Annotated in this window: 50 protein-coding genes (1 of these 50 cut by a window edge); 21 read left to right on the top strand and 29 right to left on the bottom strand. The window is 67.6% G+C overall.

Annotation, left to right across the window (positions count from 1 at the left end; all coding sequences use genetic code 11):
* From PMI02_RS07435 to PMI02_RS07405, 7 genes are all read right to left on the bottom strand, one after another.
* Window positions 1-1,308, bottom strand: the 5' portion of a protein-coding gene (locus tag PMI02_RS07435; protein WP_007680988.1) for an acetyl/propionyl/methylcrotonyl-CoA carboxylase subunit alpha. It extends 714 nt beyond the left edge of the window; 1,308 of the gene's 2,022 nt are visible here — the first part of the coding sequence; the start codon lies at window positions 1,306-1,308; its stop codon lies beyond the left edge, outside the window.
* Window positions 1,290-2,093 (bottom strand): alpha/beta hydrolase, encoded by an 804-nt coding sequence (locus PMI02_RS07430; protein WP_238539018.1) that lies wholly within the window; start codon window positions 2,091-2,093, stop codon window positions 1,290-1,292. Before PMI02_RS07430 ends, PMI02_RS07435 begins: the two co-directional genes overlap by 19 nt.
* Before the next feature lie 62 nt (window positions 2,094-2,155).
* Entirely contained in the window at window positions 2,156-3,199 is a 1,044-nt protein-coding gene (gene bioB, locus PMI02_RS07425) for a biotin synthase BioB (protein ID WP_007680986.1), read from the bottom strand.
* A gap of 101 nt (window positions 3,200-3,300) precedes the next feature.
* Window positions 3,301-5,451: a methylmalonyl-CoA mutase gene (gene scpA / locus PMI02_RS07420; protein ID WP_007680985.1), complete on the bottom strand. Its 2,151-nt coding sequence runs from the start codon at window positions 5,449-5,451 to the stop codon at window positions 3,301-3,303.
* Between the two features lie 62 nt (window positions 5,452-5,513).
* Window positions 5,514-5,954, bottom strand: a complete 441-nt coding sequence (mce, locus tag PMI02_RS07415) for a methylmalonyl-CoA epimerase (protein ID WP_007680984.1) — start codon at window positions 5,952-5,954, stop codon at window positions 5,514-5,516.
* 6 nt (window positions 5,955-5,960) lie between these two features.
* Window positions 5,961-7,142: a beta-ketothiolase BktB gene (gene bktB / locus PMI02_RS07410; protein WP_007680982.1), complete on the bottom strand. Its 1,182-nt coding sequence runs from the start codon at window positions 7,140-7,142 to the stop codon at window positions 5,961-5,963.
* A 101-nt stretch (window positions 7,143-7,243) separates the two neighbouring features.
* Window positions 7,244-8,770: an acyl-CoA carboxylase subunit beta gene (locus PMI02_RS07405; protein ID WP_007680981.1), complete on the bottom strand. Its 1,527-nt coding sequence runs from the start codon at window positions 8,768-8,770 to the stop codon at window positions 7,244-7,246.
* Window positions 8,771-9,102: 332 nt separating this feature from the next.
* Between PMI02_RS07405 and PMI02_RS07400 the strand changes: the two genes are divergently transcribed.
* Window positions 9,103-10,200 carry an acyltransferase gene (locus PMI02_RS07400; RefSeq protein ID WP_007680979.1) on the top strand — a complete coding sequence of 366 codons (1,098 nt, stop codon included), beginning with the start codon at window positions 9,103-9,105 and terminating at the stop codon, window positions 10,198-10,200.
* 26 nt (window positions 10,201-10,226) lie between these two features.
* Here the strand turns inward: PMI02_RS07400 and gor are convergent, their stop codons facing one another.
* The gene (gene gor, locus PMI02_RS07395) at window positions 10,227-11,573 is read right to left on the bottom strand and encodes a glutathione-disulfide reductase (RefSeq protein ID WP_007680976.1); all 1,347 of its coding nucleotides are present in this window, start codon (window positions 11,571-11,573) and stop codon (window positions 10,227-10,229) included.
* A gap of 240 nt (window positions 11,574-11,813) precedes the next feature.
* Between gor and PMI02_RS07390 the strand changes: the two genes are divergently transcribed.
* Entirely contained in the window at window positions 11,814-12,470 is a 657-nt protein-coding gene (locus PMI02_RS07390) for an alpha/beta hydrolase (RefSeq protein WP_007680974.1), read from the top strand.
* A gap of 64 nt (window positions 12,471-12,534) precedes the next feature.
* Here PMI02_RS07390 and PMI02_RS07385 read toward each other — a convergent pair whose 3' ends face one another.
* Window positions 12,535-14,790, bottom strand: coding sequence for a S8 family peptidase (locus PMI02_RS07385; RefSeq protein ID WP_238539017.1), 2,256 nt, complete (start codon window positions 14,788-14,790; stop codon window positions 12,535-12,537).
* Window positions 14,791-14,963: 173 nt separating this feature from the next.
* Window positions 14,964-16,484 (bottom strand): glucose-6-phosphate isomerase, encoded by a 1,521-nt coding sequence (gene pgi, locus PMI02_RS07380; RefSeq protein ID WP_007680970.1) that lies wholly within the window; start codon window positions 16,482-16,484, stop codon window positions 14,964-14,966.
* Between the two features lie 150 nt (window positions 16,485-16,634).
* On the opposite strand from pgi, the gene lepB reads away from it, so the two are divergent.
* From lepB to PMI02_RS07355, 5 genes are all read left to right on the top strand, one after another.
* A complete protein-coding gene (gene lepB / locus PMI02_RS07375) occupies window positions 16,635-17,501 on the top strand; it encodes a signal peptidase I (protein ID WP_007680968.1) in 867 nt (288 codons plus the stop codon).
* The gene (rnc, locus tag PMI02_RS07370) at window positions 17,502-18,170 is read left to right on the top strand and encodes a ribonuclease III (protein WP_007680965.1); all 669 of its coding nucleotides are present in this window, start codon (window positions 17,502-17,504) and stop codon (window positions 18,168-18,170) included. It abuts the gene before it with no gap.
* The gene (gene era / locus PMI02_RS07365; protein WP_007680963.1) at window positions 18,167-19,063 is read left to right on the top strand and encodes a GTPase Era; all 897 of its coding nucleotides are present in this window, start codon (window positions 18,167-18,169) and stop codon (window positions 19,061-19,063) included. The genes rnc and era overlap by 4 nt, the downstream gene beginning before the upstream one ends.
* Window positions 19,063-20,139, top strand: coding sequence for an SGNH/GDSL hydrolase family protein (locus tag PMI02_RS07360; RefSeq protein WP_007680962.1), 1,077 nt, complete (start codon window positions 19,063-19,065; stop codon window positions 20,137-20,139). The genes era and PMI02_RS07360 overlap by 1 nt, the downstream gene beginning before the upstream one ends.
* A 173-nt stretch (window positions 20,140-20,312) precedes the next feature.
* Window positions 20,313-21,782, top strand: coding sequence for a glycosyltransferase family 39 protein (locus PMI02_RS07355; protein ID WP_238539016.1), 1,470 nt, complete (start codon window positions 20,313-20,315; stop codon window positions 21,780-21,782).
* Window positions 21,783-21,785: 3 nt separating this feature from the next.
* Here PMI02_RS07355 and PMI02_RS07350 read toward each other — a convergent pair whose 3' ends face one another.
* The 4 genes from PMI02_RS07350 to plsY all read right to left on the bottom strand — a co-directional run bounded on the left by PMI02_RS07350 (window position 21,786) and on the right by plsY (window position 26,476).
* Window positions 21,786-21,965, bottom strand: a complete 180-nt coding sequence (locus PMI02_RS07350) for a hypothetical protein (protein WP_007680958.1) — start codon at window positions 21,963-21,965, stop codon at window positions 21,786-21,788.
* Window positions 21,962-24,550 (bottom strand): type I DNA topoisomerase, encoded by a 2,589-nt coding sequence (gene topA / locus PMI02_RS07345; RefSeq protein WP_007680956.1) that lies wholly within the window; start codon window positions 24,548-24,550, stop codon window positions 21,962-21,964. The genes PMI02_RS07350 and topA overlap by 4 nt, the downstream gene beginning before the upstream one ends.
* A 220-nt stretch (window positions 24,551-24,770) precedes the next feature.
* Window positions 24,771-25,892, bottom strand: a complete 1,122-nt coding sequence (gene dprA / locus PMI02_RS07340; protein ID WP_007680953.1) for a DNA-processing protein DprA — start codon at window positions 25,890-25,892, stop codon at window positions 24,771-24,773.
* Entirely contained in the window at window positions 25,889-26,476 is a 588-nt protein-coding gene (gene plsY / locus PMI02_RS07335) for a glycerol-3-phosphate 1-O-acyltransferase PlsY (RefSeq protein WP_007680951.1), read from the bottom strand. The genes dprA and plsY overlap by 4 nt, the downstream gene beginning before the upstream one ends.
* A gap of 110 nt (window positions 26,477-26,586) precedes the next feature.
* Between plsY and murI the strand changes: the two genes are divergently transcribed.
* The 5 genes from murI to PMI02_RS07310 all read left to right on the top strand — a co-directional run bounded on the left by murI (window position 26,587) and on the right by PMI02_RS07310 (window position 32,160).
* A complete protein-coding gene (gene murI / locus PMI02_RS07330) occupies window positions 26,587-27,435 on the top strand; it encodes a glutamate racemase (protein WP_007680948.1) in 849 nt (282 codons plus the stop codon).
* Window positions 27,432-28,268 (top strand): hypothetical protein, encoded by an 837-nt coding sequence (locus PMI02_RS07325; protein ID WP_007680947.1) that lies wholly within the window; start codon window positions 27,432-27,434, stop codon window positions 28,266-28,268. The genes murI and PMI02_RS07325 overlap by 4 nt, the downstream gene beginning before the upstream one ends.
* A gap of 116 nt (window positions 28,269-28,384) precedes the next feature.
* Window positions 28,385-29,599 (top strand): 5-aminolevulinate synthase, encoded by a 1,215-nt coding sequence (gene hemA / locus PMI02_RS07320; protein ID WP_036502780.1) that lies wholly within the window; start codon window positions 28,385-28,387, stop codon window positions 29,597-29,599.
* Between the two features lie 103 nt (window positions 29,600-29,702).
* On the top strand, window positions 29,703-30,869 hold the full coding sequence (locus PMI02_RS07315; RefSeq protein WP_007680942.1) for an endonuclease/exonuclease/phosphatase family protein: 1,167 nt from the start codon (window positions 29,703-29,705) through the stop codon (window positions 30,867-30,869).
* A gap of 190 nt (window positions 30,870-31,059) precedes the next feature.
* Window positions 31,060-32,160 (top strand): NADH:flavin oxidoreductase/NADH oxidase, encoded by a 1,101-nt coding sequence (locus tag PMI02_RS07310; RefSeq protein ID WP_007680939.1) that lies wholly within the window; start codon window positions 31,060-31,062, stop codon window positions 32,158-32,160.
* Here PMI02_RS07310 and PMI02_RS07305 read toward each other — a convergent pair.
* From PMI02_RS07305 to PMI02_RS07280, 6 genes are all read right to left on the bottom strand, one after another.
* Window positions 32,093-33,646, bottom strand: a complete 1,554-nt coding sequence (locus PMI02_RS07305) for a hypothetical protein (protein ID WP_007680936.1) — start codon at window positions 33,644-33,646, stop codon at window positions 32,093-32,095. The genes PMI02_RS07310 and PMI02_RS07305 overlap by 68 nt on opposite strands.
* A gap of 136 nt (window positions 33,647-33,782) precedes the next feature.
* Window positions 33,783-34,991, bottom strand: a complete 1,209-nt coding sequence (locus PMI02_RS07300) for a type III PLP-dependent enzyme (protein WP_036502777.1) — start codon at window positions 34,989-34,991, stop codon at window positions 33,783-33,785.
* Window positions 34,992-35,373: 382 nt separating this feature from the next.
* Window positions 35,374-36,576 carry a carboxynorspermidine decarboxylase gene (locus PMI02_RS07295; RefSeq protein WP_007680931.1) on the bottom strand — a complete coding sequence of 401 codons (1,203 nt, stop codon included), beginning with the start codon at window positions 36,574-36,576 and terminating at the stop codon, window positions 35,374-35,376.
* Between the two features lie 14 nt (window positions 36,577-36,590).
* The gene (locus PMI02_RS07290; protein ID WP_007680929.1) at window positions 36,591-36,941 is read right to left on the bottom strand and encodes a DMT family protein; all 351 of its coding nucleotides are present in this window, start codon (window positions 36,939-36,941) and stop codon (window positions 36,591-36,593) included.
* A gap of 7 nt (window positions 36,942-36,948) precedes the next feature.
* Window positions 36,949-37,347 carry a hypothetical protein gene (locus PMI02_RS07285; protein WP_007680927.1) on the bottom strand — a complete coding sequence of 133 codons (399 nt, stop codon included), beginning with the start codon at window positions 37,345-37,347 and terminating at the stop codon, window positions 36,949-36,951.
* Window positions 37,347-38,558 carry a saccharopine dehydrogenase family protein gene (locus PMI02_RS07280; RefSeq protein WP_007680925.1) on the bottom strand — a complete coding sequence of 404 codons (1,212 nt, stop codon included), beginning with the start codon at window positions 38,556-38,558 and terminating at the stop codon, window positions 37,347-37,349. Before PMI02_RS07280 ends, PMI02_RS07285 begins: the two co-directional genes overlap by 1 nt.
* Window positions 38,559-38,786: 228 nt before the next feature.
* On the opposite strand from PMI02_RS07280, the gene PMI02_RS07275 reads away from it, so the two are divergent.
* The 5 genes from PMI02_RS07275 to PMI02_RS07255 all read left to right on the top strand — a co-directional run bounded on the left by PMI02_RS07275 (window position 38,787) and on the right by PMI02_RS07255 (window position 42,287).
* Window positions 38,787-40,001, top strand: coding sequence for a DUF3419 family protein (locus PMI02_RS07275; RefSeq protein WP_007680921.1), 1,215 nt, complete (start codon window positions 38,787-38,789; stop codon window positions 39,999-40,001).
* A gap of 5 nt (window positions 40,002-40,006) precedes the next feature.
* Window positions 40,007-40,645 carry a class I SAM-dependent methyltransferase gene (locus PMI02_RS07270; protein WP_007680919.1) on the top strand — a complete coding sequence of 213 codons (639 nt, stop codon included), beginning with the start codon at window positions 40,007-40,009 and terminating at the stop codon, window positions 40,643-40,645.
* 54 nt (window positions 40,646-40,699) lie between these two features.
* Window positions 40,700-41,671, top strand: coding sequence for a threonine/serine dehydratase (locus PMI02_RS07265; protein WP_007680916.1), 972 nt, complete (start codon window positions 40,700-40,702; stop codon window positions 41,669-41,671).
* An 81-nt stretch (window positions 41,672-41,752) separates the two neighbouring features.
* Complete coding sequence (locus PMI02_RS07260; RefSeq protein ID WP_007680898.1) at window positions 41,753-41,983, top strand: hypothetical protein; 231 nt, start codon at window positions 41,753-41,755, stop codon at window positions 41,981-41,983.
* 43 nt (window positions 41,984-42,026) lie between these two features.
* Window positions 42,027-42,287 (top strand): hypothetical protein, encoded by a 261-nt coding sequence (locus tag PMI02_RS07255; protein WP_007680895.1) that lies wholly within the window; start codon window positions 42,027-42,029, stop codon window positions 42,285-42,287.
* Here PMI02_RS07255 and PMI02_RS07250 read toward each other — a convergent pair.
* Window positions 42,284-42,757, bottom strand: coding sequence for a MarR family winged helix-turn-helix transcriptional regulator (locus tag PMI02_RS07250; RefSeq protein WP_007680893.1), 474 nt, complete (start codon window positions 42,755-42,757; stop codon window positions 42,284-42,286). The two genes, PMI02_RS07255 and PMI02_RS07250, sit on opposite strands and share 4 nt — an antisense overlap.
* 78 nt (window positions 42,758-42,835) lie before the next feature.
* Here PMI02_RS07250 and hmgA point away from each other — a divergent pair, with 78 nt between their 5' ends.
* From hmgA to maiA, 3 genes are read left to right on the top strand one after another with little or no spacing between them, the layout of a single operon-like run.
* A complete protein-coding gene (gene hmgA / locus PMI02_RS07245) occupies window positions 42,836-44,137 on the top strand; it encodes a homogentisate 1,2-dioxygenase (protein ID WP_036502787.1) in 1,302 nt (433 codons plus the stop codon).
* Complete coding sequence (fahA, locus tag PMI02_RS07240; protein WP_007680882.1) at window positions 44,134-45,429, top strand: fumarylacetoacetase; 1,296 nt, start codon at window positions 44,134-44,136, stop codon at window positions 45,427-45,429. Before hmgA ends, fahA begins: the two co-directional genes overlap by 4 nt.
* Window positions 45,426-46,067: a maleylacetoacetate isomerase gene (gene maiA, locus PMI02_RS07235; RefSeq protein ID WP_007680880.1), complete on the top strand. Its 642-nt coding sequence runs from the start codon at window positions 45,426-45,428 to the stop codon at window positions 46,065-46,067. The genes fahA and maiA overlap by 4 nt, the downstream gene beginning before the upstream one ends.
* 6 nt (window positions 46,068-46,073) lie before the next feature.
* On the opposite strand, the gene PMI02_RS07230 is transcribed toward maiA, so the two are convergent.
* Entirely contained in the window at window positions 46,074-46,535 is a 462-nt protein-coding gene (locus PMI02_RS07230; RefSeq protein WP_007680877.1) for an Lrp/AsnC family transcriptional regulator, read from the bottom strand.
* Between the two features lie 133 nt (window positions 46,536-46,668).
* Here PMI02_RS07230 and PMI02_RS07225 point away from each other — a divergent pair, with 133 nt between their 5' ends.
* Window positions 46,669-47,724 carry a Glu/Leu/Phe/Val dehydrogenase dimerization domain-containing protein gene (locus PMI02_RS07225; protein WP_007680875.1) on the top strand — a complete coding sequence of 352 codons (1,056 nt, stop codon included), beginning with the start codon at window positions 46,669-46,671 and terminating at the stop codon, window positions 47,722-47,724.
* 29 nt (window positions 47,725-47,753) lie between these two features.
* On the opposite strand, the gene PMI02_RS07220 is transcribed toward PMI02_RS07225, so the two are convergent.
* From PMI02_RS07220 to PMI02_RS07190, 7 genes are all read right to left on the bottom strand, one after another.
* Window positions 47,754-49,013 (bottom strand): class I SAM-dependent RNA methyltransferase, encoded by a 1,260-nt coding sequence (locus tag PMI02_RS07220; RefSeq protein ID WP_007680872.1) that lies wholly within the window; start codon window positions 49,011-49,013, stop codon window positions 47,754-47,756.
* A 44-nt stretch (window positions 49,014-49,057) separates the two neighbouring features.
* A complete protein-coding gene (locus tag PMI02_RS07215; RefSeq protein WP_007680869.1) occupies window positions 49,058-50,464 on the bottom strand; it encodes an NAD(P)H-hydrate epimerase in 1,407 nt (468 codons plus the stop codon).
* Window positions 50,451-50,816, bottom strand: coding sequence for a hypothetical protein (locus PMI02_RS07210; RefSeq protein ID WP_007680866.1), 366 nt, complete (start codon window positions 50,814-50,816; stop codon window positions 50,451-50,453). Before PMI02_RS07210 ends, PMI02_RS07215 begins: the two co-directional genes overlap by 14 nt.
* Window positions 50,817-50,944: 128 nt before the next feature.
* A complete protein-coding gene (gene ilvD / locus PMI02_RS07205) occupies window positions 50,945-52,801 on the bottom strand; it encodes a dihydroxy-acid dehydratase (protein WP_007680863.1) in 1,857 nt (618 codons plus the stop codon).
* A 317-nt stretch (window positions 52,802-53,118) separates the two neighbouring features.
* Window positions 53,119-53,838, bottom strand: a complete 720-nt coding sequence (locus PMI02_RS07200) for an N-formylglutamate amidohydrolase (protein ID WP_007680861.1) — start codon at window positions 53,836-53,838, stop codon at window positions 53,119-53,121.
* Between the two features lie 28 nt (window positions 53,839-53,866).
* Window positions 53,867-54,679 carry a 4-(cytidine 5'-diphospho)-2-C-methyl-D-erythritol kinase gene (locus PMI02_RS07195; RefSeq protein WP_007680858.1) on the bottom strand — a complete coding sequence of 271 codons (813 nt, stop codon included), beginning with the start codon at window positions 54,677-54,679 and terminating at the stop codon, window positions 53,867-53,869.
* Between the two features lie 76 nt (window positions 54,680-54,755).
* Window positions 54,756-56,402, bottom strand: coding sequence for an electron transfer flavoprotein-ubiquinone oxidoreductase (locus PMI02_RS07190; protein ID WP_007680856.1), 1,647 nt, complete (start codon window positions 56,400-56,402; stop codon window positions 54,756-54,758).
* Between the last annotated feature and the right edge of the window lie 212 nt (window positions 56,403-56,614).

The following is a 56,614-nucleotide window of genomic DNA, read 5'->3' as shown; positions in this document are numbered from 1 at the left end:
GTTGTGGCCCAAGCCCTCGATCTCGAAGGCGTCGAGCGCGGCGACCTGCTTGTCGGCGGCCTCGTCGCGCGTCTCGCCCCAGGTGATGAGCTTGGCGATCATCGGATCGTAGAACATCGAGACTTCGCCGCCTTCGTAGACGCCGTCATCCACGCGCACGCCGTCGATACCGCGGCGGCCATTGCCTTCCTCGTCCTCGGTCCAGCCTTCTACCGGCGGGTTGTAGCGCGACAGGCGCCCGGTGGAGGGCAGGAAGCCGCGATAGGGATCTTCGGCGTAGACGCGGTTCTCGATGGCCCAGCCCTCGATCTTGACGTCGTCCTGGGTAATTTCGAGCTTCTCGCCGGCGGCGACGCGGATCATCTGCTCGACGAGATCGATCCCGGTGATCGCCTCGGTGACGGGATGCTCCACCTGAAGACGGGTGTTCATCTCGAGGAAGTAGAAGCTCTCGCCCGTCGGGTCGGCGCCCGAGACGATCAGTTCCACGGTGCCGGCCGAATAGTAGCCGACCGCGCGCGACAGGGCGACGCACTGCTCGCCCATGGCCTTGCGCATCTTTTCCGTGACGAAGGGCGACGGCGCTTCCTCGACCACCTTCTGGTGGCGGCGCTGGATCGAGCATTCGCGCTCGTTCAGGTAAAGAATGTTGCCGTGCTTGTCGCCGAGGATCTGGATCTCGATGTGGCGCGGGTTGAGGATGAACTTCTCGATGAAGACGCGGTCGTCGCCGAAGGAGTTAAGACCCTCGCGCTTGGTGGCCTCGAAGCCCTCGCGCACGTCCTTCTCGTCGTAGGCGAGGCGCATGCCCTTGCCGCCACCGCCGGCAGACGCCTTCATCATCACCGGGTAGCCGATCTCGGCCGAGATGCGCACGGCATGCTCGGTATCCTCGATCTCGCCGACGAAGCCGGGGACGACGTTGACGCCGGCCGCCTTGGCGAGCTTCTTGGACTCGATCTTGTCACCCATCGCCGCGATCGCATTGACGGGAGGGCCGATGAATTCGATGCCCTCGGCGGCGAGCGCCTCTGCGAAGGAGGTGCGCTCCGACAGGAAGCCGTAGCCCGGGTGGACCGCTTCGGCGCCGGTCTGCTTGCAGGCGGCGATGATCTTGTCGGCGATCAGGTACGACTGCGCGGCCGGCGCCGGGCCGATGTGGACCGCCTCATCGGCCATCTGCACGAAGGGCGCGCGGGCGTCGGCGTCCGAATAGACGGCCACCGTCTGGATGCCCATGCGGCGCGCGGTCTTGATGACACGGCAGGCGATCTCGCCCCGGTTTGCGATCAGGATTTTTTTGAACATGGCACCTCGAAGCCCCATTCGGGGTCATGCTTGTTGTCGGTCGGGAACAGGAACTGCAGCGCCTGCGGCGAAAGGACGTGATAGGCCGTCGCGTGCGTCAGGTCCTCGCGCGGGACGAGGCAGACGAGCGGACCGCCGGCGTCAGCGACGCGCTGCGCGGCCTCGGCGGTTTCGGGGCCTTCGTTGGAGTACGTCAGGTACAGGGGGACGCTCGGCCGATTGGCGGAGACAAGCCCTGCAGCGGCCTTGGACAGCGCCCCGTCGTCCCACCACACGCTCGCGTCGACGGCGGCGTAGCGATGAAACAGGTCGGGCTCACGCAGCCACGTTTCGGTGATGAACAGGCCGGCCAGCGACTCGCCGATCACGCCGTCATCGCCGTTGGTGCGGTAGTTGGCCTCGACGAGCGGCTTGACCTTGTCGCGCAGGAAAGAGCGGAAAGCGGCCGACTGCCCGGCGGTGGGATACTGCTTGTGCTGCGCGGCGGTGCCCGGGCTGCCGATCAGTTCGGCCCGCCGGTCCTTGCTCTCGATCCCGACGACGATGACCGGCAGCGAGCGACCCCAGATGGCATTGAGAGCGCTGGTTCCGGCGACGTGGAGGAAGTCCTGCGAAAGCCCCCCGTCGATGAGATAGAGGACGGGATAGCGCGGGCTACCCTCGGAGTAGCCGTCGGGAAGATAGACGTTGACCTGCCGCACGTCGCCATCGGCGAAAGGTACGAGGCGGGTTTCGCCGATCGTGATCGGGGAAACGGCGGACGATGCGGCGGAAGGTGCAGCCACCGCAGCGCCCGGCGCGAAAAGCGGGCAGGACAACGCCAACAGCATTAATCCCACCCGGTTGATCACTCGGCAGCCTCCAGCTTCGCGCAGCCACGGGGCATCCGCTGGGCTTCCACCTGCCCCGGCGTGAGCTCGATGGCCATGGGCTTGAGGCCCAGGCGCGCGAACATCGCCAGGTCGTTGTCGTCGCCCGCGTTCGGCGCGGTAAGCAGCTTGTCGCCGGTGAAGATCGAGTTCGCGCCGGCCATGAAGCACATGGCCTGCGTCATCTCGGACATCGATTCGCGCCCCGCCGAGAGGCGCACCATCGAGCCCGGCATGGTGATCCGCGCGACCGCCACGGTGCGCACGAACTCCACGTCGTCGATCTTGGCGAGCGGGGTGTCGGCCAGCATGTCGCCCAGCACGGTGCCCTTGACCGGGACCAGCGCGTTGACCGGCACCGACTGCGGATGCTCCGGCAGCGTGGCGAGGGTGTGGACGAAGCCGACGCGGTCGGCGCGCGTCTCGCCCATGCCGACGATGCCGCCCGAGCAGACGTTGATCCCCGCCATGCGCACGTTCGACAGCGTGTCGAGGCGGTCGTCCATGGTGCGCGTGGTGATGACCTGGTCGTAGCGTTCGGGCGAAGTGTCGATGTTGTGGTTGTAGTAGTCGAGCCCGGCATCGGAAAGCATGTCCGCCTGCGCAGGGGTGAGCATGCCGAGCGTCATGCAGGTTTCCATGCCCATCGCGCGCACGCCCTTCACCATCTCGATGATGGCGGGCATGTCGCGGTCCTTGGGGTTGCGCCAGGCGGCGCCCATGCAGAAGCGGGTCGAGCCCTGGTCGGCGGCCTGCGCGGCGCGCTGGAGGACGGCCTGCACTTCCATCAGCTTGGTCGCCTTGACGCCGCTGTTGGCCGAAACCGACTGCGAGCAGTAGCCGCAGTCCTCCACGCAGCCGCCGGTCTTGATCGAGAGCAGCGTGGAAAGCTGGACCTCGTCGGCCTTGTGGCTGGCGCGGTGCACCTCGGCCGCGCGGAACACCAGTTCGGTGAACGGCAGGTCGAACAGTTCCGCGATCTCTTCACGGGTCCAGTCGGTACGGGGGGTGGTATCGATCATCGTCATTCCTCAGGCAACGCCGTCGGCACGTGGCGCCAAAGCCTCGCCATAGGGGCAAGCGCCGTCCCTTTCCAGTTCCGGAATGCCCCCTGCACCACGACTTACTCGGCAGCCTGAAGTTCGGAACCCAGCGGCGGCATGTTGTGGCCGAGCAGGCGCAGCACGTCGGCGGCGCATTCGACCACGTTCGAACCGGGGCCGTAGATGCCCTGGACGCCCGCGTTGCGCAGGTAATCGTAATCCTTCGCAGGAATGACGCCGCCGGCAATGACCTTGATGTCGCTACGGCCAGCATCGCGCAACTGCTGGATCAGTTCGGGGATCAACGTCTTGTGACCGGCCGCGAGGCTGGAGGCGCCGACGACGTCCACCTCGTTCTGGAGCGCCAGCACGACCGTCTCGTCCGGCGTCTGGAACAGCGGGCCGGAGACGACCTCGAAGCCCATGTCGCCAAAGGCCGAGGCGATGATGTTGGCGCCGCGATCATGGCCGTCCTGGCCCATCTTGGCGACGAGCAGCTTCGGTTTGCGGCCGAGGCGGCGTTCGACCGCCGCCACGCCGTCGAGCACCTGCTGCCAGCGGCTGTCGCCTTCGTAAGGCGCGCCGTAAACGCCCTTCACTGGGGTCGGCTGGGTGCCGTAGCGCTCGAAGCTCTCTTCCATGGCGGAGGAAATCTCGCCCAGCGTGGCGCGCGCGCGGGCGGCCTCGACCGCGAGCGCGAGGAGGTTGTTCTCTATGCTCGATTCTGCCGCCGCGCCGTCGCGCAGCGCATTCAGCGCCGCCTGGCATGCAGCCTCGTCACGGTCCGCCTTCATCTTGTTGATGCGGGCGATCTGGCCTTCTCGGACCTTTGCATTGTCGATGTCGAGCGTCTCGATCGCGTCCTCGCTGGCGAGGCGGTACTTGTTGACGCCGACGATCACGTCGTCACCTCGGTCGACCCGCGCCTGGCGGGCGGCGGCGGCGGTTTCGATCATCGCCTTGGGCCATCCGGCAGCGACAGCCTTGGCCATGCCGCCATCGGCCTGTACGCGCTCGATGATCTCCCAGGCCTGGTCGACCAGCTGCTGCGTGAGCGATTCGATGTAGTAGGACCCACCCAGCGGATCGACGACATTGCACATGCCGGTCTCCTCCTGGATGATGATCTGGGTGTTGCGGGCGATGCGCGCCGAGAAGTCCGTGGGCAGCGCGATCGCTTCGTCCAGCGCGTTGGTGTGGAGCGACTGGGTCCCGCCCAGCATCGAGGCCATCGCCTCGATCGTGGTGCGGATGACGTTGTTGTAAGGGTCCTGCTCCTGCAGCGACACGCCCGAGGTCTGGCAGTGGGTGCGCAGCATCTTGCTACGCTCGTCCTTGGCGCCCAGTTCGGTCATCACCCGGTGCCACAGCACGCGCGCGGCGCGCAGCTTGGCCACTTCCATGAAGAAGTTCATGCCGATCGCGAAGAAGAACGAGAGGCGACCCGCGAACTTGTCGATGTCGAGGCCCGAGGCGACGCCGTATTTCACGTATTCGGCGCCGTCGGCGATGGTGAATGCCAGTTCCTGCACCTGCGTCGCGCCGGCTTCCTGCATGTGATAGCCGGAAATCGAGATCGAGTTGAACTTGGGCATCTCGCGGCTGGTGTAGCCGAAGATGTCCGAGATGATCCGCATGCTCGGCTCGGGTGGGTAGATGTAAGTGTTGCGGACCATGAACTCCTTGAGGATGTCGTTCTGGATGGTCCCGTCGAGCAGCTTGCGGTCGACGCCCTGTTCCTCGCCCGCGACGATGAAGAAGGCCAGGATCGGGATCACCGCGCCGTTCATCGTCATCGAGACCGACATCTTGTCGAGCGGGATGCCGTCGAACAGGATCTTCATATCCTCGACGGAATCAATGGCGACGCCGGCCTTGCCGACGTCACCGACGACCCGCGGGTGGTCGCTGTCGTAGCCGCGGTGAGTGGCGAGGTCGAAGGCGACCGACAGGCCCTTCTGCCCCGCCGCGAGGTTGCGGCGGTAGAAGGCGTTCGATTCCTCGGCGGTGGAGAAACCGGCGTACTGGCGGATGGTCCAGGGGCGGCCCGCGTACATCGAGGCGCGAACGCCGCGCGTGAAGGGCGCGAAGCCGGGGAGCCCCGGATCGACGGCCACGTCCTCGGCGGTGTAGAGCGGCTTGACCGCGATACCCTCGGGCGTGTTCCAGGTCAGGTCCTTGCCCTTGACCTCCTTGTCCGCCGCTGCCTGCCAGTCGTTGATGTCAGCCATGTTCGCATTCCTCGGATCGCCCCGCCCGTCATGTCGATCGGGGGCGGGGTCTTCGGGTCAAATCAGTGATGGGTGCCCTTGGGCGTTTCCATGATCTCGGTGAGCTGCCCGCCCATGTCCTTGGGGTGGACGAAGAAGATCATGGTGCCGTGCGCGCCGATGCGCGGCTCTCCGAGCACCCGCTTGCCCTGGCTTTCGAACCAGGCCTTTGCCTCGCCGATGTCCGGCACTTCGTAACATAGGTGGTGCTGGCCCCCGAGCGGGTTCTTTTCCAGCCACTTGCCGACAGCCGAGTCCGCAACCGTCGGCTGGAGCAGTTCGATCTGCGTACCGGCGGTGCCGTTTTCGCCCGGCGTATTGACGAAGCAGACGCGCACCTGCTGGCTTTCGAGCACGAAGGGCTCGGTCACGTCGGTGGCGCCCATCACGTCCTTGTAGAACGCGATCGAGGCGTCGAGGTCGGGCGTGGCGACGCCGATGTGGTTGAGGCGACCGAGCTTCATGTCAGATTACTCCACGTTCTCGATGACCATGGCGATGCCCTGCCCGCCACCGATGCACATCGTGATGAGGCCGTACTTGCCGCCGGTGCGCTTGAGTTCATAGGCGCACTTGATGGTGAGCATGCAGCCCGTCGCGCCGACCGGGTGGCCGATCGAGACGCCCGAGCCGTTGGGGTTCACCTTCTCGGGATCGAAGCCGAGCACCTTGGCGACGGCGCAGGCCTGCGCGGCGAAAGCCTCGTTGCTCTCGATCACGTCGATCTGCTCTAGGCCAAGGCCGGCGCGCTTGAGCGCGATCGGCACGGCGTGGATCGGGCCTTCGCCCATGTAGGCGGGATCGACGCCGGCGTGGCCCCAGGCGACGATCTTCGCGAGCGGCTTGAGGCCGCGCTTCTCGACCTCGGCGCCGGTCGCGAGCACCACGGCGGCGGCGCCGTCGTTGATGCCGCTGGCGTTGCCGGCAGTGACCGAACCGTCCTTCTTGAAGGCAGGCTTCATCGCGCCCAGCGTCTCGACGGTGGTGTCGGCGCGGACGTGCTCGTCGGTGTCGAAGACGGTGACGCCCTTGCGGGTCTTCACTTCGACGGGAAGGATTTGCTCCTTGAAGCGGCCCTCGGCGATGGCTTTGGCGGCACGCTGGTGGCTGGTCGCGGCGAGCGTGTCCATGTCGGTGCGCGAGACCTGATGGCGCTCCGCCACGTTCTCGGCGGTGATGCCCATGTGGTAGCCGCCGATCGCGTCCGACAGGCCAAGCGTCAGCGCGTCTTCCTGGGTGTTGGCGCCCATCTTCCGGCCCCAGCGCACGCCGTGGTCATGGTAGGGGACGTTCGACATCGATTCCGCGCCGCCGGCCAAGGTGACCGAGGCCTCGCCCAGCTTCATCATCTGCGCGGCCGAGACGATCGCCTGCACGCCCGAACCACAGAGACGGTTTAGCGTGAGCGCGGGAGTGGCAAGCGGGACGCCGGCGTTGATGCCGATGACGCGGCTGAGCATCTCGTCCTTGGCGCTGGTCGGCATGACCTGGCCGATCACGACATGCTCGACTGCCTCGGGCTCGATCCCCGCGCGCTTCAGCGCCTCGGTGGCGACGAGGCCGCCGAGCTCCGAAGGCATGAAGCTCTTGAGCGAACCGCCGAAGTCGCCGACTGCCGTGCGCACGCCGCTGACGATGTAGATGTCTTCCATGACCTGACTTCCCAATCCCTTGTTCTTGGTTCCGAATGGAGGCCTTTTCGCCCTCCGCCCGCGATCACGGTACTCTCAAAAAGGACACCGACCGGCCGCCGTCACAGCGGGATGTTGTCGTGCTTCTTCCAGGGGTTCTCGAGAACCTTGTTGCTCAGCTTGCGCAGGCCCAGTGCGATGCGCCGACGGGTCGAGTGCGGGTAGATGACCTCGTCGATGTAGCCCCGGCTCGCCGCCACGAAGGGATTGGCGAAGCGGTCCTCGTATTCCTTGGTCTTGGCGGCGATACCTTCGGCGTCCTGGCCGCGGAAGATGATCTCCACCGCGCCCTTGGCGCCCATCACCGCGATCTCGGCAGTGGGCCAGGCGTAGTTGAGGTCGCCGCGAAGGTGCTTCGAGCTCATGACGTCGTAGGCGCCGCCGTAAGCCTTGCGGGTGATGACGGTGATCTTGGGCACGGTCGCCTCGGCATAGGCGAACAGGAGCTTGGCGCCGTGCTTGATGATGCCGTCGTGCTCCTGGTCGGTGCCGGGCAGGAAGCCGGGCACGTCGACGAAGGTGACGATCGGGATGTTGAAAGCGTCGCAGAAGCGCACGAACCGCGCGGCCTTCTTCGACGAGTTGATGTCGAGCACGCCCGCCAGCACCATCGGCTGGTTGGCGACGATGCCCACCGTCTTGCCCTCGACGCGGCCGAAGCCGATCAGGATGTTGCCCGCGTGGAGCGGCTGCAGTTCGAAGAACTCGCCTTCGTCCAGAGTCTTACGCAGCACTTCGTGCATGTCGTAGGGCTGGTTCGCGCTCGGCGGGATGATCGTGTCGAGGCTGGGCTCGAGACGGTCCCAGGCATCCGCGCAGGGGCGCTCCGGCGCGTCGTCGCGGTTGGACGAGGGCAGGAAGTCGAAGAAGTCGCGCGCGGCCAGCAGCGCCTCGATGTCGTTCTCGAGCGCGAGGTCGGAGACCGAGGTCTTGCTGGAGTGCGTGATCGCACCGCCCAGTTCTTCCTGCGTGACGACCTCGTTGGTGACCGTCTTGACCACTTCCGGGCCGGTCACGAACATGTACGAGCTGTCCTTCACCATGAAGATGAAGTCGGTCATGGCAGGCGAATAGACCGCGCCGCCCGCGCAGGGCCCCATGATGAGCGAAAGCTGCGGCACCACGCCCGAGGCGAGGACGTTGCGCTGGAACACGTCGGCATAACCGCCGAGCGAGGCCACGCCTTCCTGGATGCGCGCGCCGCCCGAATCGTTGAGGCCGATGACAGGCGCGCCGACCTTGAGCGCGGCGTCCATCACCTTGCAGATCTTCTGCGCGTGGCGGGCCGAAAGCGAGCCGCCGAACACCGTGAAGTCCTGGCTGAACACGTAGACGAGACGACCGTTGATGGTGCCCGAACCCGTGACCACGCCGTCGCCGGGGATCTTCTGGTCCTGCATGCCGAAGTCGACGCAGTCATGCTCGACGTAGAGGTCCATCTCCTCGAAGCTGTCCTCGTCGAGCAGCACGTCGAGACGTTCGCGCGCGGTGAGCTTGCCCTTGGCGTGCTGCGCATCGATACGCCTCTGTCCGCCGCCCAGCTTGGCGGCCGACCGGCGCTTCTCCATTTCGGCGATATTGGCTGACATCCGGCTTCCCTTGTCCCCAGTGGTTCCAGTGTGCGGTTCCAGCATGGAATGCTGTACCGCTAAAGGCATCCGGAGGCGCCGAGGTCAACCGTTTTAATCGCCCGGTTAAGACAAATCGCAGGTGACTTTCACCTATATCCGTCAGGCGATATGCGGCGATGCACCCGACCGGCCAGGCTCGCATCATACCTGGCAGACGGCCTCGCACAGCCGCCGGCCCGTCTCTTGCCGCTTGCCTTGCGGCAGCGCAGCAATGATGCATCCTCGGTATTCGGGCGAACACGTAATTTAAGCCAGCCACGATCCGCGAGCATCCCAGAGGGCGAACACGCATGATCAGCAAAAGAGCTTACGTCCCCGCGATCGATGTCGTGCGCTGCTTCGCTGCCCTCAGCGTGACGCTTTTCCATCTCGCGATCACGTGGCCGCACGCGGCGGTGCCATTGAAGGTACTGCCGCCCTACCCGGACATGTCGTTTCTCAACGGCTACCTCTATTTCGGATTTGTCGGCGTCGAGATATTCTTTGTCATCAGCGGCTTCGTCATCGCCGCCTCCTGCCAGGGACGGCGGCCGGGCGACTTCTTCGTCGGCCGCGCCCTGCGCATCCTCCCGCTGTTGTGGACAGTCGTGCTTGCGGAGACCGTCATCTATCTTGCCGGCGGCGCGCCGTTGACGCCCACTCTGGTGGCTGCGTTCCGCTCCATGACCATCTGGCCCAATGGCGGCTGGCTCAACTCCGTGGTCTGGACGCTAGTGCCGGAATGCGTGTTCTACGCCATCATATGGGCCAGCCTGACGACGCGGGTGAGCACCGAGCGCGCATTGATCGCCATCGCCTATGCCCTGGCGATCGGCTGCGGCGCTTTCCAGCTGTTCTCACTGGCGTTCGGATCGCCCGGCGGGTTCCTGCCAACCTTCCTTCTGCTACGCCACGGTGCCCATTTTGCACTCGGAATAGCACTGTGGGCTCGCTCGCGCGGACAGGCCGGGCTGCTGCCGATCTTCTGTATGGCGATCCCGGGAGCGCTGCTGGAGATCTACCAACAAACCCTCGCCTATGGGCAGGACGCGCATGTGTTCTACACGGCCGCCCTGCCCGCCGCGGTCTGGGCAGCGGCGGTCGTCCTGATCGCCTATGCCTCGAAACGGCCGTCTGCAGAGCTCAAGCCCTGGGTGCGGATCGCCGGACTGGTGACCTTCCCGATCTATCTCCTGCACAAGACCTGCGGCGCGCTGATCGTGGCCGCCGCCTTTGCGGCCGGCGTTCCCGCGATCCCGGCAGTGGCGCTCGGCATGATCGCCACCGTGGCAATCGCCTGGGCCCTCGTCGAGTTCGTCGAGCCGATCCTGCGCCCGATCTTCCGCAAGGGTCTCGAGCTCGTCGCGCGCAATCTTAACTTCGCGCGGTTCGCGGTGCCGCGCCCCTAGACCTATGTCCGGGGCGCTGCCCGGCGTCACTTCATCAGCACGAGTTCCTCGGCCATCGTCGGGTGGATGGCGACGGTGGCGTCGAAGTCGGCCTTGGTGAGGCCCGCCTTCACCGCCACGGCGGCGGCCTGCATGATCTCGGGTGCGTCGGTGCCGATCATATGGATGCCCAACACCCGCTCGGTCGAGGCTTCGCACACCATCTTGTACAGCGAGCGTTCGTTGCGGTGGGCGACGACGTTCTTCATCGCCCGGAAGTCGCTCATGTAGACCTTCACCGAGCCATACTTCGCCGTAGCCTCGGCTTCGGTCAGGCCGACGGCGGCGATCGGCGGATGGCTGAACACGGCCGAGGGCACGCACGAATAGTCCACCGTCGTCGGCTTGCCGCCGAACACGGTGTCGGCGAAGGCCTGTCCTTCGCGGATGGCGACGGGGGTCAGCTGGATGCGGTCGGTGACGTCGCCCACGGCGTAGACGCTCTCGATGTTGGTGCGCGAGTTCTCGTCGACCGCGATAGCGCCGCGCTCGTTGAGCTCGATGCCAACGTCCTCGAGGCCCAGGCCCTCGATGTTGGGGACGCGGCCCGTGGCGAAGAGCACGCAGTCGACCTCGATCGGCTCGTGGTTGCTCATGAAGACGAGCAGCGTGCCGTCGGCGTTCTTCTCGATCTTCTCGAAATTGGCGTTGAAGCGGAAGTCGATGCCCTTGATCATCGAGATCTGGAGCAGGCGGTCGCGCACGGTCTCGTCGTAGCCGCGCAGCAGCTGGTCGGAGCGGTTCATCAGCGTGACCTTGGCGCCGAACTGGTGGAAGATGCCCGCGAACTCGTTGGCGATGTAGCCCGCGCCCGCGATCAGCACGCGCTTCGGGATCGCATTGAGGTGGAACGCCTCGTTCGAAGTGATGCCGTGTTCGTGGCCGGGGCACGAGGGGACGTGCGGACGGGCGCCGGTGCAGATGAGGATGTGCCTGGCGGTCTTCTTCTCGCCGCTGGCCAGCGTGACCTCGTGCGGGCCGGTGATCGTCGCGCGCTCGTGGAATATCTCGACGTTGTTGTTCTCGAGCGTCTGTGTGTAGAGGCCGTTGATGCGGTCGACGTCGCCCAGCACGTTGTCGCGCAGCTTGATCCAGTCGAACTTGCACTCGCCCACTTCCCAGCCGAAGTGCCGCGCATCCTCGAGATCCTCGGCGAAGTGGGCGCCGTAGACGAGCATCTTCTTCGGCACGCAGCCGCGGATCACGCAGGTCCCGCCGACGCGGAACTCCTCGGCCACCGCCACCCTCGCGCCATACGCCGCAGCCACGCGACTCGCGCGCACGCCGCCCGAGCCGGCGCCGATGGTGAAGAGGTCGTAGTCGTAGTCGGCCATGCGCGAATGCTCCGGGTGCTGCAGATGTTCTTTCGGTGGCGGCATATGGGACATGGTCCGGGCGATTGCCAGCGACGAGCGCTCCGTTCAGGCGCGATCGAGGTCGTTTCGATCCGGCGTGGTCGATGCTCCGCTGGTCGCGCATCGAGAGGGAACATATTGTCAATCAAATCGGTTGAGTTTATATGCAGCGCATGTTGTTCTTCAACGGGACAGCGCAAGACGACTGGGAGATCACCGATGGCACGTTCGAACACCGCCGCAGTGAGCAAGCAGGAACCCTTGGTTCTACTCGTGCCCGGCCTGGAAGGCAGCGGCCCCGGCCACTGGCAGCGCCGCTGGGCTGAGGAACTGGACAATTGCCAGATCGCGGAACTCGGCAGCTGGAGCACGCCGCACCGCAATACCTGGATCAACCGCCTGAACCTGGCCGTCCACAATGCCGGCCGGCCCGTCGTGCTGGTTGCGCACAGCCTCGGGTGTATCCTCACCGCGTGGTGGTCCAAGTTCGAGCAGCCCGGCTGGGCGAACCCGGTCGCGGGTGCGCTGCTGGTCGCGCCGCCCGAGGTCGATTTCTTCCCCCGCGACGACCGGCTCACCCCCTTCGCGCCGACCCCGGCGGACGGGCTGCCCTTCCCCTCGATTCTCGTAGGCAGCCGCAACGATCCGTGGATCGGCTTCGAGACCGCCCGGCGGCTCGCGAAGCAGTGGGGCAGCGATTTCGTCGATGCGGGCGAGGCCGGGCACATCAATGCCGACTCGGGTCTTGGCAGCTGGGACGACGGCAAACGCCTTCTCGCCCGCCTGCTCGACGGGCTTGGTGACCGCAGCGCGGCCCCCCAGGGCTTGCGCCCCACCAATGCCGACTGGTCCGAGGGCCTCGAATTTCGCGCCTGAGCTGCGCATGACGGGCCCCTTGCAGGGCGCCGGGGCGGGTTTCATGCCCGTCCCGGCGTAGTCCTCAAGGCAGCGTCAATCGCCAGGTGCCGAGCGCGCGGACGTCCGATACGCCTACGTTCGCGGCCAGCCCCACGCGCAGCTGCGAGTGTTCGCCGCCGCGCTCGAATCCGAAGGTCACCAGCGGGTCGATCCGTCCGCCGAAGTCCACGCTGCGGTTGGTGAACAGCAGCGAGCGGCTGGCGAGATCGTAGCCCGAGCCCACCGTGTACGTGCCCTCGCCCGAGATCACCGTCAGCGGCTGCGCGATGCCGAACGTCATGCGTCCGCCGCCCAGCGCGCGGCCAGCGGTGAGCCCGAAGCGATTGGTCACCATAGTGCCGGCATGGGTCAACAGCATGTCCCCGGCCATGTCGAGCTGCGTGGCGCCGAGGCTGGCGTAGCCCGACAAATGCCAGCGGCCGAGGCTGAGGTCCTGCGAGGCTTCGGCGAAGACCGTGCGCGCGCCGTCGCCGAAACGCAGTGCGCCCGATCCCGTGGGCGTCCCGAAGACGACGCCCTGCTCGTCGATCATGCCGGTCTTGAAGGTGGTTCCGCTCGTCCGCCACGACACTACCGCGCCGCGCGCCGAGCCGTAGTCGGTCCGCCCGCCCACCGTCTCCACCCCGAGCACGCCGCCCGCCAGCGGATAGCGCGCCCCGACGGCGAGGTTGGCGACCGGGGAATAGGCGAAGACGGCGTCCGCGCTGGGCGCGAGGCCCAGGAACTCGTCGGCCACGGCGTCGGTGGAATTGAGCGAGGCGGTGAGCCAGGCCTTGCCGCTGCGCACCGCGACTTCGCCGCTGGTCAGCATGGTGCGCAGCTGCTCCACCCCCGCGGCGTCACGGTAGCCCGAGCGCAGCGACGTGAACCCGGCGCTCGCGCGCAGCTGCGGCGTCGCGATCGATGCCGCGCCGGCGTTGGCCTGCACCTGCACGCGCCGGTCGAGCCACCGGCTGTCCGCGCCCGGCCTGACGACGAGGCCCGACAGATCGCCGCTGAAGTCGCGGCCATAGGCGTCGAGCACGGTGACCGAACCCAGTGCCTTGGCGGCGAAGCCCGAGGCCCCGACCGCGCCCGGCAGGACCATCGCCGTGCCCGCCACCGAAGTCTGCGCCGCGCCGTTCGACAGCGTCGGATTGACGGGCGAGAGGGCAGCCCTCACGTCGATGAGCCCGTGGCCGAACACCGGGTCCACGCCCGCCGCGCCGATGTCGCGCGCGGTGTTCAGGATGACCTGCCCGGCCTGGACGCCCGAAAGCTGCGGCCACTTGCTCAGGATCAGCGCGGCCAGCCCGCTGACCTGCGGCGCCGCCGAACTGGTGCCGCCGAAGAACACAAGCGATCCATCGACCGCCTGCGCGGCATTGGTGCCCATTGCCCCGACGCAGCGGTCCATCGCCCTCGTCCCGCACTGGTTCGAGTAGCTGGCCAGCTGGTAGCTGGTCTCGTTGTCGTCGAGCGCGACCACGAAAAGCCAGCCGTCGCGATTGGACGCGTCGAGGTCGAGATATCCGTCGGCATTGGCCCCGGTCTCGTTGCCCGCCGAGTTGACGAACAGCCCCCCGGTGGCGGCGTACCCGGCAATCATGCGTGTCCACGCCGCATCGGCAACTTCGGCATCGACTTTGGCGAACGAGGCGTTGATGACCTTGATGCCCAGGGCGCCTGCGTAGGTCACTGCCTCCTCCAGCCCTATGCCCAGCGTCTCGCGGTCGTCCTCCACGGTCGTGTCGAGGTTGATCTCGCTGATGCGCAGGGCCACGATCTCCGCGCCCGGCGCGATGCCCTGGATCCCGCTGCCGTTGTTGAGACCCGCGATGACGGTCGCGACCGCGGTGCCGTGGTCGGCCTCGTCGTCGCCGATGACGTTACGGTCGCGGGTGACGCCGCCCTGGGTGAGCGTGCCGTAATCGCGGCTGAGGGACGAAATCTTGCCGCTCAGCTCGCTGACCGACTTCACGCCGTCGTCGATCACGGCCACCTTCACGCCCTGCCCGGTCCAACCATTGTCGAGGGCATATAGCGCGTTGACGTATTCGAAGGCGGTGTAGTTGCGCCGGAACTCCGTGTCGTCCTGCGACGAGCGGGTCGGCTGCTGCGCGCGCGGCGTGATGACGTAGCCGGGCGGCGGCGGCGTGGGGGTCGGCGTCGGAGCCGGCGTGGGTGTCGGAGTAGGGGCCGGGATGGGAGTGGGAGTCGATCCCACGCCGCCGCCGCCGCCGCCTCCGCAGGCCGACACGGCGAGCGCCAGAAGGCTCACCGCTATCGCACCGCGCACTCTGCCCGCCGGGCCCGCCACCCCGTTTGCCATTTCCCCCCGTCTACCCTTCCCCGTGAACCGCCCCCGCCGCATCGCACCGCGGCGGGCCGGTCGATCAAGCCCAGGTCTCTATCATAGAGCCCAAATGCTTGTCGCTTGGTGAAAAGTTGGTGAGGGAATGGACAGTTTTCCTAGTTGATACCTGCCAGCGCCAGCAGCGCTTCGGTCGAGGGGTCGAACTTGGTGCCGCCCTGCTCGATCTGCTTGGCGATTTCCTTGCCGAGTTCCACGCCGAACTGGTCGAAGGGGTTGATGCCCATCAGCACGGCATTGGCGAAGGTGCGATGCTCGTGGAAGGCCACCAGCGCGCCGAAAGTGGCCGGAGTCACTTCGTCGAGCAGGATCGTCGCCGAGGGACGGTCGCCCGGATAGGCGCGCGCGGGGTCCTCGCTCGCCTTGCCGGCCATCAGCGCCGCGCCCTGCGCGAAGCAGTTCGACAGCAGGATGCGGTGATGCTCGAACGCGAGGTCGTGGCCGGGCATGATCGAGGCGATGAAGTCCACCGGCACGAGGTTGGTGCCCTGGTGCAGCAGCTGGAACACCGCGTGCTGCGCATCGGTGCCCACGCCGCCCCAGGTGATCGGCGCGGTCGGCCCGTCTGCAGGCGAGCCGTCGACCTTCACGCTTTTGCCGTTCGATTCCATCTCGAGCTGCTGGAGATAGTCCGGCAGCAGCGCCAGCCGCTCGTCATAGGCGAAGACGCCGCGCGTCTGGCAGCCGCGCAGGCGCGTGTAATACTGGTCGCCGAACGCGGCACGCAGCGGCAGGTTGGCCATGCCGTCGGTGTCGCGGAAGTGCTCGTCCATCGCGGCGGCGCCGGCAAGGAACTCGGCGAAATCGGGCCAGCCCAGCGCCATGGCGACGGGGAAGCCGATCGACGACCACAGCGAGTAACGCCCGCCGACGCTCTCGGAAAACGGCAGGATGCGGGTTTCGTCCACGCCCCACTCGATCGCCTTCTCGGGCGCAGCGGTGAGCGCGACGACCCGGCCGTAGGGGTCCTCCACGCCGTTCTCGCGCAGCCAGATCAGCGCGCTTTCGGCGTTGGTCATGGTCTCGATGGTGGTGAAGGTCTTGGAGGCGACCGCCAGCATCGTCGTCGCCGGGTCGCAGCCCGCGAACGCCTGTTCCAGCGCGCAGCCGTCGATGTTGGAGACGACGTGGACGTCCACCAGCGCGCCTTCGCGGGCCAGCGCGTCGATCGCCAGCGCGGGCCCGAGCGCCGAGCCGCCGATGCCGATGTGGATCAGGTGCTTGACCTCGCCCATCGCGCCGCGGTGGATGGCCTCGACGATGGCGGCCATGCGGTGATGGTTTTCAGCCGCGAGCTGGACGCTCTCTTCCTTGCCGACGCCGCGCTGGGCGGTGTGCTCGGCGGCGCGGCCCTCGGTGGTGTTGACGATCTCGCCGTCGAACAGCGCGGCGCGGCGGCCATCGAAGTTCATCACTTCGGCCAGTTCCTCGAACGCGGCGACATGCGCGGCATCGAGGTGGGTCTTCGACCAGTCGAACAGAATGCCGGTCGAGCTTTCCTCGTCGCCCATGTCGATGCGGGTGGCGAAAGTGTCGAGGCGATCGGGATCGGCGCCGAAAAGCGCCTTGAGAGTCGGCTTGTCCAGCCCCTGCAGCTTTTTCCAGACCGCTTCGCTCATGCCGTACGTCTCCTGTTGAGCATTTCGGCCGCCTTATGCGTTCCGCAACTGCGAAATCCAAGCGCGACTTGTGCAATTATCGGTCGGTGTCACACCTTCGTGGGGATCGCACTTGACGGGAGCGGGCGCGCGTGGGCAAGGGTTTGAGCCATGAGCGACACGCACAGCGCCACCAAGAACGAGGCCGCAGACACGGCCTCCGCAGCCCCCGGCGCAAAGCCCGCCGCCCCGCCCCAGAAGGACGAGAGCTTCTTTTCCTTCCTCGCGTGGCTGGTGCTGGGCGTGCTGATCCTGCGCAGCTTCATCATTTCGCCCTTCAACATCCCCAGCGAGTCCATGCTGCCGAGGCTGCTGACGGGTGACTATCTGTTCGCCACCAAGTGGTCCTACGGCTTCTCGAAGTACTCGCTGCCCTTCAGCGTGCCGCTGATCCCGGGCCGCATCCTCGCCAGCCAGCCCGATCGCGGCGACGTGGTGATCTTCAAGGCGCCCCCGGGCAACGACGTCGACTACATCAAGCGCGTCATCGGCCTGCCGGGCGACGAGATCCAGATGCGCGGCGGCCAGGTCTGGCTCAACGGCAAGGCCATCCCCAAGGTCAAGGTCGCCGATTTCCTCGTTCCCGTCAGCCCCAACACCGACTGCGGCCCCGGATTCGACAGCACCGACACCGGCAAGCCGGGCGGCGTTCCCGTCTGCCGCTACCCCCAGTTCCGCGAGACGCTGCCGGGCGGCAAGACCTACACCGTGCTCGACATGGGCCAGACCCCGCAGGACGACACCGGCGTGTTCATCGTGCCGGAGGACCACATGTTCCTCATGGGCGACAACCGCGACAACTCGATGGACAGCCGCTTCCCGGCGATCGAGGGTGCGGGCATCGGCATCGTCCCGCAGGAAAACCTGGTCGGCAAGGCGTCGATCATGATGTTCTCCACCGACGGCTCGTCCGAATGGATCAAGCCCTGGACGTGGTTCACCGCCGCGCGCTGGTCCCGTATCGGGAGCGTGATCTGAGTGCTTGACGCGCAGACCCGCGCCTTCCTGACCCTGCATGCCGGCTACGAACCGGTCGACGAAGCCCTCTGGCTCTCGGCCCTGACCCACGGTTCCACCGGCGAGAAGCGCAATTACGAAAGACTGGAATTCCTTGGCGACCGCGTGCTCGGGCTGTCGGTCGCCGAATGGCTGTTCCGCGGCAGCGACGAGGCCGAAGGCCGCCTCTCGCAGCGCCTCAACGCGCTCGTCAGCCGCACGACCTGCGCGATGATCGCGCGCGAGATCGGCCTCGGCCCCCATATGCGCCTCGGCAAGCAGGCGCGCGACGATGGCGGCGAGGATTCCGAAAACATCCTGGGCGACGTGATGGAGGCGATGATCGGCGCCTGCTTCACCGAACGCGGCTTCGAAACCGCGCGCGACATGGTGCTCGGCCTCTGGGGCGACACGCTCCAGGGCAAGACCGGCAAGCGCAAGCATCCCAAGTCGGCACTCCAGGAATGGACCGCCGGCAACCGCCGCCGCATGCCCGAATACAAGCTGGTGGACCGCTCCGGCCCCGACCATGCCGCTCGCTTCACGGTCGAGGTTTCGGTACATAACGTGGGTACGGCCCAGGCCACCGCCCATTCCAAGCAGGACGCCGAAACACAGGCGGCCGAAGAATTCATGAGGAAGTTCGGATGACCCAGTCTTGCGGTCTCGTCGCCGTTCTCGGCGCGCCCAATGCGGGCAAGTCGACGCTGGTCAACGCCCTGGTCGGCCAGAAGGTGGCGATCACCTCGGCCAAGGCGCAGACCACCCGCGCGCGCCTGCTCGGCATCGCGCTCGAGGGTGACACCCAGATCATCCTGGCCGACACGCCCGGCATCTTCGAGCCGCGCCGCCGCCTCGACCGCGCGATGGTCGCCGCCGCCTGGGAAGGTGCGCAGGAGGCCGACGCGATCCTGCTCGTGGTCGATGCGGTGAAGCTGCGCCGCCACGAACTCGCGCCGCTGCTCGAAAGCCTGAAGGACCGCCTGGAGCGCAAACTGCTGGTGCTCAACAAGGTCGACGCCAGCGCCAAGGAGAAGCTGCTACAGCTCGCGCAGGAATTTACCGGAGAGGTCGCCTTCGACGAGGTGTTCTTCATCTCGGCCCTCACTGGCGACGGCGTGCCCCAGCTCAAGACATTCCTGGCGGGGCTCATGCCCGAAAGCCCCTGGCACTACCCCGAGGACCAGGTGTCCGACGCCAGCGAGCGCCTGCTCGCCTGCGAGATCACGCGCGAACAGCTGTACCGCCAGCTCCACGAGGAACTGCCCTACGACGCCGCCGTGCGTCCCGAGAGCTACACGCCGCACAAGGACGGCTCGGTCGAGATCCGCCAGCAGATCGTCGTCGCGCGCGAAAGCCAGAAGGCCATCGTGCTGGGCAAGCGCGGCGCCAAGATCAAGGCCATCGGCGAGGCCGCGCGCACCGAACTCGCCGAAGTGCTGGGCCACAAGGTCCACCTCTTCCTCCACGTCAAGGTCGAGGAAGACTGGGCCGACAGCGCCCGCGACATCTATGAGGAAATTCGGCTGGACTGGGTGAAGTGATGAAGGCAGCGCTGGGTTCGATCGCCGCCACGGCGCTGCTGCTCGGCGGCTGCGCCACGCCCTACATGAAGGCCGTCGCCGCCGAGAAGACACAGGTCGCCGCGGCCGAGGAGAGCTTCTCGGGCGCGCGCTACGTCGCCATTGGCTCGTCCTTCGCGGCGGGCCCCCAGCTTCCGCCCTCCAAGCCCAGCTGGCCGGCGCGCTGCGGGCAGAGCCTCAACAACTATCCCACCCTCCTCGCCGAGCGCTTCGGCATGGTGCTGATCGACCGCTCGTGCTCCGGCGCGACGACTGACCATGTCCTCGGACCATGGAGCGAGATTCCGCCGCAGATTTCCAGCGTCACCGCCGAAACCCGCCTCGTCACCGTGACGATCGGCGGCAACGACCTGTCCTACATCGGCAACCTGTTCTCGGCGACTTGCGCCTTCAACACGAAGATCATCGCCGCCTCGGGCGCCAAGACCCGCGCCTGCGGTGCCGTCCGCATTCCCACCGAAGCCGACTACGTGCGAGACGAGGCGCAGCTGAATGAGATCGCGCGCCGCCTCAAGGCCGCCGCGCCGCGCGCGCGCATCGTCTTCGTCCAGTACCTGACCCCCCTGCCCAAACCGGGCCGGCTCTGCGCCGCGACCCCCGTGAGCGAGACCGACGCCGCCATCGTGCGCGAGATCGGCCGCCGCCTCGCCGAGATCACCGGCCGCGTCGCGCAGGCGCACGGCGTGATCGCGGTCGAGATGAACCAGTCCTCCGCCACGCACACCCCATGCGACAAGGAGCCGTGGATGATCGGCTCACCGCAGGGCTACGACGGGCAGCAGGGGCTGCAATGGCACCTCAACAAGGCCGGCATGCAGGCCACCGCCGACAACATCGCCTGGTGGCTCATCAAGGGCGGCGTCAAGCCGATGAAGCCGTCCGTCACGGTGGAGCCAGGCTCCAACCCGCCGGGCCAGGCGCCGACCATGCCCGCCCCCGGCGCGCCCGTACCGGCCGTGCCGGTGCCGGCGCCCACGGCAACGCCGTCGCCGAGCCCAACTCCTGCCGCAACCGCCACGCCACGCAAACGAAGCTGACTGGAGCGGGCGGTCGCCGCCAAGCCGCTTTACAGGCCGGCCCCCGTCGCATTTCTGCAAACTTGACCCGCTAACCGGCGCTCCAGCCGGAACCGTCCAGTGCGGCCCGGTGGCAGGAAGGGTTGCACATGGTCGCGCCGATTGCAGTGAGGGCGCGCCACCTCGGCGCACCCATGAGGCCGCCGCGCCTGGGGCGGCCGAATTTTGCCTCCCTCACCCTCTATCTTCCCGCCGCGTTCCTGCTGCGACTGATCATGCTGGGCAAGCCGGCATTCCAGAGCGACGAACAGTTCTACCTCCTCGTCGGTCAGCGCATGGTGCACGGCGCGCTGCCCTTCGTCGACCTCTGGGACCGCAAGCCCTGGGGCCTCTTCGCGATTTTCCGGGCCGCCTATGCCCTGCCCTTCGACCCGGTACTGTCTTACCAGGTGCTCGGCCTCGTGTTCTCGGTGCTGACCGCGCTGGTGATCGAGCGCCTCGCGCGGTTGATCGCCCCGCCTCGGGCCGCGCGCATGGCCGGGCTCCTCTATCTGCTCTGGCAGCCGGTGTTCAACGTCGCGTTGGGGCAGTCGCCGGTGTTCTACAACCTGCCCGTGGCGCTCGCGGCCCTTCTCGTGGTCGAGGTGCGCGCAAGGCCGCGACACCCGGCACTGGCGCGGCGGGGACTGCAGGCCATGCTGCTGCTCGGCCTCGCCATGCAGATCAAGTACACCGTCCTGTTCGAGGGGCTTGGCCTTGGCCTAATGCTACTGGCGCGCGGACGGGCCGACGGCTGGCCGCCGGGCCGCCTCGCCGCCACCGGCTGCGCATGGATATGCGCCGCACTCGCCCCTACCGCTGTCGTCATGCTTGCCTACGTGCTCGCCGGACATGGCAATGCCTTCGTGCAAGCCAACTTCCTATCGATCCTTGGCCGGTCGTCGGACCTGCGCGAAGGGCTCGTCCGGCTTGCCAAGGAAAGCCTGGCGCTGATGCCCTTTGCGCTCGCCCTGTTCATCGCTCCCGGACGGCTGACGCCCTCACGCGGCGAGCGGCCTGCTGTCCTGTCCGACCTGAGGCTGTGGGGCCTGGTCGCGGGAGCGGGGTTCCTGCTGTTCGGCACTTGGTACGACCATTATCTCGGCCCGGTCCTCATTCCGCTGTGCGTGCTCGCCGCACCCGTGCTGGCCCGCGGGGATCCGGGCGAGCGCTGGTACGAACGCCTGCTGCTGGGCGTCGGCCTGCTCGGCGCCGTTGCGGTTCCGGCAGCGCAAGTCATCGAGCGAGGCACCGCGGCCGAGTTCAGCTTGGCGAGCCGCACCGTCGCACGGGAACTGCACGGCCGCTGCCTGTTAGTCTACGAGGGCGACAGCGCGCTCTATCGCACGACGAATGCCTGCGTCCCGACGCGCTTCGCTTTCCCCAGCCACCTCAACGCGATGAACGAGGCTGGCGCGCTGGGCGTCGATGCCGTCGCGGAAACGCGCCGCGCACTGGCCAGCCGACCGGGCGTCGTCGTGATGGCGGAGACGGGCCGCCCGAACCGGCCCAATATGGCGACCCGCACACTGGTCCGGGCGGTGCTGCATGCGCATTACGAGCGCTACGCCGTGGTTACCCTGGGCCAGCGCAAGTTCGGCCTGTGGAGGCTGAAGGTCCGGTAGCCCTCAGCGGGCCTTCGCGACGCCGATGTTATGCTGCTTGGCCGCGTCCTTGGTCGATTCCTCGGTCCGGTTGAGGGCCTTGGCGATCTCTTTGAGACCCTTGCCCTTCCCTGCGAGGATCTGCAGCTTCTGCAGTTCCTCGGGCTTCCACGGCTGCTTGTGCTTGGCAGTCTTGTCGCTCATTCGGCCGCCTCCGCCTTCACCGCCTTCTTGGCCGGAGCCTTTTTCGCAGCCGGTTTCTTTGCGGCAGCGGCCTTGGCGGCGGGTTTCTTGGCGGCGGCCTTCTTCGCGGGGGCCTTCTTCTTGCCCTTGGCCGGGCCCTTGGCGGCCTTCTCGGTAATGAGGGTGATCGCTTGTTCTTCGGTAATGTCCTCGGGCTTCATGTCGCGCGGGAGGGTGGCGTTGGTGGTGCCATCGCTGACGTAGGGGCCGTAGCGGCCTTCCATCACCTTCATTTCGCCGCCGCTGACCGGGTGCGCACCGAAGACCTTGAGCGGTTCCGCCTTGGTCCGCGAGGCACCGCCGCGATTGGCGGCGTCGGCCAGCATCGAGACGGCCGCGTTCATGCCGGTGTCGAAGACTTCGGCGGTCGAGCGCAGCTTGGCGTACTTGCCGTCATGCGCGAGGTACGGGCCGTAGCGCCCGATGCTCGCGGTGATGTCCTTGCCGCTTTCGGGGTGCGGACCGATCGCGCGCGGCAGGCTGAGCAGCTTGATCGCCCATTCCAGGTTCAGCTCGTCGATGTCCTTCGGGATCGAGGCGCGCTTGGCTTCCTTGCCCTCCCCGAGCTGGATGTAGGGGCCGAAGCGGCCGGTACGGCGCACGATGTCGAGGTCGGTCGCGGGGTCCTTGCCCAGGCTCTCGTCGTCACCGGCGCCGTCGGCGGCGCCGCCCGGCTGCGCGAACTTGCGGGTGAATTTGCACTCCGGGTAGTTCGAGCAGGCCACGAACGCGCCGTAGCGGCCGCCGCGCAGGGACAGGCGGCCCTGTTCGCACTTGGGGCAGAGGCGCGGATCGGTGCCGTCGGCCTTGGGCGGGAACAGGTAGTCGGACAGGAACTCGTCGAGCGCCTCGGTCACTTCCGAGGGCTTCTTGTCCATGACCTCGTCGGACTTCGGCTTGAAATCGCGCCAGAAATTGGCGAGCAGGACCTTCCATTCCTCGCGCCCGCCCGAGACGTTGTCGAGCTGGTCTTCCATGCCCGCCGTGAAGTCGTAGGCGACGTAGCGGTCGAAGTAGCGCTCGAGGAACGAGGTCAGCAGACGCCCCGATTCCTCCGCGAAGAACCGGTTCTTCTCGGTCCGCACGTAGTTGCGGTCCTTGATGACCTGGATCGTCGAGGCGTAAGTCGACGGGCGGCCGATGCCCAGTTCCTCGAGCCGCTTGACGAGGCTGGCCTCGGAGAAGCGCGGCGGCGGCTGGGTGAAGTGCTGCTCGGCGGTAACGTCCTTCTTGGCCGGCATGTCGCCCGCCTTCATGAACGGCAGCAGGCCCGCCTCGTCGTCGTCGTCCGCCTTGTTGTCGCGGCCTTCTTCGTAGACCGCGAGGAAACCGGGGAACTTCACGACGGTGCCGGTGGCGCGCAGTTCGTTGCGGCCGGTGCCGTCGCGCAGGGTCACGGTGGTGCGTTCCAGCGCGGCCGAGGCCATCTGGCTCGCCATAGCGCGCTTGAAGATCAGGTCGTAGAGGCGTGCCTCGTCGCCCGAGCCGTAGCGGTCCTTGGTGAAATCGGTCGGGCGGATCGCCTCGTGCGCTTCCTGTGCGTTCTTCGCCTTGGTTTCATAATGACGGGGCTTTTCAGGGACATAGTGGCCAGAGAAGCGGTCGGCGATGGCGGCGCGCGCGGCCGAGATGGCGCTCGAGTCCATCTGCACGCCGTCGGTACGCATGTAGGTGATCGCGCCCGCCTCGTAGAGCGACTGCGCGACGCGCATCGCCTGGCTGGCCGAGAAGCCGAGCTTGCGCGCGGCCTCCTGCTGCAGCGTCGAGGTGGTGAACGGCGGCTGCGGGTTGCGGCGGTGCGGCTTCGTCTCGACGCCCTCGACCTTGAAGGCGCCCTGCTCCACGGCGGCCTTGGCCCGCATCGCGATGCCTTCCTCGCCGAGGCTCAGACGGTCGAGCTTCTGGCCTTCGAAGGTCACCAGCTTGGCGGTGAAGTCGGTGCCGTCATGCGCCATCTGCGCGGCGACCGACCAGTATTCCTGCGCCTTGAACGCCTCGATCTCGCGCTCGCGGTCGACGATCAGGCGCAGCGCCACAGACTGCACGCGGCCCGCCGACTTGGCGCCCGGCAGCTTGCGCCACAGCACCGGCGAGAGCGTGAAGCCGAACAGGTAATCCAGCGCGCGGCGGGCGAGGTAGGCGTCGATCAGGTCCTGGTCCAGCTCGCGCGGCTGGGTCATCGCCTTGGTGACGGTGTCCTTGGTGATCGCGTTGAAGGTGACGCGCTGCACGTCCTTGGGCAGTGCCTTGCGCTTGGCCAGCAGTTCGCGGACGTGCCACGAGATCGCCTCGCCCTCGCGATCAGGGTCAGTCGCGAGGATCAGTCGGTCGGCGGTCTTGGCCGCGTCGGTGATCGCCTTAACCTGCCGCTGCTTGTCGCCGTAGAGCTCCCAGTCCATCGCGAACTCCTCGTCCGGGCGGACCGAGCCGTCCTTGGGCGGCAGGTCGCGGACGTGGCCGTAGCTGGCGAGGACCTTGTAGTCCTTGCCCAGGTACTTCTCGATGGTCTTGGCCTTCGCAGGCGATTCGACGATTACCAGCTGCATTATGTTCTCGATCTGCCCTTACGCGTGTGCGCACGCATACATACACGTACAAGGTGGGTCCCAGTCCGGCGGGGCGTCAACCCCTGATCGTCCCGTCATGTGGTGAGCCCCTTGGCGCATCCGCCAGGCGGGATAAAGGAGCTCGGTCGCTTTGGCGTGCGAAATCGCCGGGGTGCGCAGATGTCCGCAGGGTAGTGGCGCCGAGTTTTGGCCGATGCGCTCAGCCGCTGCTGACCCGTCCTCCGGCGTGGCGCACCAGCCGGCCAGCCAGTTCCAGTTCGAGCAGGGCGAGTTGCACCGCAGCGGCACTGGCGCCGGACTGGCGGATGAGTTCGTCCACCGCGACGGGGGCGATGGACAAGTACGCGGCGATTTCGGCGGGGTCGCCGGTGTCCTCGACCTGCCACTGCGGCGATGCCCCCTCCCGCGCCGCACCGCGCGCGTTCGAGCGCGGATTGCCGGTGAAGCCGGACAGCAGTTCGATCACGTCCTGCGCGCCCTGCACCAGGATCGCCCCGTCGCGGATCAGCTGGTTGCAGCCGTGCGAGCGCGGATCGACCGGCGAGCCGGGGATCGCCATGACTTCGCGCCCCATCTCGCCTGCCAGCCGCGCGGTGATGAGCGAACCCGACTTGGGCGCCGCCTCCACCACCAGCGTGCCCGCCGCGAGGCCCGCGATGATGCGGTTGCGCGCCGGAAAGTGACGGGCCAGCGGCTCGGTCCCGGGCGGCTGTTCGGCGAGGAGCAGACCGCGCGCGGCGACTTCCTCCTGCAGATTGGCATGCTCGGGCGGGTAGGCGATGTCGATGCCGCTGGCGATGACGCCGACCGTGCTGCCCGCCGCCAGCGCGCCCTGATGTGCCGCTCCGTCGATCCCGCGCGCCAGGCCGGAGACGATCGTCCAGCCCTCCCCCGCCAGATCATGCGCCATGTCCCGCGCCAGCCGCACCGCGGCGGCCGAGGCGTTGCGCGCGCCCACCACCGCCACGCAGGGCCGCAAGGCCGCCGAGGCATCGCCCCGGAAGGTCAGGATCGGCGGCGCGCCCTCGGTCTCGGCAAGCAGGGGCGGATAGTCGGGCGAATCGTGGAACAGATAGCGCGCACCGGCCTTGCGCACGGCGGCGATCTCGTCGTGGATGCGGCGTTCGGGCGCCGGAGAGTACGACTTGCCCGCAAGCCCGGCGAGGTCGGGCAGCGCCTCGACCGCGCTCACCCCGTCGCCGAAGCGGGCCATGAGCTGCCGGTAGGTGACGGGCCCGACATTGGGCGAGCGCAGCAGGCGGATGCGCGCAAAAGCCTCTTCCTGCGAAAGCGCGCGCGTCTGCTCCTGCGCTGCGCTCATCCCTTCTTGCCGCTCCCGATGCGCGGTTCGGTGCCGGCGCGCAGGCGGGCGATGTTCTCGCGGTGCTGGAACAGGACGAGCGCGGCGATCGCGGCCAGCACCAGCGCCGCCTCGTGCTGGCCCAGCGCCAGAGCCGCCAGCGGCGCGACGATCGCGGCGGTCATGCCGGCGACCGAGGATATCCTGACCGTCGCCAGCAGCCCGATCCACGTCACCGCGTAGGCCAGCCCCACCGGCCAGGCGAGCCCGAAGGCGATGCCCGCCGTGGTGGCCACGCCCTTGCCGCCCTTGAAGCCCAGCCACACCGGGAAGCAGTGCCCGAGGAACGCGCCCAGCCCGGCGAGAGGCGCCCATTCGGGCCAGAACCGCCCGACGATCAGCACCGCGGCAAGCCCCTTCGCCAGGTCGAGCAGCAGCGTCGCCGCGGCAAGGCCCTTGCGGCCGGTGCGCAGCACGTTGGTCGCGCCGATGTTGCCCGAACCGATCGCACGCAGGTCGCCGGCGCCGAACAGGCGGGTGATGATGAGGCCGAACGGCACGGAGCCGAGGGCGTAGCCGATCGCAATTGCGGGAATCCACTCCATGGACAGTGCCTTAGCGCCCTATCGCGCCCAGCAGAAGACGGGTTGCAGCATTGGACGTTGCCCTGTCCACGCCCGCGCGGTTAACAGGTGGCAAGGTCCAGGGAAAAACGATGGCTTCCGATACGATGAGCGCGCCCAGCGGCGCCACCACGAGTGCCGCCGATATCGACCCATCGGCGCCGATCCTGCTGTTCGACTCGGGCGTGGGCGGCCTCACCGTGCTCGAGGAAGTGCGCCGGGCATTGCCCGATGCGCCGGTCATCTATGCCGCCGACACGGCCGGCCTGCCATATGGCTCCAAAACCGAGGCACAGGTCGCCGCGCGCGTCGCCGGGCTGCTGGGCCGCATGACCGAGCGCTTCCGTCCGCGCCTCGTCTGCATCGCCTGCAACACCGCCTCGACGATCGCGCTGGGCATGGTGCGCGAGGTGCTGGAGGTGCCGATCGTCGGCACCGTGCCCGCGATCAAGCCGGCGGCAGCGATGACCCGTACCGGCGTGATCGGCCTGCTCGGCACCGAGGCAACCGTCCGGCAGGTCTACGTCGACCGGCTGGAACAGGAATTCGCCGCCGACAAACGCCTGCTGCGCCACGGCGCACCCGGCCTTGTGGAGGCGGCGGAGGCGAAGCTGCGCGGCGAGCCGGTCGATCCCGCGGCGATCCGGCACGCCGCCGACGCGCTGCGCAGCCAGCCCGGCGGAGAACTGATGGACACGGTCGTGCTGGCCTGCACCCATTTCCCGCTGGTAGAGGCGGAACTGGCCGAGGCACTGGGCCCGCAGGTCCGTTTCGTCCACGGCGCACAAGGCATTGCACGCCAGATCGCGCGTCTCACGACGGGACAGGAATACGCTCGCAAAGTCCCCGACCGGGCGCTATTCACCGGAGCGGGAGACGTGCCCGATGCGTACCGCACGAAGCTGGCGCAGTACGGGTTGCTTGAGGTCGAGAGGTTTTGACGCGACGCCTGAACATCTGGTTGTTGTCGGTACTGCTCATCATCGGAATTCCCTACTACTGGTACCTGATCGACCCCGGGTTCGATCCGGATGCCGGAAAGGCGAATGCCGAGCCCGTGGCAAGGCCGGTGACGATCGCCCAGCTTCGCGCTCTCGCCGCGGGGCCGGAGGGCGCGCGCCCGGCAGCGCTGCGGGTCGAGACGGTCGGTTACAGGTACATCTCGCGCAACATGATCGTGGCGGGCAGCGGGTTGCGTACGACGCCCACCGAGGTCCGGGCCTACGAACTCGTGGTGCCGGGCGGCGCCCCCCTGGTGATAGACGCGGGAACCACGGCGAAGGCGGCGCGCGCGCATGACTTCGACAGTTACGATCCGCAGGCCCAGGCGCGCATAGACCGCGCGCTCGGCAGGGCGGCCCACGCGCTTCTGCTGTCCGACCGGCCGATCCACAACGGCGGCCATGTATCCGGCACGCGTCGGCCCGGCGGAGAGCTGCCGCCAGGGGGCACCGCCCCCTACGCGCCGGCACCGGGCGTGGTGGTGATCCCCGTGCCAGGCCTCGGCTCGGGGTCTGCCATGGTCTACGTGTGGATGGCTAATGACCGCGAATATCTATTCACCGGCGACGTCGCCAGGCTCGCGGCAAGCTGGCGCCGGCAGCGCCTTCCCGCACGCCTTGCAACGCGCGGCGAGAAGGCCGGTTACCGCCGTGAAAACCTGTCGTGGTTGATGACGATCGATGCGCTCCACCGCGCCGCGCCGCAGATGGTCATCGTGAGCGGTCACGAGCCGGGCAAAGTTCCGTTTTCCGCAGGCACGTTTTCCGATTAGACCCAAGGCACAAGCGACTGGCAATGGATCACACGATAAGGTATTGGCCGCCGGAAAAGCTATCTGGTTCCCCGGTGGGGCGCGCAGGACAGGCAACGCAGGACACAGTCTCAACCGTGAACTACGAACACATTTTCGACCAGGCGATCGAGCGGCTCCACTCCGAGGGCCGTTACCGCGTCTTCATCGACATCCTGCGCAACAAGGGCGCCTATCCGAACGCCCGCTGCTTCGCCGGCCACAACGGGCCGAAGCCGATCACGGTCTGGTGTTCGAACGACTATCTCGCGATGGGCCAGCACCCCAAGGTCATCGAGGCCATGGAAGAGGCGCTGCACGACGTCGGCGCCGGCTCCGGCGGCACCCGCAACATCGGCGGCAACACCCACTACCACATCGAGCTGGAGCACGAGCTGGCCGACCTGCACGGCAAGCAGGGCGCGCTGCTGTTCACCTCGGGCTATGTCTCGAACGACGCCACGCTCTCCACCCTCGCCAAGCTGCTGCCGGGCTGCGTGATCTTCTCGGACGAGCTGAACCACGCCTCGATGATCGCCGGCATCCGCAACTCGGGCTGCGAGAAGAAGGTCTGGCGCCACAACGACCTCGAACACCTCGAGGAACTGCTGGCCGAGACCGACGCGAACGTGCCCAAGCTGATCGCCTTCGAGTCGGTCTATTCGATGGACGGCGACGTCGCCCCGATCCACGCGATCTGCGACCTGGCGGACAAGTACAACGCCCTCACCTACATCGACGAGGTCCACGCGGTCGGCATGTACGGCCCGCGCGGCGGCGGCATCACCGACCGTGACGAGGCGGCGCACCGCATCGACATCATCGAGGGCACGCTGGGCAAGGCCTTCGGCGTGATGGGCGGCTACATCGCCACCAACACCAAGATCATCGACTGCATCCGCTCCTACGCGCCGGGCTTCATCTTCACGACCTCGCTGTCGCCGGTGCTGGTCGCGGGCGTGCTCGCTTCGGTCAAGCACCTCAAGAGCTCGAGCGAGGAACGCGAGGGCCAGCAGCGCTCGGCGGCGATGATGAAGCAGATGTTCCGCGATGCGGGCCTGCCGGTCATGGATTCGACCACGCACATCGTGCCGCTGATGGTGGGCGATCCGGTCCGCGCCAAGCAGATCAGCGACATCCTGCTCGCCGAATACGGCGCATATGTGCAGCCGATCAATTTCCCGACCGTGCCGCGCGGCACCGAGCGACTGCGCTTCACGCCCGGCCCGGCGCATACCGAGGAAATGATGCGCGAGCTGACCGACGCCCTTGCCGAGATCTGGGAACGGCTGGAAATGCGCGAAGCCGCCTGACCGTCTTCCGCCTGCCACCAGCTCGTGGCAGTCTGGGTGAACGCTAGGGCGGGTCAGGTGCGCTTAAGGTACGCCTTGGGGCAGCCCCGCGAGGGAGGCCGTCATGAGCATAATCCGCCCCGTACGCTGGGAACTGCGCGCCAACCCCGAACACCGCCGCTTCGTGGCGGAGCGCCTTATCGCGCTCAAGGACGGCCTCCAGGAGCAGGTCCACGCCACCACCAGCGAGCATTCGCTGAGGCTGGCGACCTGGAACATCATGCACTTCGGCGACGGCGGCGGCTATGACCGCTCGGTCGAATCGATGCTCTATATCGCGGAAATCATTGACCATTTCGATCTCGTCGCGGTGCAAGAGGTCAATGAGGATCTCACCAAGCTCGAGCAGCTGATCGACAAGTATCTCGGCTCGGGATGGGACTACATCGTCACCGACGTGGTCGAGGGCAGCGCGGGGAACGGCGAGCGACTCGCCTTCCTTTACCGTACCGGCAAGGTCGAGTTCTGCCGCGAAGTGGGCGAAATCGTCCTCCCCACCGGCGACGAGATCGCAGCCCCCGGCGCCGACGGCACCAACGCCGTCCTGCAGTTCGCCCGCACCCCTTTCGGCGTCTCGTTCCGCGCCGGATGGCTGCGCTTCCGGCTCTGCACCGTCCACATCCACTACGGCAAGGACCAGAAGGAGGGCTCGCCCGACATGGTCCGCCGGCGCGAGGAAATCGCCAAGGTCGCCGGCCTGCTGGCCAGACGGCAGGACAACGAACGCCGCGCCGGAGAAAAGCGCGCCGCCGACTGGGCCGACCCGAAGGAAGGGGGCTGGAACTCGAACTACATCCTGCTCGGCGACTTCAACATCGTCTCGCCCGAGCACGAGACCATGCAGGCGCTGAAGGACGCCGGTTTCACCGTCGAGGAAAAGCAGCACGCCGAGATCGAGGGCAGCGGCAAGCACTACGACCAGATCGCCCACAAGGCGGCGCACCCCGGCTTCAAGGTGCTCGATTCGGGCGTCTTCGACATGTTCGACTACATCTACCGCGACGAGGATGCCGGCCATTACGTCGACAAGGCGGGCCTTCCGGTCCTCTCCACGCGCAAGGACCCCAAAGAAGGACGACCCGCCGAGCGACCGCGCGACGAGGCCATGGACTACTTCCGCAGCTACTACCGCAAGCATCAGATGTCGGACCACAAGCTACTCTGGGCCGAGCTTTGCATCGACTATGCAGGCAATTACCTCCAGCGTATCGTCGCCGAGCCCATCGCCTGATCACGCTGCCTCTGGCCCGATACCGCCACACGCTTTCGCAGTTGCAAGATATTCTATCGGACAGAGCGCTCCATCTGGGCCCGTGACCCTTTTTTCCGGCGCCCTGCGTTCCCAAGTGCACGCTCGTTGCAACGATCCGCGCCTGCGCAGGATCACTCCCCCCGCAGCCGCAAGCACCTGAGGAATATCCATGGCCAAGCTCTTCGAGCCCATTTCCGTCGGCGATCTCACGCTGTCCAACCGCATCGTCATCGCGCCGATGTGCCAGTATTCCGCCGAGGATGGCCGCATGACCGACTGGCATGCCATGCATCTCGGCCAGCTCGCGCAGTCCGGGGCCGCGCTCCTGACGATCGAGGCCACAGCCGTGACGCCCGAGGGCCGTATCTCCTACGCCGACGTCGGCCTGTGGGACGACGAGACCGAGCAGGCCATGGCCAAGGTGCTGGAGTCGGTGCGTCGCTGGTCCGACATGCCGATCGCCATCCAGCTCGCCCACGCCGGGCGCAAGGCCAGCACCGCAAAGCCCTGGGACGGCGGTGCCCAGATCGCGCCGGACGCACCTAACGGCTGGCAAACCTTCTCTGCCTCCGACCTGCCTTTCGACGCTCGCGAGAATCCTCCCGCCGCGCTCGACAAGGACGGCCTAGCCCGCATCCGCGACGCCTTCGCCGAGGCTGCTCGCCGCTCGGCGCGCCTGGGTATCGACGCCATCCAGATCCACGCTGCCCACGGCTACCTGATCCACCAGTTCCTCTCGCCCCTCTCCAACCACCGCACCGACGAATACGGCGGTTCGCTGGAGAACCGCATGCGCTTCCCGCTCGAGGTTTTCGACGCCGTGCGCGCGGCCTTCCCCGCCGAAAAGCCCGTGACGGTACGCCTCTCGGGCACGGACTGGGCCGAAGGCGGCTGGGACGTCGGGCAGACGGTTGCCTTCTCGAAGGCGCTCGAAGCACGCGGCGCCGCGGCGATCCACGTCTCGTCGGGCGGCTTGTCGATCGACCAGAAGATCCCGGTCGGCCCCAACTACCAGGTCCCGCTCGCCCGCCGCGTGAAGGAGGAGGTGTCGATCCCGGTCGTCACCGTCGGCCTCATCACCGAGCCGGAGCAGGCCGAGGCGATCATCGCCACCGGTGAGGCGGACATCGTCGCGCTCGCCCGCACCGTGCTCTACGATCCGCGCTGGCCGTGGCACGCCGCCGCCGCGCTCGGGGCGCAGGTCAAGGTGGCGCCGCAGTTCCTGCGCAGCCAGCCCCTGCTTTACAAGGACCTGTTCGTCCGCGCCTGAGCAGTAAAGTGTCGCCCCCTGCCCGCTTCGCCACCGCGAAGCCGGGCAGCGGCGGCAGATCGGCCGGCGCGATGCCGGAAATCCACACCGCGTCGAACCCGTCCGCGCGCATGCCGGCTACCTTGGCTTCAAGGAGAGCGCGGTCGGGACGGTTCTGCGGGCAGAGCGGCGGCACGTCCTGCGTCCCCCCGCTCCACCGCGTCGCCAGCACCGTATCGCGGATCGTCATGAGCTTGGCATTGTCGACCATGAAGAGCGTGTTGACGTAGGCGTCGCGCCGCACGAGCGCGTAACTGCCCAGCTTGTCGTCCGGTATCAGCTTCCAGGTGAACTCGCAGGCGGCAGAGTTCCACAGGAAGCCGACGTGGCTACCTGTGGGAACGGCGCCGAGCATGGTAAGTCGCTGCTCCAGCACACGCCCGCGTTTTACCCAGTCATATGTGACCGTACCCACACGCGCCAGGAACAGCGCCGCGCCCAGCGCCACTATGATCCGCTCGCGCTCCGGCCGCGCCGGGGGCGTGATAGCCAACACCAGCACCAGCAACGCGATCGGGGCGGTGCGGACGTCGGTTCCCCAGGCGTTGAGGATGGTCGTGGGCGCCGCGATCGCAGCGGCGACCAACAGCATCCCGCTGATCCGCAGCCTCGGTTCGATGTGCCGCCCGCCCGCCCAGAGGAGCGTAAGCGCACTGGCCGCGATGACTGCCGCCAAGAGCGCCAGATCGACAGCCTTGTCGGTGCCGCGCAGAGTGCTCGCGAAGATGACAAGCTTGGTGTCGAGGAAATCGACGTAGTGAAATCCGCCGGCGGCGTCCTGCGCCCCGGAACGCCAGGCGAGCAGGGGAACTATCGGCGCGAGCAGAACCAGATTGCGGCGGATCGCTGGCCAAAGACCACGCCAGCCCTTGAGCACGCCCAGTTCGTTGCCCGCCGCGAGGATCAGCAGGATCGCCCAGCTCGCCATGTGCGCCGTCCACACCGTCAGGGCGAGTACGACGAGGAGCAACTGCTGCCACGCCTTCTCGCGCCTACGGGCGTAGATCCATGCAGCGACCAGCAGCGCCAGCGCAGTGCCCATGCAGTAGTTGAGGAAGCCCCACATCCAGGCCTGGTGCATCGCGAAAGGCAGGGCGACGAAGGCGCTGGCGCTCACCCGGCCGTGTGCGGCGTACGACAGGGCGAACATCCCCGCCACCATGAGCGGCGCCAGCAGCGCGGCGACCAGCACCGTCGCCCGCTCGCTGCCCAACAGCGGCGTCAGGAGCACGGAGGGCAGGTCCGCGCCCAGATTGCCTATCCATTGCCAATGCACGGCGAAATAACGGGCCAGGGCCGGAACGTGCCCGATGTTCGCCAGCACGTGATGGCGCGCCATGTGCGAAGGCATGTCGACGAAACCGGGAACCGGTGCCAGCGCCACCGGCACGAAGGCGAGCATCACCATCGCCAGCATCAGCCATCGCAGCCGCATGGTCGAGATCATCGGAGCCCTTTTCCTCAAACTGCCCGTCGCGTCTGCCTAGCCATGCAGGGGTTAAGATCACCCCAATGCGCCTTCAAACGAAAAGGCCCCCGGAACCGGAGTTCCGAGGGCCATTCAATGTCTTGTATCGCTCGTATCAGCGCAGCGAGACGACGTTGTCCGAGACGCGCGGGTCCTTGCGGCCGGTGTAGAGGCTCGCCATCGGTTCGTCCTGCGCCATCACGACTTCGCCGCCGCCGAAGCCGTTGAAGGCGGTGCGCATGGCTGCACCGTAGGCGCCCAGCATGCCGACTTCGATCCAGTCGCCCGCCTTGATGTCGGCGGGGAGCATGAAGGGCCCTTCCATGAAGTCCGCGTCGTCGCAGGTCGGGCCGTAGAAGGAGAACTCCTTCAGGTCCGACGAACGCTCACCCTCGCGCGGGATGGCCTTGACCGGGAAGCGCCAGGCGACGTGCGCGGCATCGTAGAGGGCGCCGTAGGCACCGTCATTGATGTAGAGTTCGTCGCCGCGGCGCTTCTCGACCTTGACGATCAGCGAGTTGTACTCGGCCGACAGCGCGCGGCCGGGTTCGCACCACAGTTCGGCGTTGTAGGCGATCGGCAGCGCCTCGAAGTGGCGGTGGATGATCGCGAAGTAGTCCTCGAGCGGCGGTGGCTCCATGCCCGGGTAGAACGAGGGGAAGCCCCCGCCCACGTCGATCATGTCGATGACGACGCCCGCGTCGGCGATCGCGGCACGCGCGCGCTCGAGCGCTTGGACGTAGGCGAAGGGCGTCATCGCCTGCGAACCGACGTGGAAGCACACGCCCAGCCAGTCGGCGACCTGGCGGGTCGCCTGGAGCAGTTCACCAGCGTCGGCAAGGTCGATGCCGAACTTCGAGGCGAGGCTGAGTTCCGAGTATTCCGACGAGACGCGCAGGCGCACGCAGAGGCGCAGGTCGGTGGCTCGGTTGCCCTCGGCGTCGGCGGTCGCTTCGACGATCTTCTCGACTTCTTCCAGCGTATCGAGGCTGAAAGTGCGCACGCCGTGCTGGAAATAGGCTTCGCGGATCGCGCTGGCCGTCTTGACCGGGTGCATGAAGCACAGGGTCGCCTGCGGCAGGACGCTGCGCACCATGCGCACCTCGGTGATCGAGGCGACGTCGTAGTGCGTGATGCCGTTGTCCCAGAGGATCTGGATGAGATCCGGCGAGGGATTCGCCTTTACCGCATAGAGCGACTTGCCCGGAAACTTCGTGGCGAAGAAACGGGCCGCCCGCGCAGCAGCGTGCGGACGGTTGATAATCACGGGTTCGTCCGGCGAAAGGGTACCAGCTACAACCGATGCGTCAGGGTAAATGTGCAATTCAAGGGACCCCCAAACGGTGTGTTACCACCGATGTTAATGACAAGGGCTGCCTTGCGGTTTGGAAGTCCCCATGGGGCAGCGAGGGGCCGGATATAGGGTCGCTTTGGCGATTCGCAAGAAAAAATAGCCCCCTTTCACAAAAACGTCATACAGGGGACCGGGCGCGAAAACGCCGTTGCAAAATCCGGATTTTTTCTAAAATAAACCAGTAGCTTGCATATGCTCTCTCCGTGACAGCGGGATGACGCCTCACAGGGGTAGTCCGGCGAACGGTCGTCGGGGATTGCAACGAGCGGATGCTCTTCCCTGCTCCCGGCGATTCGCGAATCCGGGACTGGTCGGGCCTGCGGCGCGGCGGGTGGAGAAAGCCGCCCCCCGGTCAGCTCAGGCGGCTACGGAAGTCCTCGTAGTCGAACTTGCGGATGCACTCGAGCGCGTCTGATTCGGAATCCCACAACCAGATCGAGGGCAGCGGCACGCCGTTGAACGTCGTCGTCTTGACCATGGAATAGTGGCCCTGATCAAGGAAGGCAAAGCGGCGGCCGGGCTCGACCGCTTCGGGGAACCGGTAGTCGCCGATGACGTCGCCCGCGAGGCACGAAGGGCCGCCCAGGCGAATAGCGCCGTCCTGGCCTTGCTCCACCAGATCGACGTCCTCGACCGGCAGTTCGCCCAGCATCGCGGGGCGGTAGGGTGCCTCGATCACGTCGGGCATGTGGCACGTTGCGGATATGTCCACCACGGCGACGGGCATGCCGTTCCAGCCCACGTCGAGCACAGTGCCGACGAGGATGCCGGCGTCCAGCGCCACCGCCTCGCCCGGCTCGATGTAGATCTGCGCGCCGGTGTCCTCGGCCATGTCGGAAAGGAATTCGACCAGTTCGTCGCGCTGGTAGTCGGCGCGGGTGATGTGGTGCCCGCCGCCGAGATTGATCCACTTGAGCTGGCCGAAATAGGGCTCGAGGTAGTCGAACACCTTGTCCCAGGTGCGCTGCAGCGGCTCGAAATCCTGCTCGCACAGGTTGTGGAAGTGGACGCCGTCGATCATGCCGACGTGCTCTTCGGTCAGCTGGTCGATCGGGAAGCCGAGGCGCGAGTGCGGCGCGGACGGATCGTACTTGGCCACTTCGCCCTCGGGATGGAGCGGGTTGATGCGCAGGCCGATGTGGAAGATCTCGCCGCGCGCGCGGGCGAGTTCGATGAAGGGCCAGAAGCGCTCGATCTGCGCGGGCGAGTTGAAGATCACATGGTCGGAGAGGCGCAGGATCTCGTCCATGTCCTCCTCCTTGTAGGCCGCGCAGTAGGTCGCGATCTCGCCGTCGTAGAACTCCGAGGCGAGGCGCGCTTCCCACAGGCCCGAGGTGCAGACGCCGTCGAGGTATTCGCCCACGATCGGCGCAGTCGACCACATCGAGAACGCCTTCAGCGCCGAGAGGACCTTGGCGCTGGAACGCTCGCCGATGTCGGCCAGCACGCGCAAGTTTTCGCGCAGGCGGGCGGCATCGACCACGAAGGCGGGGCTGTCGACCCGCGCGAGGTCGAACTTGGCGAAGGCGCCCGGGTCGCCGGCTCTGGTTTCCATGTACTCGGTCCTATTCAGCCCAGCGGGCCCTTGAAGATGAACCATGCCCCTGCCCCGACCAGGCAGAAGCCGACGAGCTCGTTCCATCCCGGCTTCTGCCCGAACAGCGCCCACGCCACCAGCACGAAGCCGAGCAGCGAGAACGCCTCCTGCATGACCTTGAGCTGGCCGAGCGAGTAGACCTGCGAGCCGATCCTGTTGGCGGGAACGGCGAGGCAGTATTCGAAGAAGGCGATACCCCAGCTCATCGCCACCGCCACCCAGAGCGCCTTTCCGGGCACCTTGAGGTGGAGATACCAGGCGGTGTTCATGAACAGGTTCGAACCCGCCAGCAACGCCACCGGGGCGACGAAGGACCAGTTCACGCGCGCATCAGTCCACGCAGATCGCGTTCACGGCCTTGCCGCCCTTGACCTCGGCATAGCAGCCGAACAGGCGGTCGTCGGCCTGGCACTGGCCCGTGACGGCGGCGGTGGAGGCGGTGTCACCTGCGCTGCCGACGCACTTGCCCTGGCACTGCGCGCTGTCCGAGCACTGCTTGCCCGCATCCGCGAAGGCGTGGACGCAGCTTTCCGCCTGCATCCGCCCGCGCCGCTGCACGGTGCCCCCGCCTGAAGTGCAGGCTGCCTTGTCCGCTGCGCTCATGTCGCGCGAGAAGGACTGGCCGCCCTCTGCCGCGGGCGCCGTTTCGGGTGCAGCGGCCTGCGGGGTGCAGGCGCCGAGCGCGAGTGCGCCCAGCGCCGTCATGGCGATCTTCCGAAGCACCCGCATCAGAACGGCAGCGGCTCGGCGAGTTCTTCCACGGTCCACGGCAGGCCGTGCTGGTTCAGCATGTCCATGAAGGGATCGGGATCGAACTGCTCGATGTTGAACACGCCCTCGCCGGACCATGCGCCGGTCAGCACCATGGCCGCGCCGATCATCGCCGGAACGCCCGTGGTATAGCTGACGGCCTGGTTGCCGGTTTCCTCGTAGGCGTCCTCGTGGTCGCAGATGTTCTTGATGTAGAACGTCTTTTCACCCGACCCGTCGAGCGCTTCGCCGGTCGCGATATCGCCGATGTTGGTCTTGCCCTTGGTCGTGGGGCCGAGCGAGGCGGGCTCGGGCAGCACGGCTTTCAGGAACTGCAGCGGCACGATCTCGACGCCGTTGTAGATCACCGGGTCGATGCGGGTCATGCCCACGTTCTGCAGCACGGTCAGGTGCTGGATATAGGCGTCGCCGAAGGTCATCCAGAAGCGCGCGCGCTCCATCTCGGGGACGAACTTCGCGAGGCTTTCCAGCTCCTCGTGGTACATCATGTACATGTTCTTGGGGCCGACGGCCTCGAAGTCGAAGCTGACTTTCTTGGCCATCGCCGGGGTCTCGACGAACTGGCCGTTCTCCCAGTGACGCGCGGGCGCGGTCACTTCGCGGATGTTGATTTCCGGGTTGAAGTTGGTCGCGAAGGCCTGGCCGTGGTCGCCGCCGTTGCAGTCGAGGATGTCGAGCGTGCGGATCGTCTTGAGCTTGTGCTTCTTGAGCCACATCGCGAAGACCGAGGTGACGCCCGGGTCGAAGCCCGAACCCAGCAGCGCCATGAGGCCCGCCTGCTTGAACCGCTCCTGGTAGGCCCACTGCCAGTGGTATTCGAACTTGGCCACGTCCTTGGGCTCGTAGTTCGCCGTATCCATGTAGTGCGTGCCGGTCGCCAGGCAGGCGTCCATGATCGCGAGGTCCTGGTACGGAAGCGCGAGGTTGACGACGAGTTTCGGCCCGATCTCGCGGATCAGCGCCGAGGTCGCCGCAACGTCGTCGGCGTCGATGGCATAGGTGCGAACCGCCACGCCGGTACGCGCCTTGACCGATTCGGCGATCGCCTCACACTTGCTGACGGTGCGGCTGGCGAGATGGATATCCGAGAAGATGTCGGGATTCATCGCCATCTTGTGGACCGCGACCGAGCCGACGCCGCCTGCGCCGATCACCAGAACCTTGCTCACCGGATTGTCTCCTTCGGGAGGGCCATAAAAGAAAGAGGGCCATATAGGGCCGCTGTGTGACAACTCAACTGCCGAGCGTGAACCGCACCTAAACGCACATGGCCGGCACCTGGACGCACACAGACTTATCCCAGCCGCCCGCCTGTCACAAACTGCCATCGCCTCGTCATCACCCGGTCACCGGACGAGGGCATCTGCGCCACAACTCCTACGAAGGAACCCGGCGCCATGACCTCTTCCCGCTCCCGTCTCATCGAAGGTGCCGTCGTCCGTGAGGACAGCTCCCGCAAGAGCCGCCTGCTCGACAAGGCCTTCGCGATGGCCTTCAAGGGCCTGGTCTACGCGCAGATCTGGGAGGATCCGGTCGCCGACATGGACGCGATGCAGATCCAGCCCGACAGCCGGATCATCACCATCGCCAGCGGCGGCTGCAACGCGCTTTCGTACCTGACCGCGAACCCCGAGCACATCACCGTGGTCGACCTCAACACCGCCCACATCGCGCTCAACGAACTGAAGCACGCCGCCGTGCGCCACCTCGACTACGCGGACCTGCGCCGCTTCGTCGCCGAGGCCGACCGGCCCGAGAACCTGGCGCTCTACCGCGAGAAGCTCGCCCCGCACCTGAGCGACGCGACGCGGCGCTACTGGGAAGGCCGCGACCATGTCGGCCGCCGCCGCATCGGCGCCTTCACGCGCGGCGTCTACCGCCACGGCCTCCTGGGCGGCTTCATCGGCGCGGCGCATCTGGTGGCGAAGATCTACAAGATCGACCCCGCCGAAATCCTCGCGGCCGATACCCTCGAAGACCAGCGCCGCGTCTTCGACGAGCGCTTCGCCCCGATGTTCGAGCGCCCGCTGGTCCGCTGGCTCACCCGCCACCCCGCTTCGCTGTTCGGCCTCGGCATCCCCCCTGCCCAGTACGACGCGCTCGCCAGCGGGCACTCCATGGCGGACGTGCTGCGCGGACGGCTGGAGAAGCTGGCCTGCCACTTCCCGGTCAACGACAACTACTTCGCCTGGCAGGCCTTCTCGCGCGGCTATGGCAAGGGCGTCGAAGCGCCGCTGCCGCCTTACCTGCAGGAAGCCAACCTGCCGCAGGTGCGCGAGCGTCTCGCCCGCCTCGACCTGCGCCATGCCAACTTCACCCACGTCCTCGCCGCCGCCGGGAACGCCAGCTACGACCGCTACGTCCTGCTCGACGCGCAGGACTGGATGACCGATGCGCAGTTGACCGAGCTGTGGACCGAGATCACCCGCACCGCTCGCCCCGGCGCCCGCGTGCTGTTCCGCACCGCCGCCGAGCCCACGCTCCTGCCCGGCCGCGTGCCCGACGCCATCCTTGATCGCTGGGACTACCGCGAGGCCGAATCACACAAGGCCAACCTCGCCGACCGCTCCTCGATCTACGGCGGCGTCCACCTCTACGTGTTCAAGGGCTGAGCGCCGTGGCGACGACCGCATCCGACCACGCCGCGCTGATGGACCGGGTCTATCGCTGGCAGCGCCCGATCTACGACCTGACGCGCAAGTACTACCTGTTCGGCCGCGACCGGCTCATCCGCGAACTCGAGGCAAGGCCCGGCATGTCCGTGCTGGAGATCGGCTGCGGCACCGGGCGCAACCTGGCGATGGTGGCGAAGCACTGGCGCGGCGTTCGGCTCCACGGCCTCGACATCTCGGGCGAGATGCTGCGCGGTGCACGCAAGCGCCTCGGCATGTCGGGCACTCTGGCGCTGGGCGACGCCACCCGCTTCGACGCGCAAAGCCTGCTGGGCCGCGACGGGTTCGAGCGCGTGATGCTGTCCTATGCGCTGTCGATGATCCCCGACTGGGAAGCAGCCCTCGCCCAGGCTGCCGCAACGCTGGCGCCCGGCGGCTCGCTCCACGTCGTGGACTTCGGCGACTGCGCGGGCCTGCCGCATCCCTTGCGAGCCTTGCTGACGGGATGGCTCACGCAGTTCCACGTCTCGCCCCGCCTCGACCTCGGCAATGCGGCGGCGCGCGTGGCCCACGAACACGGCCTGCGATTGGAGCACCAGCGCGGTCCGCTCGGCTATTACCAGATCGTGCGACTGTCGCGCTGAGCGCCGTCTAACGGCATCTTCCCTCCGGGCTTGGCACGCCCTAAAAGCGCGCCCATGACACCGACCCGCACCCCGACCGCCGCCGGCGTGGCCCTAGCCGCGCGCAAGGTGGCCGAGATCCTGCCCGCCACGCCCCTCCTCCCGCTCGAGGTCGAGGGCCGCACGATCTGGTGCAAGGCCGAGTGCCTCCAGCCCGTCGGCGCGTTCAAGATTCGCGGCGCCTGGCACCGCCTGACCGACCTCACCGAGACCGAACGCGGGGCCGGGGTCGTCGGCGTGTCGAGCGGCAACCATGCGCAGGGCGTGGCGTGGGCCGCCCGGCGGCTCGGCATCACCGCCGTCATCGTCATGCCCATCGATGCCCCCTCCGTGAAGCTCGCCAATACCCGTGCGCTCGGCGCCGAAGTGGTGCTCTACGACCGCCCCGGCGGCGAGGACCGCGACGAAGTGGCGGAGCGCGAATGCGCCCGGCGCGGCGCGACGCTCGTCCATGCCTATGCCGACCCGTGGATCATCGAGGGCCAGGGCAGCACCGGCACCGAGATCGCCGCGCAGATGGAGGCGCTGGCCGGCGGCGGGCCCGACCTCGTGGTCGCGCCCTGCGGCGGCGGCGGGCTGACCGCGGGCCTCGCGCTCGCCTGCCCCGACGCGCGGATCGTCCCGGTCGAACCCGAAGGCTGGGACGACGTCTGCCGCAGCCTCGCCGCCGGACGGATCGAGCGCGTGGCCGCCGACGCGCCCCCAACCGCCTGCGACGCGCTGCAGACACCCGTGACCCGGCCGATCAACTTCGCCATCCTGCAGGCACGCTGCGCGTTCGGCCTCGTCGTCACTCCCGCCGAAGTGCGCGCCGCCCAGCGCCTCGCTTTCGCGAAGCTGCGCCTCGTCGTCGAGCCGGGCGGCGCGGCGGCGCTGGCGGCCGTGCTTGCCGGCAAGGTCGAGCTGGGGACCCGCACCGCCATCGTGCTCTCGGGCGGAAACACCGATGCGGAGGCATTTGCGAAAGTCCTGTCCAGCACGGACTGATCTCGCAAAGTCCGCTTGGATCCGCCGGCCTTCGTGCGATATATTTCGGTATAACGACACGAAGAGAGTCGGGAGCAGGCGATGGGCAACGGACTTTCCGCCCGCGCGATGAGGCCATTCAAGTTCGCCTACATCGGCGTGGAGGCATTTTTCATCCTGATCACGCTGGCGGCGCTGGCGGACGTGCTGCTGGCGGAGAACTGGGGCCTCGGCTGGACCGCCTTCTTCCTCGGCTTCATCGCCAGCGCCTGGGGCGCGGTGGCTTACCCCGTCTGCGGCGGCTGCTGCGGCTGGGACACGGATACGGGCTGAACCCCCGCCTGACAGGCCGGGCATAACCTGCTAGGCCGCGCCGATGAATTTCGACGACCAGCTGCGCCGTTATTTCGGCACCGACGATCTCGCGACGATCGCGCCCACCACGCTCGAAACCGGGATCGACCGCATGCGCGTCGACTTCGGGATGGAGAAGGACAAGGGCCGCCGCTTCGCGCTGTGGACGCTGATGTTCATGTTCGGCGCCGCACCCGACCTCGACGTCGCCTTCGACAACGAAGCCGACCGCAACACCGCCCGTGACTTCATGGACATGATGGACAAGGCCGCGGGCGCCTAGCCGGCGTCCTCTCCAAGGTCGAGCACCGCCGCGTCGATCCGCCGCAGCATCTGCACGAAATCGGCGATCTCGCCTTCGTCGAAGCGCGAGAATATCCGGCTTTCCAGTTCCAGCGCCTTGGGCGCGATCTGGGCGTGGAGAGCGCGCCCTTCCCCGCTCAGTACCAGCATGTGGGAGCGCCGGTCGCCCGCATGGGGCATCCGCTCCAGCAGCCCGCGCTTCGTCAGGCTCGCGGTGGCGCGGCTCACGGTCATCTTGTCCATCCGGGTACGTGCGCAGATGTCCTGCTGGGTGATGCCGTCCGCCTGCGCAACCCACGCGATCACCCGCCACTCGGGCACGCTGATGCCGAACAGCCGCCCGTACGTGCGGGCGATGCTGTCGCTCACCAGCGTCGAGGTGAACGACAGGCGATACGGAATGAAGGCGTCCAGGCTGAGGCGGCTCTCGGTCATGGGCGTTAGTAACATTTGACACCACTCCATCAATCCTTATGTAGTATCAATCGTTACCATATACGGGAGACACTCGTGCGCGACGAGGCCATGATGACCGGGTTCGGCAATCACTTCGCCACCGAGTCCGTTGAGGGCGCGCTCCCGGTCGGGCGCAATTCGCCGCAGCACGTGCCTTTCGGTCTTTATGCCGAACAGCTCTCCGCGACTGCCTTCACCGCGCCCCGCGCCGAGAACCACCGCACATGGCTCTACCGCCTGCGCCCGACCGCAAACCACCCCGCGTTCCGGCCCTACGCAGCGCCCACCCGCCTTCGCAGCGGCCCTTTCGAGGATGCGCCGCCGACCCCCAACCGCCTGCGCTGGGACCCGCTCCCCCTGCCCGCCGAGCCCACCGACTTCATCGACGGGCTCGTCACTTACTGCGGCAACGGCGACCCTTCGGCCGGGGCTGGTATCGGCATCCACCTCTACGCCGCGAACCGCTCGATGGAGCGCCGCGCGATGTTCAACGCCGATGGCGAGCTGCTGATCGTCCCCCAGCAGGGCGCCTTGCGCGTCGTGACCGAGATGGGCGTGCTCCCCGCCGAGCCCGAGCAGATCGTCGTCATCCCGCGCGGCGTCCGGTTCCGTATCGAACTGCCGGACGGCGCGGCGCGAGGGTATGTCTGCGAGAACTACGGCGCGCTTTTCCGCCTGCCCGACCTCGGCCCGATCGGCTCCAACGGCCTCGCCAACCCACGCGACTTCGAGGTGCCGGTCGCCCGCTTCGAGGACGACGACGAGCCTTTCGAGATCGTCCAGAAGTTTTGCGGCACGCTGTGGACCACCACCCTGCCGCACTCGCCGTTCGACGTCGTCGCCTGGCACGGCAATCTCGCGCCGTACCGGTACGACCTGCGCCGCTTCAACACGATGAACACCGTCAGCTTCGACCATCCCGACCCCTCGATCTTCACCGTGCTGACATCGCCCAGCGATACGCCGGGCACCGCCAACTGCGACTTCGTGATCTTCCCGCCGCGCTGGATGGTGGCCGAGGCGACGTTCCGCCCGCCCTGGTTCCACCGCAACGTGATGAGCGAGTTCATGGGCCTGATCCACGGCGCCTACGACGCCAAGGCGGGCGGCTTCGCGCCCGGCGGCGCCTCGCTCCACAACTGCATGTCGGGCCACGGCCCGGACCGCGCAAGCTACGACGCGGCGGTCGGCGCCACCCTCGCCCCGCACCGGATCGAGAACACCATGGCCTTCATGTTCGAAAGCCGTTTTCCCTTCCGCACCACGCGTTTCGCGCAGGAAACGCCGCTGTGCCAACTCGACTACGACGATTGCTGGACCGGCTTTCGCAAGGCCCAGCTCCCCGCCAACTCCGCCAAAGGGCCCGATGCATGACCTTCCCCCAGATCGACGAGACCCACGATCCCGCGCTCAAAAGCTGGGTCGCCAGCGCCATGGGCCACGCCGATTTCCCCGTCCAGAACCTGCCCTACGGCGTGTTCTCGCCCGACCGTGACACCCGGCGCATCGGCGTTGCCATCGGCGACGAGATCCTCGACCTCGCCGCCATCGCCGACCTCCTGCCGCTCGAAGTGCGCGAGGCGCTTGCCGGCACGACCCTCAACGCCCCGTTCGCGCTCCCCTCGCCCGACCGGCTGGCGCTGCGCAAGTCGCTGAGCGCGCTGCTGTGCGACGCCGTCCGCGAGGCCGCGCTGCGCCCGCACCTTCACGCCGCCTCGCAGTGTGCCATGCACCTGCCCACCGCGATCGGCGACTACACCGACTTCTACGTCGGCATCCACCACGCCACCAACATCGGCAAGCTGCTGCGCCCCGACAATCCGCTGCTGCCCAACTACAAGTACGTGCCGATCGGCTACCACGGCCGCGCTTCGTCAGTGCGTCCCTCGGGCGTGCCGGTCCGGCGGCCGAGCGGGCAACGCAAGCCCCCCGAGGCGGAGGTCCCCCTCGTCGGCCCAACCGCACGGCTCGACTACGAACTCGAACTCGGCGTCTGGATCGGGCGCGGCAATGCGCTGGGCGACACCGTGCCAATCGAGCGCGCGGCCGACCACATCGCCGGTTTCTGCCTGCTCAACGACTGGTCCGCGCGCGATTTCCAGGCCTGGGAATACGTGCCGCTGGGCCCGTTCCTCGCCAAGAGCTTCCAGTCGACGATCTCGCCCTGGGTGGTCACGGCCGAGGCCATGGCGCCGTTCCGCATCGCCCAGCCGCCGCGCCCCGAGGGTGACCCCAGCCCCCTCCCCTATCTGTGGGACGAGGACGATCAGGCGGGCGGCGCGCTCGGTATCGAGCTGGAAGTCCACCTATCGACGGCACGCATGCGCGAGGCCGGGACGGAGGCGCACCGCCTTTCGGTCGGCCCGGCGTCGAACATGTACTGGACCGTGCAGCAGATCGTCACGCACCACGCCTCGAACGGCTGCAACCTGAGCCCCGGCGACCTGCTCGGCACCGGCACGATCTCGACGCCGACTCCCGAGGGCTTCGGCAGCCTGATGGAGCTATCGGGCAACGGCAAGACCAAGGTCGCGCTGCCGAATGGCGAGGAGCGCATGTTCCTGGAAGACGGCGACGAAGTCATCCTCAAGGCGGTCGCCCGCGCCGACGGCTTCGTGCCGATCGGCTTCGGCGAGTGCCGCGCGGTCGTGCTGCCCGCGGCATGAGCGCGCCCGTCCTTCACGGCTACTGGCGCTCTACCGCATCCTACCGGGTGCGGATCGCGCTCGGCCTGAAGGGCGTGGACTACGCACAGGTAATCCACGACCTGCGCATCGGGGGCCAGCGCGATCCTGCCTATCTGGCGCTGGCGCCGCAGGGTCTGGTTCCTGCGCTGGAGGCGGACGGGCTGGTGCTCACGCAGAGTCCCGCCATCCTCGAATGGATCGAGGAGCGCTGGCCCGCGCCAGTGCTCCTTCCCGCGGACGCCGAGGGCCGCGCGGTGGTTCGCGCCATGGCGGCGCTGATCGGCTGCGACGTCCACCCGCTCAACAACCTGCGTCTACTGGCGGTGCTGCGGAACGAGTTCGGCGCCTCGCAGGCACAGGTCGACGCGTGGATCGCCCGTTGGATCGGCGATGGTTTCGTCGCGCTGGAGCCGCAGGTCGCCCGCCACGGCGACGGCTTCGCCTATGGCGAAGCGCCGACCCTCGCCGACTGCTACCTCGTGCCGCAGCTCTATTCCGCCGAGCGCTTCGGCGTCGATCTCACGCCCTACCCCGCACTCCTCGCTGCGGGCGAAGCGATGCGCGCAATCCCCGAGGTCGCAGCCGCGCACCCGTCCCGCCAGCCCGACGCGGATTGACCGGCCTCAGATGGGCAGCGCAGTGGTCGCCTTGATCTCGGACAGCGCCACGGTCGAAGTGATTTCCTGCACGCCGGGCAGCTGCGACAGTTTCTCGAAGAAGAACCGTTCGTAAGCGCTGATGTCCTCGGCCACCACGCGGATCATGAAGTCCACCGACCCCAGCAGCACGTAGCAATCGAGCACTTCGGGGAACTCGCGGATCTTGGCGGCAAACTCGTCGAGGTTGGCGCGGCCGTGGGCGTTCAGCTTCACCTGCGCGAAGACATGCGCGTTGAGGCCCACCTTGTGCCGGTCGACGATGGCGACACGCCGCTGGATGAAACCCTCGCGCTCCAGCCTGTCGATCCGCCGCCAGCAGGGCGATGCGGACAGGCCCACGCGTTCGGCGATCTGCGCCGTCGTCTGATTCGCGTCGCGCTGAAGCTCGCGGAGAATTTTTCTCTCGAATGGATCAAGATCGGTCATTCTAACCTCTTATCATGCCAATCTAGAACACGTCTTGCGGTAAATCGTCTCCAGAGCCCGAAACGAGGAGAGATTGCCCCCGCCATCGCTGCGATAATGGCGTCCTGACCCAAGCTCACTCAGGAGCGCAAACATGGTAGCCGGAACCCGACGCATGATGCCACCGATGGAATATGTCCGCCTGTTCGACGAAGCCGCCGGTCTCGACGGGGTGATCGCGATCCATTCGACCGCGCGCGGGCCGGCAGCGGGCGGCTGCCGCCTGTGGTCCTACGCCGATTCGAGCGAAGCCATGGCCGACGCCTTCCGCCTCGCCGAGGGCATGAGCTACAAGAACGCCATGGCCCGCCTGCCCTTCGGCGGCGGCAAGGCCGTGCTGCGCCGCCCCGCCGGTGAGTTCGATCGCCGCGCCCTGTTCGAAGCCTTCGGCCGCGCGGTCGAGAAGCTGGACGGCCGCTACGTCACCGCCGAGGACGTCGGCACCGACGTCTCCGACATGGAATGCGCCGCGCGCCACACCCGCCACGTCGCCGGGCGCACCGCGCTGCCGGGCCTCGCGGGCGGCGACCCCTCGCCGTGGACCGCGCTCGGCGTGTTCGAGGCGATGAAGGAGGCCGTGCGCCTGCGCCACGGCAGCTCGCTCGCGGGCGTGACCGTTTCGGTGCTGGGCGTGGGCAACGTCGGCGCCGGGCTTTGCCACCTGCTGGCGGAGGAAGGCGCCCGCCTCGTCATCGCCGACATCGACCCGGTACGCTGCGCCCGCCTCGCCGAGCAGACCGGAGCGCGGATCGTGGGCATCGAGGCCATCGTCGCCGAGGACGCCGAAGTCTTCGCCCCCTGCGCCCTTGGCGGTGCGCTCGATGAAGCGACCGTCGCGGCGCTCAAGGCCGGTATCGTCTGCGGGGCGGCCAACAACCAGCTCGCCGCGCCGCACCTCGCCGATGTGCTGATGGCGCGCGGGATCACTTATGCGCCGGACTACGTGGTCAACGCGGGCGGCATCATCAACGTCGCCGCCGAATACCTCGGCGAAAGCGCCGATCAGGTACGCGGCCGCGTCATGGAGATCGGCCCGCGCACTCGCGAGCTGCTCGAAATCGCCGCCGCCGAGAACCTGCCCCCGCCGCTCGTCGCCGACCGCATGGCCGAGGGGCTGATGGTCCGCGAGCGCGACCTCGAAACGGTCTGACCCGGCGCGAAAGGGGATGGCGCCGCGCGCTATCCCCTGACGAAGTAGCTCGCCAGCTCCACATGCGTGGACCAGCGGAACTGGCCGACCGGGCGCAATTCCACGAGCCGGAAGCCCGCCTCGATCAGCCGCGCCGCGTCGCGCGACCAGCTTGACGGGTTGCAACTGATATAGACCACCCGGCTCACCGTGGAATCCGCTATGCACTCCACCTGCTCGCGCGCGCCGGCACGCGGCGGGTCGAGCAATACGGCGGAGAAGCGCGCCAGTTCGTCGGGCTGGAGCGGGTTGCGGAACAGGTCGCGGTGGGCGCTGAAGATCGGCAGCTGAGCGCGGTCGGCGCCCGCCTTGCAGGCCTGGTGAATGTCGCGCGCGGCCTCGGCGGCGTAGACCTTGGTCTCCGGCCCCGCGAGCGCGAAGGCGAAGGTGCCCAGTCCCGAGAACAGGTCGGCCACGGTCGGCGCGCCGGCCAGCCATTCGCGCGCGGCGGCGACCAGAGTCTCCTCGCCGTCCTTGGTCGCCTGGAGGAAGCAGCCGGGCGGGAACGGCACCTTTACGCCGCCCAGCGTGACCGTCACCGGCACCGGCTCCCACACCGTTTCGAAACCATAGCCGCCGTCCATCGTCAGGCGCGCGAGCTTGTGCTCCTGCGCGAAGGCGAGCATCGCCTCGGTCGCGGCAAGGCCCTCGGCGGTCAGACCCTTGACGCCGAGGTCGACGCCCTGGTCCACCAGTGTCATCTCGATGTCGGCCGCCATGCGCGGCGTGGCGTGCTTCGCGGACTTGCCCGGACGGCCGCCCTTCTTCGCCGGCGCGGCCTTGCCCATGGTGATGAGCAGCTTGCGCATGGGGCCGAGCAGCGCGACGAACTCGGGCGCGATGACGTGGCATTCCTCGATCTCGACCAGCCGGTGCGACTTCGCCTCGCGGAAACCGATGACCACGCGCCCGCCCGAACTCTCGGCGCGCAGCGAGGCGCGGCGGCGGCTCATCGGCGGCGACAGGTAGGGGGCGCCCAGCACCTCCGTGCCCAGGTCCTGCGCGGCCGAGGCATTGGCGACGCGGCCTTCGACGAAGGCTGCAAGGCTCTCCTCGTCGAGCTGCTGCAACTGGCAGCCGCCGCAGGTGCCGAAGTGACGGCACGGCGGCTGGACGTGGTGCGGGCCCCATTCGAGCGTGCCGTCGATGGTGAGCCGGTCGCCCGGCGCCGCGCCCCAGGCGAAGCGGCCGGTCGCGGTCACGCCGTCGCCCTTGGAGGCGACGCGCAGGATTTCCTCGGATTCGTTCATGGCGCGCCCCTAGCAGGACGGGCCGGAATAGAACAGACGGGCGTTCAGCCGGCCCGGAGACACTCCGCCAGCGCCGCGGGCACTCGCTCGGCCAGTTGCCCGGCGGTGAAGCCCGGCGGGCACAGCCGCTCGGCCGCGCCGTGGAGCCAGACGCCTTCGCAGGCGGCCTCGAACGCGCCGAGCCCGGTGGCGGCGCGGCTTGCGATCACGCCCGCGAGCACGTCGCCCGTGCCTGCCGTGGAGAGCCAGGAGGACGCGCGCGGCGCACAGGCCAGCCGCCCGTCCGGCGCGGCGACGACGGTGTCCGGTCCCTTGGCGACCACCACCATGCCGCTCGCCTTGGCAAGTGCGAGGGCGCGGTCGGGCCGCGTGCCCGAGCCTTCGAGGTCGAACGCGCGTTCCAGCGCGGCCAGTTCGCCCTCGTGCGGGGTGGCGATGGTGGGCGCGGTGCGCTCGGCCAGATGGCGCGGCGCGAGCAGCACCAGCGCGTCGGCGTCGACGACCACCGCCGCCCGGTCCGCCAGCGCCACGGCCAGACGCTCGCGCGCGGCGCTGTCGCGGCCGAGGCCGGGACCGACGAGCACCGCGCGGTTGCGATCATCGGTCAGCACCTCCGCGAGTGCGCCGGTATCCACCACGAGGTCGGCGGGTGCGTTGCGCCTGGAATCGGCAAATATCTTGACGTAGCCAGCCCCCGCGCCCTGCGCTGCGATCGAAGCGAGGATCGCCGCCCCCGGCATCGCGCCGCCGACCACCGCCAGCAGCCCGCGCCGGTACTTGTGCGAGTCCGGCGCCGGCGCCTTGATGCCCGGCCGCGTGATCGCCTGCGCCGCGCTTTCAACGGCATCGACGCCGATAGGAACCAGCCGCAAGGCGCCCATATGCGCGGTCGCGGGCATCAGGAAGTGCGCGAACTTCCATGCCCCCAGCGCGATCGTCAGGTCGTAACGGGGAAGCCCATCGCCCAGCACCATGCCGGAGTCCGATTGCACCCCGCTCGGCACGTCGATCGCCACGATGCGGTTGTGGGAGGCGGCCAGCGCGGCGAGCAGCGCGCCGTGCGCCGGGGTCAGCGGGCGGGTCAATCCGCTGCCGAACAGGCAGTCGACGAGCACTTCGCCCGACACCTGCGCATCGGCGCCGAGCACCTCGCCGCCGAACAGCGCGCGGGCTTGGCGGCAAGCGTCAGTGGCAGGTTCGCCGGCGGCGACGACCACCGCGTTCCCGCCGCGCTCGCGGATGGCTTCGGCGACGACATAGCCGTCGCCGCCGTTGTTGCCGGGGCCGCAGAGCACTGTAACACTGTGGTGTCCGGCGATGCGCCAGATCCATTCCGCCGCGCCGCGCCCCGCGAGCTGCATCAGGGCATCGACGGAGGAGCCGGCCTCGATCAGGCGGCTTTCCGCGCCCCGCATCTGCGCCACGGTGAGGATCTGGTCACTTGCCGGCATCGGCCTTCTCCGTCGCCGGGAACAGGTAGTGGTCCGCGCCCACCGTCACGTCGAGCTTACCGCCCTCGAGCCGCGTCACGGCCTTCTCCGCCCCGTCGGCCACGGCGAGGCCCGAACCGTCCGTCATCACGTCGAAGCGGCGGAACGCGCCGTCCGGGTGGCGCACCACGAGGGTTAGCTTTCCGCCCGCTTCGGCGCGCTCGACCGAACAGACCGGCTTCAGTTCCGCCGAACCGCCCACCGCGCATTCGATGTGCTCGCTACCGGCCGCCACGGGCGGCGGCGCGCTACCCGACGAACAGGCTGCGAGGAAAAGCGCGAGCGCGGCGGAAGTCGCGAATTTGATTGGCATACCGGCTTGGTACAGGCGCCGGGACGCGCGGGAAAGTGGGAACCGGAAAAAGAAAAGAGGCCGGTTCACGCCTCATGCGCGACCGGCCTCCCTGTCTCCTGGCGGTCCCCGTTTCGCGGGGCGGCCGACTACTTGCGCTTGAGCTGCGTCACGTCGCGGATGGCGCCCTTGGAAGCGCTGGTGGTCATCGCCGCGTAGGCCTGAAGCGCGGCCGAGACCTTGCGCGGGCGCGGGTGGACCGGGGTCCAGGCATCGTCGCCGCGCGCTTCCTGCTGCGAGCGGCGGTGGGCCAGCACTTCGTCCGATACCGCGAGGTGGATGGTGCGGCCGGGGATGTCGATCTCGATGGTGTCGCCGTTCTCGACGAGGCCGATCTCGCCGCCCTCGGCCGCTTCGGGCGAGGCGTGGCCGATGGAAAGGCCCGAGGTGCCGCCCGAGAAGCGCCCGTCGGTCAGCAGCGCGCAGGCTTTGCCCAGGCCCTTCGATTTGAGGTAGCTGGTCGGGTAGAGCATTTCCTGCATGCCCGGCCCGCCGCGCGGTCCCTCGTAGCGGATGACGACGACGTCGCCCGCACCGACCTGCCCGCCGAGAATACCCGCGACCGCCGCGTCCTGGCTTTCATAGACCCGCGCGGTGCCGTTGAACTTGAGGATGCTCTCGTCCACGCCGGCGGTCTTCACGATGCAGCCGTCGCGCGCGATGTTGCCGTAGAGCACGGCGATGCCGCCGTCCTGGCTGAACGCATGCTCCTTCGAGCGGATGACGCCGTTCTCGCGGTCGAGGTCGAGTTCCTCCCAGCGCGCCGACTGGCTGAACGCGGTCTGCGTCGGCACGCCGCCGGGGGCGGCCTTGTAGAACTGTTCCACCGACGGCTCGGTGGTGCGGCTGATGTCCCAGCGCTCGATCGCCTCGCCCAGCGTCTTGGTGTGGACGGTCGGCAGGTCGGTGTGCAGAAGCCCCGCGCGTTCGAGCTGGCCGAGGATCGCGTAGATGCCGCCGGCGCGGTGGACGTCCTCCATGTGGACGTCGGACTTGGCCGGGGCGACCTTGGAGAGGCACGGCACATTGCGGCTCAGGCGGTCGATGTCGGCCATGGTAAAGTCCACGCCCGCTTCGGCGGCGGCGGCGAGCAGGTGGAGCACGGTGTTGGTCGATCCGCCCATGGCGATGTCGAGGCTCATGGCGTTCTCGAACGCCTTGAAGCTGGCGACATTGCGCGGCAGGACGCTGTCGTCCTCCTGCTCGTAGTAGCGGTGGCACATGTCCACGGCGACGCGGCCCGCTTCGAGGAACAGGCGCTCGCGGTCGGAGTGGGTGGCCAGGGTGGAGCCGTTGCCGGGCAGCGACAGGCCCAGCGCCTCGGTCAGGCAGTTCATCGAGTTGGCGGTGAACATGCCCGAGCAAGACCCGCAGGTCGGGCAGGCCGAACGCTCGATCGCGGCGACTTCCTCGTCGGTGTAGCTCTCGTCGGCGGCGGCGACCATCGCGTCGACGAGGTCGAGCGCCTGGACCTTGCCCTTGAGGATGACCTTGCCGGCCTCCATCGGGCCGCCGGACACGAACACGGCGGGGATGTTGAGGCGCATCGCGGCCATCAGCATGCCCGGCGTGATCTTGTCGCAGTTGGAGATGCAGACCATGGCATCGGCACAGTGGGCGTTGACCATGTATTCCACGCTGTCGGCGATGAGGTCGCGGCTGGGCAGCGAGTAGAGCATTCCGTCGTGGCCCATGGCGATGCCGTCATCGACCGCGATGGTGTTGAATTCCTTGGCGACACCGCCCGCCGCCTCGATCTCGCGCGCGACGAGCTGGCCGAGGTCCTTGAGGTGGACGTGGCCGGGCACGAACTGGGTGAACGAGTTAACCACCGCGATGATCGGCTTGCCGAAGTCGCCGTCCTTCATGCCCGTGGCGCGCCACAGGCCGCGCGCGCCCGCCATGTTGCGGCCGTGAGTGGAAGTGCGCGAGCGATAGGCGGGCATTGTCAGGGACTCCGGGTCGCAGGCGTGGATCTCCCGCGATTTGCGCCGCCACTACACGGCATTAGGTTTCAATTCAACGGCAGTTTTCGTAATTATATTTCTCGCAGGAAAAGGCGGCGGCTTGGTCGTTGATCATGTGGTCGCGTGGAGACGCGGAGGGGTCGCCATGCGCCGCAGGCTCTGGCCTTCTTCAACCCTGCGGAATGAGCAACCTCGGAAAGAAAGCCAGCTTCGCCGCGAGCGCTACCCCTCTGCGGCTCTGCGGCTCTGCGTGCCCATACCCTGGACTTATCCGTACCTCCGCGAGGAAATCGAATTCAAATCCGCCGCAAGACCTCGGCGCACATGCTGGCCATGCGTCCCGCCCAGACCGCCTGCCCCGCCTCGTCGGCGATAAGGTCCTGGCGGATTTCGATGCTGATGTAGGGTAGCCCGTTGGGCTCGGCGTGGCGGTTCATCGAGGCGTTGAGGAGCTTGCCCGAATAAGGCTCCTGGTCGCCGACGACGAGGCCCATCGCCTCGAGCAGCGGGATGGCGATGCGCGAGGCGCGTTCGTCCTGGTTGTAGAGCACGCCGACCTGCCACGGACGCGGCTTGTCACAGGTGGCCAGGCCGGGGGTGAAGCTGTGCAGCGAGAGGATCAGCGCCGGCGGGGTATCGCGCAGCAGCGCCGCAAGTCCGGCGTGGTAGGGATCGAAGAAACGCGCGACCCGCGCCTGCCGCTGCTCGGGCGTCAGCACATTGCCGGGGATGGCGTGGCCGTCGCTCACCTCGGGCATCATGCCGGGGACGTCGTGCTTGCGGTTGTAGTCGCACACGAGGCGGCTGACGTTGCCCAGCCATGCGGCGGTGCCGGGGGCGACCATGCGCTCGGCGATGCCGGCGACGCCGATGTCGATGGCGATGTGAAGCTGGAGCAGTGCCGGGTCGATGCCGAGATCGATGTCGGCCGGCACCCGGTTCGAGGCATGGTCCGAGACGACGAGCACGCCGCCGGCCTGCGGTGTGCCGAGCAGACGGTGAAAATCGGATTCCAAGCTGACCTCCAGACCTATGCGCCGGACGTTATCGCAACTTGCCCGTCATTTGCCACCACTCGGGCCTAGCTTTCGCCAGCTTTTCCGCCGCCGCGTGCAATTGCGCCTCGGTTTCATAGAGCGCGAAGCACGTCGCGCCCGATCCCGACATACGCGCGAGGAACGGATCGGTTGCGCGCAGGGCGGCCAGAACCTGCGCGATAACGGGGCAGATTGCGATGGCGGGGGCTTCGAGATCGTTGCGGCCTTCGAGCGCGATAGCGCGGACCGACCCGGTCGGCATTGGCCCGCGATCGAGGCCGTCCCACGCCTTGAACACCGGCCCGGTGGGCACGGCCGCGCGCGGATTGACGAGCAGGACGGGTGTGCCGGTCAGGTCGCTCTCGATGGCCGCGAGGTCGGTCCCCGTGCCGGTGCCGATGCAAGTGGTCGAACGCACGCAGGCAGGAACGTCGGCGCCCAGCTTCGCGGCCTTGGCCTGCCAGCCGTCCGGCAGACCGTGCGCGCTCTCGACCATGCGGAACACCGCCCCCGCGTCGGCCGAACCGCCGCCGAGGCCTGCCGCCACGGGGAGCCGCTTTTCGAGTTCGACCGCCCAGCCCTTCCCGTGCGGCAGGGCGAGCAGCGCCTTGGCGACGATGTTGCCGAAGGGATCGTCGATTTTCCCCGCAAACTCGCCGTGGGTGGCGAGGCTGTCGGTGCTGGCGGGAGCCGCCGAAAGCCGGTCGCCGTCATCGACGAAGGCGAACAGCGTCTCCAGTTCGTGATACCCGTCCTCGCGGCGGCGACGGACGTGCAGCGCGAGATTGATCTTGGCGTAGGCGGTTTCGGAAAAAGTCATCGCGCCTTCCCTGAAACGACAGGAGCGCCGGGGCAACCCCGACGCTCCCTCGTTTTTCGCAAATGACCTTGGAAGATCACATGTTCGGGTAGTTCGGGCCGCCGCCGCCTTCGGGCGTCACCCATTCGATGTTCTGAGTGGGGTCCTTGATGTCGCAGGTCTTGCAGTGGACGCAGTTCTGCGCGTTGATCTGCAGCTTGGGACCCGCGCCGGCATCGACGAACTCGTAGACGCCCGCCGGGCAGTAGCGCGCTTCCGGCCCCGCGTAGATCGGCAGGTTGATCTCGGTCGGGATCGCCGGGTCCTTGAGCTTCAGGTGGACCGGCTGGTCTTCCTCGTGATTGGTGAACGAGTAGGACACGCTGGTCAGGCGATCGAAGCTGATGACGCCGTCGGGTTTGGGATAGGCGATCGGCTTGTAAAGGTCCGCGCGCTGCGTCTCGCTGGCGTCGGTGTGGTGCTTCATCGGCTTGGCGAGGCCGAAGCCGAACAGCGTGCGCAGCCACATGTCGGCGCCGGCGAGGACGGTGCCCAGCTCGGTGCCCCACTTGGCGACCATCGGCTCGGCGTTCTGCACGAGCTTGAGTTCCTTGGCGATCCAGCTGGAGCGCACGGCGTCGTCGTAGTCCTGCAGGGTGTCCTGCTCACGGCCCGACTTGATGGCGGCGGCGATGGATTCGGCGGCAAGCATGCCGCTCTTCATCGCGGTGTGAGTGCCCTTGATGCGCGGCACGTTGACGAAGCCCGCCGAGCAGCCCGCGAGCACGCCGCCGGGGAACGCCAGCTGCGGGACCGACTGCCAGCCGCCCTCGTTGATGACGCGCGCGCCGTAGGCCACGCGCTTGCCGCCTTCGAGGATCGCGCGGATTTCCGGATGCTGCTTCCAGCGCTGGAATTCCTCGAACGGGTAGACGTAGGGGTTCTTGTAATCGAGCGCGGTGACGAAGCCGAGCGCAACCTGATTGTTGGCCTGGTGATAGAGGAAGCCGCCGCCCCAGCTTTCGCTCTCGCTCATCGGCCAGCCCTGGGTGTGGATCACCCGGCCGGGGACGTGCTTGTCCGCCGGGATGTCCCAAAGCTCCTTGATGCCGAGGCCGTAGATCTGCGGCTGGCAGTTCGCTTCGAGGTCGTACTTCGCCTTGAGCCGCTTGGTCAGGTGGCCGCGCGCGCCCTCGCAGAAGACCGTGTACTTGCCGAGCAGGTTCATGCCCGGCTGGAAGTCACCCTTCTCGTGGCCTTCGCGGTCGACGCCCATGTCGCCGGTCTGCACGCCGATAACGGCGCCCTTGTCGTCATAGAGAATTTCGGCGGCAGGGAAGCCGGGGAAGATCTCGATCTCGAGCGCTTCGGCCTGTTCGGCCAGCCAGCGGCACAGGTTGCCCAGCGAGCCGGTGTAGTTGCCGTGGTTCGACATGAAGGGCGGCTGGATCAGGTGCGGAAGACCGATCTTGCCCTTCTTGGTCAGGTGCCAGTGCCAGTTGTCGGTGACGGGCGTTTCCGCCAGCGGGCAGCCGTCCTCGCGCCAGGTGGGCAGCAGCTCGTCGAGCGCCTTGGGATCGATCGTCGCGCCCGAGAGGATGTGGGCGCCGATCTCCGAGCCCTTTTCGAGCACGCAGACCTGGAGTTCGGGATCGACCTGCTTGAGCCGGATCGCCGTGGCCAGGCCCGCAGGTCCACCGCCGACGACGACGACGTCGTAAGGCATCTCTTCGCGTTCAATCATGGAAGCCCCGTCCAAATTCTCTTTTTTGTGCTTAGTCGAGCGATTAAATCCTCAAGTGCCTTGATTGCTCCCGCGCGGCAGGTCAAGACCCGCGCGATGGATCAACGGCCAAATCCTGAATTTCTGGACGATATCACAGGTGCGCTCGACTGGTGGCGCGAGGCGGGCGTGGACAGCGACTTCCTCGACGAGCCGGTATCATGGCTCCCGCC

This window comes from Novosphingobium sp. AP12 (assembly GCF_000281975.1).
Lineage (GTDB): Bacteria > Pseudomonadota > Alphaproteobacteria > Sphingomonadales > Sphingomonadaceae > Novosphingobium.
The sequence above is the reverse complement of the archived record's forward strand: the minus strand, read 5'-3'. Positions and strand labels throughout refer to the sequence as shown.

What these genes read in the sequence shown, in the direction of transcription:
- PMI02_RS07210 (WP_007680866.1), bottom strand. Translation starts at nt 50,816, where the DNA reads ATGCCAATCAAATTCGCGACTTCCGCCGCGCTCGCGCTTTTCCTCGCA.
- PMI02_RS07225 (WP_007680875.1), top strand. Translation starts at nt 46,669, where the DNA reads ATGGTAGCCGGAACCCGACGCATGATGCCACCGATGGAATATGTCCGC.
- PMI02_RS07260 (WP_007680898.1), top strand. Translation starts at nt 41,753, where the DNA reads ATGGGCAACGGACTTTCCGCCCGCGCGATGAGGCCATTCAAGTTCGCC.
- era (WP_007680963.1), top strand. Translation starts at nt 18,167, where the DNA reads ATGACCCAGTCTTGCGGTCTCGTCGCCGTTCTCGGCGCGCCCAATGCG.
- scpA (WP_007680985.1), bottom strand. Translation starts at nt 5,451, where the DNA reads ATGGCTGACATCAACGACTGGCAGGCAGCGGCGGACAAGGAGGTCAAG.
- PMI02_RS07310 (WP_007680939.1), top strand. Translation starts at nt 31,060, where the DNA reads ATGGCCAAGCTCTTCGAGCCCATTTCCGTCGGCGATCTCACGCTGTCC.
- PMI02_RS07295 (WP_007680931.1), bottom strand. Translation starts at nt 36,576, where the DNA reads ATGGAAACCAGAGCCGGCGACCCGGGCGCCTTCGCCAAGTTCGACCTC.
- PMI02_RS07265 (WP_007680916.1), top strand. Translation starts at nt 40,700, where the DNA reads ATGACACCGACCCGCACCCCGACCGCCGCCGGCGTGGCCCTAGCCGCG.
- plsY (WP_007680951.1), bottom strand. Translation starts at nt 26,476, where the DNA reads ATGGAGTGGATTCCCGCAATTGCGATCGGCTACGCCCTCGGCTCCGTG.
- PMI02_RS07390 (WP_007680974.1), top strand. Translation starts at nt 11,814, where the DNA reads ATGGCACGTTCGAACACCGCCGCAGTGAGCAAGCAGGAACCCTTGGTT.
- PMI02_RS07305 (WP_007680936.1), bottom strand. Translation starts at nt 33,646, where the DNA reads ATGATCTCGACCATGCGGCTGCGATGGCTGATGCTGGCGATGGTGATG.
- PMI02_RS07285 (WP_007680927.1), bottom strand. Translation starts at nt 37,347, where the DNA reads ATGCGGGTGCTTCGGAAGATCGCCATGACGGCGCTGGGCGCACTCGCG.
- hmgA (WP_036502787.1), top strand. Translation starts at nt 42,836, where the DNA reads ATGACCGGGTTCGGCAATCACTTCGCCACCGAGTCCGTTGAGGGCGCG.
- PMI02_RS07230 (WP_007680877.1), bottom strand. Translation starts at nt 46,535, where the DNA reads ATGACCGATCTTGATCCATTCGAGAGAAAAATTCTCCGCGAGCTTCAG.
- ilvD (WP_007680863.1), bottom strand. Translation starts at nt 52,801, where the DNA reads ATGCCCGCCTATCGCTCGCGCACTTCCACTCACGGCCGCAACATGGCG.
- PMI02_RS07350 (WP_007680958.1), bottom strand. Translation starts at nt 21,965, where the DNA reads ATGAGCGACAAGACTGCCAAGCACAAGCAGCCGTGGAAGCCCGAGGAA.
- bioB (WP_007680986.1), bottom strand. Translation starts at nt 3,199, where the DNA reads ATGATCGATACCACCCCCCGTACCGACTGGACCCGTGAAGAGATCGCG.
- topA (WP_007680956.1), bottom strand. Translation starts at nt 24,550, where the DNA reads ATGCAGCTGGTAATCGTCGAATCGCCTGCGAAGGCCAAGACCATCGAG.
- PMI02_RS07220 (WP_007680872.1), bottom strand. Translation starts at nt 49,013, where the DNA reads ATGAACGAATCCGAGGAAATCCTGCGCGTCGCCTCCAAGGGCGACGGC.
- bktB (WP_007680982.1), bottom strand. Translation starts at nt 7,142, where the DNA reads ATGGAAGACATCTACATCGTCAGCGGCGTGCGCACGGCAGTCGGCGAC.
- murI (WP_007680948.1), top strand. Translation starts at nt 26,587, where the DNA reads ATGGCTTCCGATACGATGAGCGCGCCCAGCGGCGCCACCACGAGTGCC.
- PMI02_RS07190 (WP_007680856.1), bottom strand. Translation starts at nt 56,402, where the DNA reads ATGATTGAACGCGAAGAGATGCCTTACGACGTCGTCGTCGTCGGCGGT.
- gor (WP_007680976.1), bottom strand. Translation starts at nt 11,573, where the DNA reads ATGGCCGACTACGACTACGACCTCTTCACCATCGGCGCCGGCTCGGGC.
- maiA (WP_007680880.1), top strand. Translation starts at nt 45,426, where the DNA reads ATGAGCGCGCCCGTCCTTCACGGCTACTGGCGCTCTACCGCATCCTAC.
- PMI02_RS07250 (WP_007680893.1), bottom strand. Translation starts at nt 42,757, where the DNA reads ATGTTACTAACGCCCATGACCGAGAGCCGCCTCAGCCTGGACGCCTTC.
- PMI02_RS07360 (WP_007680962.1), top strand. Translation starts at nt 19,063, where the DNA reads ATGAAGGCAGCGCTGGGTTCGATCGCCGCCACGGCGCTGCTGCTCGGC.
- pgi (WP_007680970.1), bottom strand. Translation starts at nt 16,484, where the DNA reads ATGAGCGAAGCGGTCTGGAAAAAGCTGCAGGGGCTGGACAAGCCGACT.
- fahA (WP_007680882.1), top strand. Translation starts at nt 44,134, where the DNA reads ATGACCTTCCCCCAGATCGACGAGACCCACGATCCCGCGCTCAAAAGC.
- PMI02_RS07400 (WP_007680979.1), top strand. Translation starts at nt 9,103, where the DNA reads ATGATCAGCAAAAGAGCTTACGTCCCCGCGATCGATGTCGTGCGCTGC.
- PMI02_RS07405 (WP_007680981.1), bottom strand. Translation starts at nt 8,770, where the DNA reads ATGTCAGCCAATATCGCCGAAATGGAGAAGCGCCGGTCGGCCGCCAAG.
- PMI02_RS07355 (WP_238539016.1), top strand. Translation starts at nt 20,313, where the DNA reads ATGAGGCCGCCGCGCCTGGGGCGGCCGAATTTTGCCTCCCTCACCCTC.
- PMI02_RS07255 (WP_007680895.1), top strand. Translation starts at nt 42,027, where the DNA reads ATGAATTTCGACGACCAGCTGCGCCGTTATTTCGGCACCGACGATCTC.
- PMI02_RS07215 (WP_007680869.1), bottom strand. Translation starts at nt 50,464, where the DNA reads ATGCCGGCAAGTGACCAGATCCTCACCGTGGCGCAGATGCGGGGCGCG.
- PMI02_RS07315 (WP_007680942.1), top strand. Translation starts at nt 29,703, where the DNA reads ATGAGCATAATCCGCCCCGTACGCTGGGAACTGCGCGCCAACCCCGAA.
- dprA (WP_007680953.1), bottom strand. Translation starts at nt 25,892, where the DNA reads ATGAGCGCAGCGCAGGAGCAGACGCGCGCGCTTTCGCAGGAAGAGGCT.
- PMI02_RS07195 (WP_007680858.1), bottom strand. Translation starts at nt 54,679, where the DNA reads ATGACTTTTTCCGAAACCGCCTACGCCAAGATCAATCTCGCGCTGCAC.
- PMI02_RS07275 (WP_007680921.1), top strand. Translation starts at nt 38,787, where the DNA reads ATGACCTCTTCCCGCTCCCGTCTCATCGAAGGTGCCGTCGTCCGTGAG.
- lepB (WP_007680968.1), top strand. Translation starts at nt 16,635, where the DNA reads ATGAGCGACACGCACAGCGCCACCAAGAACGAGGCCGCAGACACGGCC.
- mce (WP_007680984.1), bottom strand. Translation starts at nt 5,954, where the DNA reads ATGAAGCTCGGTCGCCTCAACCACATCGGCGTCGCCACGCCCGACCTC.